48 protein-coding genes, 3 tRNA genes and 3 pseudogenes (2 of these 54 only partly in view) are annotated in these 56,940 nt (G+C 70.4%); 32 read left to right on the forward strand and 22 right to left on the reverse strand.

The features are described 5' to 3' along the window. The 4 genes from ABZX10_RS05575 to ABZX10_RS05590 form a co-directional block, all read left to right on the forward strand. Positions 1-129: the 3' portion of a TSUP family transporter gene (locus ABZX10_RS05575; protein WP_355535495.1), read on the forward strand. Its footprint begins 660 nt before the window's first position; the window shows 129 of its 789 coding nt (coding positions 661-789); its start codon lies beyond the left edge, outside the window; it ends in the stop codon at positions 127-129. Positions 130-171: 42 nt separating this feature from the next. Further along, positions 172-873: a hypothetical protein gene (locus tag ABZX10_RS05580; RefSeq protein ID WP_355535498.1), complete on the forward strand. Its 702-nt coding sequence runs from the start codon at positions 172-174 to the stop codon at positions 871-873. 97 nt (positions 874-970) lie between these two features. Beyond that, the gene (locus tag ABZX10_RS05585; protein WP_355535501.1) at positions 971-1,801 is read left to right on the forward strand and encodes a DUF6578 domain-containing protein; all 831 of its coding nucleotides are present in this window, start codon (positions 971-973) and stop codon (positions 1,799-1,801) included. Between the two features lie 172 nt (positions 1,802-1,973). Then, on the forward strand, positions 1,974-2,504 hold the full coding sequence (locus ABZX10_RS05590; protein ID WP_355535504.1) for a DUF6578 domain-containing protein: 531 nt from the start codon (positions 1,974-1,976) through the stop codon (positions 2,502-2,504). A gap of 4 nt (positions 2,505-2,508) precedes the next feature. Here the strand turns inward: ABZX10_RS05590 and ABZX10_RS05595 are convergent, their stop codons facing one another. Beyond that, positions 2,509-3,720 carry an MFS transporter gene (locus tag ABZX10_RS05595; RefSeq protein ID WP_355535699.1) on the reverse strand — a complete coding sequence of 404 codons (1,212 nt, stop codon included), beginning with the start codon at positions 3,718-3,720 and terminating at the stop codon, positions 2,509-2,511. Positions 3,721-3,862: 142 nt separating this feature from the next. Between ABZX10_RS05595 and ABZX10_RS05600 the strand changes: the two genes are divergently transcribed. Genes ABZX10_RS05600 through ABZX10_RS05610 form a run of 3 tightly spaced genes read left to right on the forward strand, consistent with a single transcriptional unit; the run spans position 3,863 to position 7,153 of the window. Then, a complete protein-coding gene (locus tag ABZX10_RS05600) occupies positions 3,863-4,843 on the forward strand; it encodes a helix-turn-helix domain-containing protein (RefSeq protein WP_355535507.1) in 981 nt (326 codons plus the stop codon). Positions 4,844-4,877: 34 nt separating this feature from the next. After that, entirely contained in the window at positions 4,878-6,005 is a 1,128-nt protein-coding gene (locus ABZX10_RS05605) for an acyltransferase (protein ID WP_355535510.1), read from the forward strand. Further along, positions 6,002-7,153 (forward strand): hypothetical protein, encoded by a 1,152-nt coding sequence (locus tag ABZX10_RS05610; protein WP_355535513.1) that lies wholly within the window; start codon positions 6,002-6,004, stop codon positions 7,151-7,153. The genes ABZX10_RS05605 and ABZX10_RS05610 overlap by 4 nt, the downstream gene beginning before the upstream one ends. Here the strand turns inward: ABZX10_RS05610 and ABZX10_RS05615 are convergent. The 8 genes from ABZX10_RS05615 to ABZX10_RS05650 all read right to left on the reverse strand — a co-directional run bounded on the left by ABZX10_RS05615 (position 7,126) and on the right by ABZX10_RS05650 (position 11,327). Continuing rightward, positions 7,126-7,560, reverse strand: coding sequence for a thioesterase family protein (locus tag ABZX10_RS05615; RefSeq protein ID WP_355535516.1), 435 nt, complete (start codon positions 7,558-7,560; stop codon positions 7,126-7,128). The genes ABZX10_RS05610 and ABZX10_RS05615 overlap by 28 nt on opposite strands. After that, positions 7,557-8,615, reverse strand: coding sequence for a histidinol-phosphate transaminase (gene hisC / locus ABZX10_RS05620; protein ID WP_355535702.1), 1,059 nt, complete (start codon positions 8,613-8,615; stop codon positions 7,557-7,559). Before hisC ends, ABZX10_RS05615 begins: the two co-directional genes overlap by 4 nt. Positions 8,616-8,722: 107 nt before the next feature. Continuing rightward, complete coding sequence (locus ABZX10_RS05625; RefSeq protein WP_355535519.1) at positions 8,723-8,932, reverse strand: CsbD family protein; 210 nt, start codon at positions 8,930-8,932, stop codon at positions 8,723-8,725. A 2-nt stretch (positions 8,933-8,934) separates the two neighbouring features. Beyond that, the gene (locus ABZX10_RS05630) at positions 8,935-9,525 is read right to left on the reverse strand and encodes an alkaline shock response membrane anchor protein AmaP (RefSeq protein WP_355535522.1); all 591 of its coding nucleotides are present in this window, start codon (positions 9,523-9,525) and stop codon (positions 8,935-8,937) included. After that, complete coding sequence (locus ABZX10_RS05635; RefSeq protein ID WP_355535525.1) at positions 9,522-10,349, reverse strand: hypothetical protein; 828 nt, start codon at positions 10,347-10,349, stop codon at positions 9,522-9,524. The genes ABZX10_RS05630 and ABZX10_RS05635 overlap by 4 nt, the downstream gene beginning before the upstream one ends. A 2-nt stretch (positions 10,350-10,351) precedes the next feature. Further along, positions 10,352-10,537 (reverse strand): DUF2273 domain-containing protein, encoded by a 186-nt coding sequence (locus ABZX10_RS05640; protein ID WP_355535528.1) that lies wholly within the window; start codon positions 10,535-10,537, stop codon positions 10,352-10,354. Continuing rightward, positions 10,534-10,857 carry a hypothetical protein gene (locus tag ABZX10_RS05645; protein WP_355535531.1) on the reverse strand — a complete coding sequence of 108 codons (324 nt, stop codon included), beginning with the start codon at positions 10,855-10,857 and terminating at the stop codon, positions 10,534-10,536. Before ABZX10_RS05645 ends, ABZX10_RS05640 begins: the two co-directional genes overlap by 4 nt. Beyond that, entirely contained in the window at positions 10,854-11,327 is a 474-nt protein-coding gene (locus ABZX10_RS05650) for an Asp23/Gls24 family envelope stress response protein (protein ID WP_355535534.1), read from the reverse strand. Before ABZX10_RS05650 ends, ABZX10_RS05645 begins: the two co-directional genes overlap by 4 nt. Positions 11,328-11,443: 116 nt before the next feature. On the opposite strand from ABZX10_RS05650, the gene ABZX10_RS05655 reads away from it, so the two are divergent. The 6 genes from ABZX10_RS05655 (at position 11,444) to ABZX10_RS05680 (ending at position 15,110) form a co-directional block, all read left to right on the forward strand. After that, on the forward strand, positions 11,444-12,004 hold the full coding sequence (locus tag ABZX10_RS05655; protein WP_355535537.1) for an RNA polymerase sigma factor: 561 nt from the start codon (positions 11,444-11,446) through the stop codon (positions 12,002-12,004). A gap of 71 nt (positions 12,005-12,075) precedes the next feature. Next, positions 12,076-12,597: a hypothetical protein gene (locus ABZX10_RS05660; protein WP_355535540.1), complete on the forward strand. Its 522-nt coding sequence runs from the start codon at positions 12,076-12,078 to the stop codon at positions 12,595-12,597. A 143-nt stretch (positions 12,598-12,740) separates the two neighbouring features. Continuing rightward, positions 12,741-12,832, forward strand: a tRNA-Ser gene (locus ABZX10_RS05665). Positions 12,833-12,870: 38 nt separating this feature from the next. Further along, a tRNA-Arg gene (locus ABZX10_RS05670) sits at positions 12,871-12,943 on the forward strand. 128 nt (positions 12,944-13,071) lie between these two features. Beyond that, positions 13,072-14,652, forward strand: coding sequence for an FAD-binding protein (locus tag ABZX10_RS05675; RefSeq protein ID WP_355535543.1), 1,581 nt, complete (start codon positions 13,072-13,074; stop codon positions 14,650-14,652). A gap of 65 nt (positions 14,653-14,717) precedes the next feature. Continuing rightward, positions 14,718-15,110, forward strand: a complete 393-nt coding sequence (locus ABZX10_RS05680; RefSeq protein WP_355535546.1) for a DUF779 domain-containing protein — start codon at positions 14,718-14,720, stop codon at positions 15,108-15,110. Here the strand turns inward: ABZX10_RS05680 and ABZX10_RS05685 are convergent. Further along, entirely contained in the window at positions 15,074-15,784 is a 711-nt protein-coding gene (locus ABZX10_RS05685; protein ID WP_355535549.1) for a phosphatase PAP2 family protein, read from the reverse strand. The genes ABZX10_RS05680 and ABZX10_RS05685 overlap by 37 nt on opposite strands. Positions 15,785-15,877: 93 nt before the next feature. Between ABZX10_RS05685 and ABZX10_RS05690 the strand changes: the two genes are divergently transcribed. Then, on the forward strand, positions 15,878-16,576 hold the full coding sequence (locus tag ABZX10_RS05690) for a hypothetical protein (protein WP_355535552.1): 699 nt from the start codon (positions 15,878-15,880) through the stop codon (positions 16,574-16,576). A 1-nt stretch (position 16,577) separates the two neighbouring features. Here ABZX10_RS05690 and ABZX10_RS05695 read toward each other — a convergent pair whose 3' ends face one another. Next, positions 16,578-16,907: a hypothetical protein gene (locus tag ABZX10_RS05695; RefSeq protein ID WP_355535555.1), complete on the reverse strand. Its 330-nt coding sequence runs from the start codon at positions 16,905-16,907 to the stop codon at positions 16,578-16,580. Positions 16,908-17,398: 491 nt separating this feature from the next. Here ABZX10_RS05695 and ABZX10_RS05700 point away from each other — a divergent pair, with 491 nt between their 5' ends. After that, positions 17,399-17,644, forward strand: coding sequence for an AbrB/MazE/SpoVT family DNA-binding domain-containing protein (locus ABZX10_RS05700; protein WP_355535558.1), 246 nt, complete (start codon positions 17,399-17,401; stop codon positions 17,642-17,644). After that, positions 17,641-18,048, forward strand: a complete 408-nt coding sequence (locus tag ABZX10_RS05705) for a type II toxin-antitoxin system VapC family toxin (RefSeq protein ID WP_355535561.1) — start codon at positions 17,641-17,643, stop codon at positions 18,046-18,048. Before ABZX10_RS05700 ends, ABZX10_RS05705 begins: the two co-directional genes overlap by 4 nt. Before the next feature lie 386 nt (positions 18,049-18,434). Here the strand turns inward: ABZX10_RS05705 and ABZX10_RS05710 are convergent, their stop codons facing one another. From ABZX10_RS05710 to ABZX10_RS05720, 3 genes are all read right to left on the reverse strand, one after another. Then, complete coding sequence (locus ABZX10_RS05710) at positions 18,435-19,958, reverse strand: aldehyde dehydrogenase family protein (RefSeq protein ID WP_355535564.1); 1,524 nt, start codon at positions 19,956-19,958, stop codon at positions 18,435-18,437. Between the two features lie 140 nt (positions 19,959-20,098). Next, a complete protein-coding gene (locus tag ABZX10_RS05715; protein WP_355535567.1) occupies positions 20,099-21,331 on the reverse strand; it encodes a GAF domain-containing protein in 1,233 nt (410 codons plus the stop codon). 78 nt (positions 21,332-21,409) lie between these two features. Further along, a complete protein-coding gene (locus ABZX10_RS05720; protein ID WP_355535570.1) occupies positions 21,410-23,437 on the reverse strand; it encodes a CocE/NonD family hydrolase in 2,028 nt (675 codons plus the stop codon). A gap of 208 nt (positions 23,438-23,645) precedes the next feature. On the opposite strand from ABZX10_RS05720, the gene ABZX10_RS05725 reads away from it, so the two are divergent. The 3 genes from ABZX10_RS05725 (at position 23,646) to ABZX10_RS05735 (ending at position 25,254) form a co-directional block, all read left to right on the forward strand. Beyond that, the gene (locus ABZX10_RS05725; protein WP_355535573.1) at positions 23,646-24,086 is read left to right on the forward strand and encodes a hypothetical protein; all 441 of its coding nucleotides are present in this window, start codon (positions 23,646-23,648) and stop codon (positions 24,084-24,086) included. 2 nt (positions 24,087-24,088) lie between these two features. After that, positions 24,089-24,481 (forward strand): RidA family protein, encoded by a 393-nt coding sequence (locus ABZX10_RS05730; RefSeq protein ID WP_355535576.1) that lies wholly within the window; start codon positions 24,089-24,091, stop codon positions 24,479-24,481. 158 nt (positions 24,482-24,639) lie between these two features. Then, positions 24,640-25,254, forward strand: coding sequence for a putative glycolipid-binding domain-containing protein (locus ABZX10_RS05735; RefSeq protein ID WP_355535579.1), 615 nt, complete (start codon positions 24,640-24,642; stop codon positions 25,252-25,254). A 17-nt stretch (positions 25,255-25,271) separates the two neighbouring features. Here ABZX10_RS05735 and ABZX10_RS05740 read toward each other — a convergent pair whose 3' ends face one another. Next, the gene (locus ABZX10_RS05740; RefSeq protein WP_355535582.1) at positions 25,272-26,240 is read right to left on the reverse strand and encodes a prephenate dehydrogenase; all 969 of its coding nucleotides are present in this window, start codon (positions 26,238-26,240) and stop codon (positions 25,272-25,274) included. A 78-nt stretch (positions 26,241-26,318) separates the two neighbouring features. On the opposite strand from ABZX10_RS05740, the gene ABZX10_RS05745 reads away from it, so the two are divergent. From ABZX10_RS05745 to ABZX10_RS05755, 3 genes are all read left to right on the forward strand, one after another. Then, a complete protein-coding gene (locus tag ABZX10_RS05745) occupies positions 26,319-26,837 on the forward strand; it encodes a tRNA adenosine deaminase-associated protein (protein ID WP_355535585.1) in 519 nt (172 codons plus the stop codon). Between the two features lie 29 nt (positions 26,838-26,866). Then, on the forward strand, positions 26,867-27,301 hold the full coding sequence (locus ABZX10_RS05750; RefSeq protein ID WP_355535705.1) for a nucleoside deaminase: 435 nt from the start codon (positions 26,867-26,869) through the stop codon (positions 27,299-27,301). Positions 27,302-27,347: 46 nt separating this feature from the next. Further along, a tRNA-Ser gene (locus ABZX10_RS05755) sits at positions 27,348-27,435 on the forward strand. Between the two features lie 151 nt (positions 27,436-27,586). On the opposite strand, the pseudogene ABZX10_RS05760 reads toward ABZX10_RS05755, so the two are convergent. Both ABZX10_RS05760 and ABZX10_RS05765 read right to left on the reverse strand, forming a co-directional pair. Then, positions 27,587-28,099, reverse strand: a pseudogene (locus tag ABZX10_RS05760) (DUF2306 domain-containing protein); the annotation flags it as partial. Positions 28,100-28,232: 133 nt separating this feature from the next. Continuing rightward, positions 28,233-28,634 (reverse strand): hypothetical protein, encoded by a 402-nt coding sequence (locus tag ABZX10_RS05765; RefSeq protein ID WP_355535588.1) that lies wholly within the window; start codon positions 28,632-28,634, stop codon positions 28,233-28,235. A gap of 288 nt (positions 28,635-28,922) precedes the next feature. Here ABZX10_RS05765 and ABZX10_RS05770 point away from each other — a divergent pair. Together ABZX10_RS05770 and tgt are read left to right on the forward strand one after the other, a co-directional pair. Further along, positions 28,923-31,061 (forward strand): annotated as a pseudogene (locus tag ABZX10_RS05770) (MMPL family transporter); the annotation flags it as partial. A 615-nt stretch (positions 31,062-31,676) separates the two neighbouring features. Further along, positions 31,677-32,921: a tRNA guanosine(34) transglycosylase Tgt gene (tgt, locus tag ABZX10_RS05775; protein WP_355535708.1), complete on the forward strand. Its 1,245-nt coding sequence runs from the start codon at positions 31,677-31,679 to the stop codon at positions 32,919-32,921. A gap of 58 nt (positions 32,922-32,979) precedes the next feature. Here tgt and gluQRS read toward each other — a convergent pair whose 3' ends face one another. Together gluQRS and ABZX10_RS05785 are read right to left on the reverse strand one after the other, a co-directional pair. Beyond that, positions 32,980-33,837 carry a tRNA glutamyl-Q(34) synthetase GluQRS gene (gene gluQRS / locus ABZX10_RS05780; protein ID WP_355535591.1) on the reverse strand — a complete coding sequence of 286 codons (858 nt, stop codon included), beginning with the start codon at positions 33,835-33,837 and terminating at the stop codon, positions 32,980-32,982. Then, positions 33,837-34,802: a YafY family protein gene (locus ABZX10_RS05785; RefSeq protein ID WP_355535594.1), complete on the reverse strand. Its 966-nt coding sequence runs from the start codon at positions 34,800-34,802 to the stop codon at positions 33,837-33,839. Before ABZX10_RS05785 ends, gluQRS begins: the two co-directional genes overlap by 1 nt. 63 nt (positions 34,803-34,865) lie before the next feature. Between ABZX10_RS05785 and ABZX10_RS05790 the strand changes: the two genes are divergently transcribed. From ABZX10_RS05790 to ABZX10_RS05800, 3 genes are read left to right on the forward strand one after another with little or no spacing between them, the layout of a single operon-like run. Continuing rightward, the gene (locus tag ABZX10_RS05790) at positions 34,866-35,396 is read left to right on the forward strand and encodes a DinB family protein (protein ID WP_355535597.1); all 531 of its coding nucleotides are present in this window, start codon (positions 34,866-34,868) and stop codon (positions 35,394-35,396) included. 55 nt (positions 35,397-35,451) lie between these two features. After that, positions 35,452-36,480: an ATP-dependent DNA ligase gene (locus ABZX10_RS05795; RefSeq protein ID WP_355535600.1), complete on the forward strand. Its 1,029-nt coding sequence runs from the start codon at positions 35,452-35,454 to the stop codon at positions 36,478-36,480. Continuing rightward, positions 36,481-37,566, forward strand: a complete 1,086-nt coding sequence (locus ABZX10_RS05800; protein ID WP_355535603.1) for a DNA primase small subunit domain-containing protein — start codon at positions 36,481-36,483, stop codon at positions 37,564-37,566. Positions 37,567-37,576: 10 nt separating this feature from the next. On the opposite strand, the gene ABZX10_RS05805 is transcribed toward ABZX10_RS05800, so the two are convergent. The 3 genes from ABZX10_RS05805 to ABZX10_RS05815 are packed head-to-tail and all read right to left on the reverse strand — an operon-like array spanning position 37,577 to position 48,660. Further along, complete coding sequence (locus ABZX10_RS05805) at positions 37,577-40,267, reverse strand: VCBS repeat-containing protein (protein ID WP_355535606.1); 2,691 nt, start codon at positions 40,265-40,267, stop codon at positions 37,577-37,579. Between the two features lie 46 nt (positions 40,268-40,313). Next, positions 40,314-44,903: a hypothetical protein gene (locus ABZX10_RS05810; RefSeq protein WP_355535609.1), complete on the reverse strand. Its 4,590-nt coding sequence runs from the start codon at positions 44,901-44,903 to the stop codon at positions 40,314-40,316. A 4-nt stretch (positions 44,904-44,907) separates the two neighbouring features. Next, on the reverse strand, positions 44,908-48,660 hold the full coding sequence (locus tag ABZX10_RS05815) for a hypothetical protein (protein WP_355535612.1): 3,753 nt from the start codon (positions 48,658-48,660) through the stop codon (positions 44,908-44,910). Positions 48,661-49,278: 618 nt separating this feature from the next. Between ABZX10_RS05815 and ABZX10_RS05820 the strand changes: the two are divergent. The 5 genes and pseudogenes from ABZX10_RS05820 to ABZX10_RS05840 all read left to right on the forward strand — a co-directional run. Then, a pseudogene (locus ABZX10_RS05820) lies at positions 49,279-49,563 on the forward strand (PGRS repeat-containing protein); the annotation flags it as partial. Positions 49,564-49,801: 238 nt separating this feature from the next. Next, positions 49,802-50,416 carry a hypothetical protein gene (locus tag ABZX10_RS05825; protein WP_355535717.1) on the forward strand — a complete coding sequence of 205 codons (615 nt, stop codon included), beginning with the start codon at positions 49,802-49,804 and terminating at the stop codon, positions 50,414-50,416. Between the two features lie 493 nt (positions 50,417-50,909). Then, on the forward strand, positions 50,910-52,520 hold the full coding sequence (locus tag ABZX10_RS05830) for a PGRS repeat-containing protein (RefSeq protein ID WP_355535615.1): 1,611 nt from the start codon (positions 50,910-50,912) through the stop codon (positions 52,518-52,520). A gap of 115 nt (positions 52,521-52,635) precedes the next feature. Next, entirely contained in the window at positions 52,636-54,825 is a 2,190-nt protein-coding gene (locus ABZX10_RS05835) for a helix-turn-helix transcriptional regulator (protein ID WP_355535618.1), read from the forward strand. Continuing rightward, positions 54,822-56,940 carry the 5' portion of a helix-turn-helix transcriptional regulator gene (locus ABZX10_RS05840; RefSeq protein ID WP_355535621.1) on the forward strand. The gene runs 128 nt beyond the window's last position, so 2,119 of the gene's 2,247 nt are visible here — the first part of the coding sequence; it begins with the start codon at positions 54,822-54,824; its stop codon lies off the right edge, out of view. The genes ABZX10_RS05835 and ABZX10_RS05840 overlap by 4 nt, the downstream gene beginning before the upstream one ends.

A 56,940-nucleotide genomic window follows, 5' to 3' on the forward strand; every position in this document is an offset into this window, starting at 1 on the left:
GGTTACCTCGGCGCACGGACCGCGGTGGCCAAGGGGAGCGGCTTCGTGAAGGTCGTCTTCCTGGTCGTGGTCTCCGCGTTCATCTGCAAGATCGGGTACGACGTCGTGACCCAGTTCACGCACGATTGAACGGTTTGCGTTGTACCCCATGGCTCGCCGTAAAATAGGTGGGTGAGTGAAGCCGCCGTGGCCCCCGAAGACCCGATCGACCTCGAAGCCTGGCGCAGCGCCAACGAACTGTCCGTGCCCTTCTCCGAGGCGCTCGACCAGTGGGCCGATGCCGCCCACGTCGCGCTCGTCGAACTCGCCGGGCGGTACGGCTCGTACATCAGCTACGCGGAGCTCGCGGCGCGGGCGCAGGCCGACGTCGGCATCGCCACCCGCGCGCCCGTCCGGCTCTGGATCGCCGCGCTGCAGCGCCGCATCACCGACCGCTGCCAGGCCGCCGGTGAGCCACCGCTCGTGGCCCTGATGGTGGCCCACGACCAGACCGTCGGTGAGGGCTACGCCTACGCGGTCGCCGTCGCGGACCTCCCGGTTCCGGAGAACCTGGACCAGCACGCCGCCGCGGCCCGGTTCGCCTGCTACCTCCACTTCGGGGCGACGATGCCCGCCGGCGCCGGCCCGCAGCTGACCCCGAAGCTCGAGGAGGCCCGCCGCGCCGCCGCGGCGAAGGCCGCCCGCGTCCGCCCCACCAAGGCGGTCTCCAAGGGACGCGTGGTCAAGGCGCGCACGGCCGAGGCGCCGCGCGCGACGAGGGCACCGTCGGCCCGCCCCACCAAGGCCGCGGCCAAGCCCGAGCCCCGTCCGGCCAAGTTGTGCCCCAACTGTTTCACCCAGCTCGCCGCCAACGGCGAGTGCGGCTTCTGCTGAATCCTGGATCCTGCGTGCGGCATACGGTACGCTGACTGCGGGTACACCGGGCCCCGCGGTCTTCGCGCCGCGGTTCGCCGAACGCCCGGTGAAAGCTGTGAACACTCCGTCGCCGTCCGGCGATTCCCTGCTGTACGTCCACATCGACAACTGGGAGTACCAGTGCTGCGGCACGGTTCCCCGCGTCGGGGCCGAGCTCAGCGGCACCCTCACCGTCTACGAGAGCGAGAGCCCCGGGTATCGCGCGTCCGCGGTCACCGGCTTCGACCCGCGGACCGGGCTGGTGCGATTCGGGTCGATCGTCGCGCAGCTCGGGTACGGACTCTCGGCGCCCGACGGTCCGCTGTTCGTCGGCCTGAGCTGGCACGAGCGCGACGCCAGGCCGACGGTGACCGGCATCGTCGAGCAGGTCGTCGAGAAGACAGGGCGTTTCCTGCCGATCGGAGAGGATCGGACCCTGCTCATCGACCCGGACTCGCGCGAGTTCCATGACGTCGACGAGGCGACGCGCTGGCCGGAGGAGCAGTTGGAGAGCGGTGGTGCGGCGACGATCGGCGTCGTCGTCGGTCTCCAGGTCGCCGATCTGCGGGTCCCCTCCGACGCGGAGATCGAGGACCGGCTCGCCGACGAGGAGCGCACCGACCGAACGCTGCACCTCACCGGCCCGACCGACTGCTTCGGCAGCGCGTTGCCGCGCGGCGGGGAGTACATCGTCGTCGACCTCGGTGACTCGAGGTTGGACAAGCGGGGGCCGTTGGCTGAACTGGGCGGAGTCGTTCGTGGCGAGGTTCTGCAAGCCAGCGCGATGAGCGACCTGGACGGGGAGCTTGCCGGCGTGCTGTTCCTTCGGCCCGACCCGAACAACCCGCCCGCCGAACTGTTCGTCCGATTGCTCATCGACGTCGACTGCGCACGAATGTCGCTCTGAGCGGCGCGACCCCTTGCGACACGCCGGGCGAGCGCCGCTGGAGACGACGCTCGTACGCGCCCGGGGATGCGATCGCAAGGTGTGCTCGATTGCCTGGCTACGATAGCCGCGGAGGTACGCCGGGACCCCGCGGAACCACTCCTCGAGGTTGTCGAAAGCCTGGTGCAGAACCGTGAATTCTCCGTTGTCGCTGGACGTGTCGCTGTTGTACGTGCACATCTCGAACTGGGAGTACCAGTGCTGCGGGCAGGTCCCACGGGTCGGTTCGACGGTGCGCGGCTCGCTCACGCTGCATCCCAGCCGGCGGCCGGGCTACCCGGCGCCGGAGGTCCTCGACTGGGATCCCGATTCGGGGCTGGTGCTCGTCGGTGACGTCTACGCACAGCTCGGCTTCTCCGTCACGGACCCGTATCGCACGGATCTCATTGTCAGCCTGGGCTGGCACGACGCCGGGCCGGCGCCCACGGTGACCGGCACCGTCGAGATGCTGCTCGAGGAGACGGGCGTCTACGCGCGCGAGCGCACCGGCGAGCTGGACATCGACCCCGGCACCGTCGAGTACCGGGAGGTGCGCGAGGCCACCGTCTGGCCCGAGGACCGTCCCGAGGCCGGCGGCCCCGCGGCCGCCGGCGTGATCGCCGGGGTGCGGCTCGCCGACGCGAGGGTGGAGGGCCATCGCCTCTTCGCCGACGCCGTGCGCTGAGCGGTCAGACGGTGACGGGTTCCGGCGTCGCTGCGGCGGCGCGCGCCCGCGGTACGGCCCAGCACATCGCGGCGGCTCCGACGCAGAGCGCGCCCGCAACGTAGAACGCCGGGTCGTAGCCGCCGGACGCGTCGCGGATGTAGCCGGCGCCGAAGGCCGCGACGGCGGCGCCCAGCTGGTGCGCAGCGAAGATCCAGCCGAACACCACCGGCGTCGACTCGCCGAAGTGCTCGCGGGCGAGCGCCATCGTCGGCGGCACGGTCGCGACCCAGTCCAGACCGTAGAACAGGATGAACACGAGCAGCCCCGGCGCGACGTGCGGGGAGAGCAGCGAGGGCAGTAGCGCCAGCGCGAGTCCGCGGCCGAGGTAGTAGACCACCAGCAGGATCCGCGAGTCGACGCGGTCGGTGAGCCAGCCGGACGCGATGGTGCCGACCACGTCGAAGACGCCGATGATCGCGAGCAGCGAGGCGGCCGCGGTGGCGGGCATGCCGTGATCACCCGCGGCGGGGATGAAATGCGTCTGCAAGAGGCCGTTCGTGGTAGCGCCGCAGATCGCGAAACTGGCTGCCAGCAGCCAGAACGCGGGGCGACGAGCGCCCACGACGAGTCCGGCGAACGCGGCCTTCACGGCGCCGCCCGCCGGGGCCGCGGGCGGCACTACGGTAGCGCCGCCGTACGGCGCCAGGCCCTTGTCGGCGGGCCACGACCGCAGCAGCAGCCCGGCCACCGGGATCACCGCCACCGCGACGGCGGTCACGACGAGCGTCGCGGTCCGCCAGCCGTGCGCCTCGGAGAGCGCAGCGACGATGGGTAGGAAGATCAGTTGACCCGTCGCGCTCGCGGCGGTGAGCACGCCGGTCACGAGCCCCCGTCGGGCGACGAACCAGCGCATCGCGATGGTCGCCACGAACGCGGTCGACAGCGAGCCCGTGCCGAGCCCGACGAGCACGCCCCACAACAGCACCAGCTGCCAGGCGTCGGTCATGAACACCGCGAGCCCGGTGCCCGCGGCCACGAGCGCCAACGCGCTCACCACGACCGGCCGCACGCCCAGCTTGTCCATGAGTGCGGCGGAGAACGGCGCGGTGAGACCGAACAGCGCCATGTTCACCGACATCGCGGCGCCGATGGTGGCATGGGACCAGCCGAACTCCATGTGCAGCGGGTCCATCATCACGCCGGGCACGGACCGGAAGCCCGCCGCACCCAGCATCGTCACGAAGGCGACGCCGGCCACGATCCAGGCGTAATGCGGGGCGCGCAGGCGGCGCAGTGGAGTAGTCACCGCACTAGATTCCCGGATCCGGCCGCGCCGTACCAGTGGCATCAGTGACAAGATATGAAAGAATACTGCCATGCACACCGTGGCCGTCCTGCTTCTCGAACCGATCATCGGCTTCGACGCCGCCATCCCGCCGATGTGCTTCTCCGAGGCGACCGACGAGGACGACCGGTCGCTGTACCGGGTGATCACCTGCGGCGTCGACCGGGAACCCGTGCGGGCCACCGGCGGCTACGCGATCACCCCCGAGGCGGGCCCCGAGGTGCTCGCGACCGCGGACACCGTCATCGTGCCCGGCACCAAGATCCCCGGTCCCCGCCACGAGGGCACGCTGCCCGACGACGTGCGCGCCGCCCTCGCCACCATCCGGCCGGGTACGCGCATCGTGTCGATCTGCACGGGTGCCTTCGTCCTCGCTGCTGCGGGACTGCTCGACGGCCGCAGCGTCACCACCCACTGGAAGTACGGCGCACAGCTGCGCAGGCTGTACCCCCGGGTCGGCCTGGTCGACCACGTCCTGTTCACGGACGACGGTGACGTGCTCACCTCCGCGGGCCTGGCCGCCGGCCTGGACCTGTGCCTGCACCTCATCCGCGCCGATCACGGTGCGGCCGTGGCCAACAAGGTCGCGCGGCACTGTGTGATCCCGCCCGGCCGGCCGGGAACGCAGGCGCAGTTCGTCGACGCCCCGATTCCGGCGAGGGGGAGCGGCAGCACCGTCGACGTGCGGGACTGGGCCGCCCGGCACCTGGCCGAGCACCTCGCCGTCGACCTGCTCGCCCGCCGCGCGGGCCTGTCCGTGCGCACGTTCAACCGGCGCTTCCGGGAGGAGACCGGGCAGACGCCCGGCGCCTGGATCCTGCGCCGCCGGCTCGACCGCGCACGCGAGCTGCTGGAGACCACCGATCTGTCGGTCGACACCGTGGCGGAGGAGTCCGGGCTCGGCACCGGGGCGAGCCTGCGCGCGCATCTGCGGCGCGACACCGGCATGACGCCCCTGGGATACCGGCGCGTGTTCCAGGAGCGGGTCCTGCAGGACGTCCCGGGGGCCTGACGCGCCGCTCGGGGGCGCCGGGCAAGATGGACGGATGCAAGGTCGGGTCGCGCCGCTGACCGGGCTGCGGGCCGTGGCCGCGGCCGCGGTGTGCCTCACGCACGCCGCGTTCTACACCGGCCACTACACCGACGATCTCGTCGGTCACCTGTGGGCGCGGTTGGAGATCGGCGTCCCGATCTTCTTCGCGCTCTCCGGGTTCCTGCTGTTCCGGCCGTGGGTGCGCCTGCTGCAGGACGGCGTGGGTCATCAGCCCGACCTGCGCCGGTACGCGTGGCATCGGTTCGGTCGCGTGGTGCCCGCGTACTGGGTCGTCGTGGTGGCCGTGTACGCCCTGGGGCTGGTGCGGCCGGAACCGAATCCGTCGGGCCGGGGTGCCGACGGTCTGGTGCGCAACCTCACCTTCACGCAGATCTACGGCTTCGGGCACCTGCGCGTCGGGCTGACCCAGGCGTGGAGCCTCGCCGTGGAGATGGCCTTCTACCTGGCCCTTCCGCTGCTCGGTTGGCTGCTCACCGCGGTCCTCTGCCGGTATCGGTGGCGACCCGCGCGGCTCCTGGTGGGCCTCGCCGCGCTCGCCGCGATCACCCCCGGGTGGATCCTCGTCGCCCCCGGGATCGAGCTCACCGCACGGATGTGGCCGCCCGCCTACCTGTGGTGGTTCGTCGCCGGTATGGCGCTCACGGTCGCGGTCCCCCTGGTTCGACGGTGGCCCGCCTGGGCCACGCCCGCCTCCCTCGCGCTCGCGCTCGCGGCGTTCGTGGTGTCGGCCCTGCCGGCGATCGGGGGGCCGCCGACGATGGTGCCGAAGAGCGTTCTCGAGGCGCTCGTGAAATCGGCGCTCTACCTCGTCGTGGCCGCGGCGCTCATCGCGCCGTTCGCGTTGGCGCCGGCCTCCCACTCGCGGTACCACCGGGCGCTGGGCACCCGGCCCATGGTGTGGCTGGGCGGCGTCTCCTACGAGTACTTCCTGGTGCATCTCATCGTGATGGACGTGCTGCTCCTGGACGTGTTCGGGTGGCCCCTGTTCACCGGGAACATCGCCGTCGTCTTCCTCGTGACCTCGGCTGTGACGGTCCCGCTGGCGTGGGCGCTGCGCGCGGCGCTGCCCTTCGGGGATGATGGGGGACGCGATCGATCGGCGGAGGAGGTGCAGCGGTGACGGGACCGGATCCGGAGGTGCATATCGACGCGCCCGTCCGCCGCTGGTGCGACGCGCGTGCCATCCCCATGCCTCGGCGGGAACTCTCCGACGAGGCCGCCCTGCTCATCGCCGCCGGGCACCTGTCGCCGGCCGGCCGCGAAGTGGTGCTCAACCGCTTCGACACCGAGCGCGCATTCCCGGACATCGGCGGCTACTCCAAGCTGCGCCGGCTCAGCCGGATCGCGGAGCACGACTCCGCGTCCGGCGCGCCCGCCCGGCCCGGCTGGTCCGACGGTGCGCCCCCGAGTCCGTTCCAGCAGGCCCGCACTGCGGCCGAGGCGGTGCGCGCCGCCGACGCCCGGCGCAAGCTCGCAGGCTTCCGGCACGCGTTCACGCTCAACCGGTTGTCCTTCGCCGCGGGCGTGCGAGCCGTGCGCCGCGCTCGTAAGGACGCCGTGCACCTCGATCTCGACGAGCGGGACGCCCTGTTCGACGCGCTGTGCCTGACCCCGTTGCCGGTCACGCCGTCGGCCGCGGCGGTGGCGGCGCGCACCGTCGCCCGGGTGGCCGGGCCGGTCCTGCGGCTCGCGCCGCAGGTGGCGGGCTGGGTCGACGGGCACGGTGCCCCCGACGAGCGACTCCTCGTCTTCGAGGACCGCTACGACGTGCTGTTGTTCGTCGCCGGGCTCGTGTACGACAAGGTCACCTACTCGCGCTCGGTGAGCGCGGGCGAGTTCGACGAGCAGCTCGGGCAGCTCGACCTGCCGACGGACCTGGTGCAGATCTCCGCGGACGTGGCGCAGCTCAGGGCGGTGTGGGGGCAGCTGCGGTACGCGCCGGGGCTCGCCGACGGCACCCGCTCCGGCGAGCTCGACAAGGTGTGGGACGAGCTGGTCGACCGGGTCACGGCGCTCACCCGCGTCGGCGACCTGGTGGACGTCGCCGACGCCAAACGTCCGCGGCGGATGTCGATCGAGTCGATCGATCAGCAGATCCACGAGCTGGTCACCCGCTCCGGTGAGCGCGAGATCTCGACGCAGAGCGCGCGCCGCGTCGCGGGGCAGATCATGGGCGCCAAGGGCGACCTCCCGCGCGCCCTGCCCGACGGTGCGCGCCCCGCCCTGCCAGGTTCGGAGCCTCAGCCGCGGGACCAGGACGCGAGGTAGGTCTTCTCGTCGTCGGTGAGCCTACGCAGGCTGCGCTTCTCGATGTCGACGACGGCCATCTGCGTGGTGGCGAGGATGGCCGGCTTCGATTCGGGCGCAGCGCCGCGCGCCCGCACCTCGTAGCCGATGGTGAAGTCGACGCTGCGGTTGCCCGCGATGTACATGCCCACCTGGACCGGCGAATCCTCGTGGTACAGCTGAGCCTTGTACTTGATGGCCACATCGGCGATGAACGCGCTCTTGATCAGCGGAGCGTACTTCTCGCCGGCGGAGAGCAGCCACTGGATGCGGGCCTCCTCCAGCAGCGTGACCATGCGCGCGTGGTTCACGTGCCCCAGGGCGTCCATGTCGGACCAGCGCACGGGAACGTGTGCGGTGAAGGCGAACTCGTACCGGCCCAGGCTCACCGCAGCCAGCCCGTCGCGAAGGCGAGGAAGGCGTCGTTCTCCTCGGGAATGGTCACCGTGACCCGGACCCCGGCACCGTCGAACCCGCGGACCAGCAGGCCGGCCTCGGCGGCGTCGGCGGTGAACCGCAGAGCGTCGGCGCCCAGGGGGAGCCAGACGAAGTTGGCCTGCGTGTGGGGGACCTCGAAGCCGGCGGTGAGCAGCGCTTCACGGACCCGGATCCGCTCGGCCACCACGGATTCCGTACGTGCCAGCAGCTCGTCGTTCGCCTGCAGCGAGGCGATCGCGGCGGCCTGCGCGGGCACGCTGACGGAGAAGGGTAGGTGCACCTTCGTCAGCGCGGCGATGAGCTCGGGGCCCGCGACGGCGTAGCCCACACGCAGGCCCGCGAGGCCGTAGGCCTTCGAGAAGGTGCGCAGCGCGATCACGTTGGGGTGCCTGGTGATCAGCGCGGCACCGTCGATGCGGGCACCGGTCTGATCGTTGGGACGGTGGTACTCGTAGTACGCCTCGTCGAGGGCCACGACGACGTGCGGCGGCACCTTCGCCAGGAAGTCCTCGAACTGCTCCTCCGAGACGGTCGTGCCCGTGGGGTTGTTCGGGTTGCAGACGAAGATCAGGCGCGTGCGATCGGTGATCGCCGCGGCCATCGCGTCGAGGTCGTGCACGTGATCGGCCGTCAGCGGGACCTGGACCGGCACGGCGCCGACGACGCGGGTCACGATCGGGTAGGCCTCGAAGCTGCGCCAGGCGAAGACCACCTCGTCGCCGGGCCGGCAGGTGATCTGCACGAGGTCCTGGCACAGCGCGACCGAGCCGCATCCCACGTGCAACTGGTCCTCGGTGGCGCCGGTCAGCTTCGCGAGCTCCGCGCGCAGCGCGACCGCGCCGTTGTCGGGGTAGCGGTTGGCGGTGCGGAGCACCTCGGTCAGTGCCTGCGCGACGGAGGGCAGCGGACCGTCGACGGTCTCGTTCGACGCGAGTTTGATCGCGCCGGGCGCGGACTTGCCCGGGACGTAGGCGGGGAGCGCGTCGAGGTCGGGCCGGATGCTCAGGGTGCTGGGCTGGTTCTCGGAGGGCACTCGGCCAGGGTAGTCCGACGGTCTGCGGTGGGAGGCCACCGAGGCCGGTCACGTGCACCGGCCCCGGCGGCAGAAGGACGTCAGTTGCCCGAGAGCTTGTCCTTGACGGCGTCGACGCCCTCCTTGACCTTCTCGGCCACGTCCGCGATCTTCTCCTTCGCGGCGGCGAGGCCCTGATCGGCCTGGCCCTCGGCCTTGAGGTCGTCGTTTCCCGTGGCCGCGCCCGCGGCCTCCTTCGCGCGCCCCTTGAGGTCCTCAGCCTTGTTCTTGGCGTCGTCTGCGATACCCATGGTCACGTCCTCTCTATGGTCGTTGGATCTTCTTCTCGGGGGAGTTCCCCAAGTCCTCTGTCGCCGCGCCGGTCGTTGACCAGGACCTGGAACGCGACGTCGGGCCCGGTGGCGGCGGCCACGTCGTGGCGTGCGGCGGTCGCCAGGGAGGTGAGCTCGTCGACGGTCGCGCCGGGCGCGACCGCGACGGCCACGCGGATGATCGGGCGGCCCTTCTCGATCACGGTCGAGGGCCGGGCGCGCCGGATGAGGGGGCTGCGCCCCAGGTCGGCGGCGACCGCGTCGGCGACGCGCCCCAGGTCGACGGTGCCGTCCCCCGGGGTGTGCGCGGTCCGCGAGGCGGAACTGCGCAGATGCCGGACGAGCAGCCACAGCGCGACGAGTACCAGGAGCGCGCCGGCGGCGCCGGTGACGGCGGGCCACCACGGCTGGTCGGGTAGGCGGACGATCGTCGGGACCGAGACGTGTGCCGCCGCATCGGCCGCGGTCCGCTGGCCGAGCCGGTCGCCGAGCGCCCACAGGCCGCCGCCGAGCAACACCAGCCCGACGAGCCCGGCGAGGATCCGGTCGATGACACGGGTCGAGCCCTTCATCGGGCCACCTCCTCGGCGCTGCGGCGGTCGGGGTCGATCCGCCGGTGGAACCACAGTTCGTCGGAGATGGGGATGTGGCTGCGCCGGCGCGGCTTCACTGCGGCGACCAGCAGCACAAGGCCCAGCACGATGGCGCCGACCGTCGCGGGCCAGGCCCACCACGACCACCGCACGTCGTCGGCGATGCGGGGAACCGCGTCGATCCAGCGGCTCCCGGCGACCCAGCCCAGCGAGACGAGGGCGTCACGGACCGCGATCGCGCCGAGCGCGACGACGGCGAACAGCAGCGGCACCGTCACGATGCTGGCACCGGCGGTGCGGCGAGGTGCACGACGCCGCAGTTCGCGGGTCGTGGGCGGGGCGTCCGTCGCGGCGGCGGCGGTGCCGTGCGTCGGTGTGGCGCGCGGACCCGTGTGGTCCTCGCTGATCCGGACGATGTGCACGTGCACCTCCTTCGGGGCCGCGCCGAGGCTGCGGGCCAGTTCGTCGTCGACGGCGGAGTGGACCGCGGGCACGAGTCGAGCGGAGTCGAGCGGCCACTGCGCGGCGATCTGCACGTCGACGTCGCTGCGCGCCCGGTCGGCGAAGCGCACGGACGGCAGCTGCCGCGCCGTGAGTCCGCGGACCCGTTCGGTACCGGGCACGGAGAGTGCGGCGTGCTCGATCAGTCGGCGCCGGACGCGGTCGTCGATGACGGTGCGGCCCCGGCCGGTGGTGTCGGCGGTCCGGGCGTCGCCGGCGTCGGCCCCGGTTGCGGCGGCGATGGTCTCGGCCGTGACCGCTGCGGCGAGCGGGCCGGTGGAGGTCACCGATTCGGTGCTCACGGTCAGCTCCGGTTGCGGCGGCGCAGGGCGGTGAGGTCGATGAGCCCGTCGAGGTGCGCGCCCACGGCCGCGCCGGCCGTGCCGAGCACGATCGCGAGCAGGAATCCGACCAGGCCGCCGACTACGATGGCGATCGCCACGAGCAGGCCGATCACGCCTCCCCACACGGTGAAGTGTCCTGGCGTCATGGGGTGAACTCCTTCGGTTCTGCGGGGTCCGGGCCGGACACCGCGATATCGGATATGACGACGTCCACGGGGACCCCCGCGGCGTCGGAGGCGGCGGCGCGGACGCGGTCCGCGAGGTCGACGAGATCGAGGTCGCGGCGGAACTCGAGCACGACGGACACCTGTCCGCCGTCGTCGTCGATGCGGACGCCGCGCACCGTCCGGCCGGGCAGGTGAGTGGCGGGGCCGCCGGGCCCGCCGGCGTGGACGCCCACGACGCCGTCGATCGCCGTTACCGCGGCGACCACCCCGTCGACCCGAGCGGCGCGGGCGGCGCTCACTGGACCCGCGACTCCGCCGGCGTCTCGCCGGTGGCGTCGTCATCGTCGGCGAAGTGGACGTCGTGGACGGTCACGTTGACCTCGGTCACCTCGAGGCCGGTCATGGACTCGACGGCGTCGATGACATTGTTGCGGATGCCGGCGGCCAGGTCGTGGATCGCGACGCCGTACTCGGCGACGATCGCCACGTCGACGGCGGCCTGCCGCTCGCCGACCTCGACGGTGACGCCCTGCGTGAGATCCGGTGCGCCCGGGAGGGTCTCGCGGATGCGGCCGACCACGCGGGCGGCCTGGCCGCCGAGGTCGTGGACGCCGTCGACCTCGCGGGCCGCGATGCCGGCGATCTTGGACACGACCACGTCGGCGATGGTGGTGCTGCCGCGCCCGACCTGCGTGGCGACCGCGGTACCGGGCTTCGTCGCCGTCGACTCGTCGGCGGTCGCGGCGGGCTTGGTGGTGGTCGAGGTCATGTTCTTCGCTCCCTTGTGTCGACTGATGCACCGGGATCCGTTCCGGCACACTGGGTGAGTCGCCGTCTCGCGGAGATCGGCACGCGATTGTGATCCATCTCACATCAGGAGGGTGGTTGTTCGAATCGGAGCTGCTGCCGTCGCTGTCCGACGAGACCCTGACGAGGCGCGCCCAGCGGGGCGACGCCGCGGCCTTCGACGTTCTCGTGCAGCGCCACGCGCCCGCCCTGCATCGGTTCGTCGCGCGGACGATGCCCGAACGCAGCGACTGCGACGACATCGTGCAGGAATCTCTCATCGCCGCATGGAAGGCGCTCCCGAACTTCGCCTTCCGGTCGAGCCTGCGGACGTGGCTGTTCTCGATCGCCGCCCGCAAGACCGCTGACGTGCTGCGTCGCCGCGCACCCGTCGTCGACTCCGAGGCCGTCGACGAGGCGGTCGCGCGGGAACCCGGCCCCGTCGAGAAGGCGACCGACCGGGACTTCCTCGACGCGCTCGCCCGGGAGTTGGGGCGCCTGCCCTACCCGGCCCGCGCTGCGTGGTGGCTCCGCGAGGTCGACGGGCTGTCCGTGGCCGAGATCGCGAGCGTGTTGCGGACCACGGAGGGTTCGGTACGCGGCCACCTGCAGCGGACGCGGCAGCGCCTCGCGGAGACGCTCGGAGAGTACTGGCCATGAGCGATCCGACGCGGCCGGTGGGGGCCGGACCGTTGTGCATTCCGACGGGACGTGGTCACACTGGGGGAGCGATGAGTTTCAGGCGAGTGGAGAGTGGTGGCGCCGCACCGGCGCAGGACACCGATTGGATAGCCGACGCGACGCGTCGGCTCGCAGGGCTGGCCGGAGCCGATGCCGAGGCGCCCGAGGTCGATCCGCGCTGGGGCGCGGACGCGATCGACCGGCTCCGCGAGGCCGTCACTCAACAGGTCTCGGCGTTGCCGCGACGGTCGCGCCCGATCGCGACGGTGCGGACCGGTGTCACCGTCACCGAGCTGGCCCTCTCCAAGGCCGTCACGGCGGCGCTCTCCGACAGCGCGGCGTCCGAGGCCGCCGCCGTCGCCGACGTCGCGCTGGATCTGGCGGGTGGCGAGCTGGCCGCGGTGCACGTCCACCTGGTCGCGGTGGGGGCGGACGAGCGGCCGCACACGCTGCTCGACGGTGGCGAGCGCCTCCGCGCCCTGACGGCCGACGTCGTGCGGCGGATGGTGGGAACGGGCGACGTCCGGATCGACCTCACCTGGGAGGACGTGCTGACGCCGGAGCCGATCTAGGCGTCGCCGCGCCGCGCCGCGCGTCTCCCTCGGATGAACGGAGGATGACCAGCGGTTTTGTGGGTTGCGGGGAGGTTGTGTAATGTAGCTGCTCGGCGGTTGCGCGTGACCCGCAAGGTTCGCTCGCGCAGCGCGTCCGATTTGGAGGCGTGCCAGAGCGGCCGAATGGGACTCACTGCTAATGAGTTGTCCGGCCAACACCGGACCGGAGGTTCAAATCCTCTCGCCTCCGCCACGTCGGTCTTCGGACCGGCGAGAATTGAATATGGGTATGCGCCCGTAGCTCAGTGGATAGAGCATCTGACTACGGATCAGAAGGTCAGGGGTTCGAATCCCTTCGGGCGCACAGTGCAAGAACGCCAGGTCAATGTCTTTGACCTGGCGTTCTTGGTTTCTCCTGCCGGATTCCGCTCAGGGGCCCACGAGGATTTCTGTAACGTGTTCTAGAAATCGACACGGAACGGGTGGCTGGGCATGAGTGACTGGGATCTGTCGGCCGAGGTGGTCGTGGTCGGCTACGGCGGCGCCGGTGTGGTGTCCGCGCTGGCGGCGCGGGAGGCGGGCGCGGAAGTCCTGGCGCTCGACCGCTACCTCGGCGGCGGCGCGACGGACCTGTCCGGCGGCATCGTCTACGCCGGAGGCGGCACCTGGGTCCAGCGCGCGGCCGGGGTGGAGGACACCGTCGAGAACATGTACGTCTACCTGCGGGGCGAGGTGGGCGACGTCGTCTCCGAGGCCACGCTCCGCAGGTTCTGCGAGGGCTCGCCCGCGATGATCGATTGGCTCACCGGCTACGGCGTGCCCTTCGAGGCCTCGTCGTGCCCGTACAAGACCTCCTACCCGACCGACGACTACTACCTCTACTACTCGGGCAGCGAGAACTCCTTCCCCGACCGTGCCGTACCGCGCCAGCGCGGGCACCGCGCCCATGGACCGGGCGTCTCGGGCAAGGCCTTCTACCGCCCCCTCGCGGCGTCCGCCGCCCGCGCGGGCGTGCGGGTCCGGACCGGCACGCGCGTCACCGATCTCGTCCTGGACGAGGGCCGCGTCGTCGGCGTCGAGGCCGTCACGCTCGACGGTGCGCCGCCCGCCGTCCTGCGCCGGTTCGCGGCGCTGACGAAGCTCTCCGCGAAACCCGGTGTCTACCACCAGGGCTTCCGGGCGGTGCTGCAGAAGCTCCTCGACCGCATCGAGCGCCGCCACGGCCGCACGATCCGCATCCGCGCGAGCAGCTCGGTCATCGTGGCGACCGGCGGATTCATCGCCAACCGCGCGATGGTCGCCGCGCACCGGCCCGACTTCCCCTGGGACGAGGGTCTACCGCTGGGCACGGCCGCCGACGACGGCAGCGGCATCACGATGGGGCGCAACGCCGGTGCCGCCGTCGACAAGATGGATCACATCTCCAACTGGCGGTTCATCGGTCCTCCGAGCGCCTTCTTCGCCGGCCTCGCCGTGGGGAGCGACGGCCTTCGCATGATCGACGAGTCCCGCTATGGGGCGGCGCTCGGCGACGCCCTGGCGATCCGTCCGGACCACCGCGGGTGGCTCCTCGTGGACGCGCCCCTGCTCGCCGAGGCGCGGAGGCAGATCCCCCAGCAGTCCACGTGGTTCCAGCGTCTGCAGACCGAGCGGCTCCTGCGGCTGGGCGCCACCCGTGGCGCCACGATCGAGGAGGTCGCCACCCGGGCAGGCGTCGACCCGGTGGAGCTGCGCGCCACCGTCGATGCCCACAACCGCGCGATCGAGGACGGCCGGCCCGATCCGCTCGGCAAGCCGGACGCCGTCCGCCGGCCGATCGCCACCGGCCCGTACACGCTCCTCGACATCTCCTTCCGCGCGCGCACCACCTACCCCATGCCGATGCTCACGCTCGGTGGGCTCGTGGTCGATGAGGAGACGGGCGCCGTGCTCCGGCCCGACGGTGCGCCGGTGCCCGGGCTGTTCGCCGCCGGCCGCGCCGCCGTCGGCGTCTGCTCGAACTCCTACGTCAGCGGGCTCTCGCTTGCGGACTGCGTCTTCTCCGGGCGCCGCGCCGGTTCGCACAGCCGTTGAGCCCGCGAACCTCCTTCTCCGAGGCTCCCACTGGGCTACCGTCGGATCAGGCGAAGGGAGCGGGCATGGACGAGCGGGTCGAATCGACTCCCGCGGCGCGGGAGATGCTGCGCGAGTTGTGGGACGGCAACGGCGAGCTGCTGATCCACCAGAGCGGCGGCTGCTGCGACGGCTCCGCCCCGATGTGCTTCGCCTCCGACGAGTTCCGCGTGGGCGACGCGAACGTGCGGCTCGGCACCGTCGACCTGGAGGACGGGCGGGCCGTGCCGGTGTGGGTGTCCGACGGAGAAGCGCGGGTGTGGGAGAACAGCGTGCTGATCCTGGACCTCGAGCCCGGCCGCGCCGCGGGCTTCTCCCTGGAGGGATCCTCGGGGAAGCGGTTCGTCTCGCGGGTGCGGATCGTCGGGTCGGGCGAAGGCGCTCAGTGCGGCATCGAACGCGCGGACGGGGCCCGCTGAGCGCGTCCGCGGCGGATCGGGCCGGACAGTCGTCGATCCCAGTGCGCCCAGGAATCCGGCGGTAACAACGCCAGTCCCACCGCCAGCCCGGCGAGGCCGACCGCGAATCCGGCTGCGGTGTCGGAGAACCAGTGCACGCCGAGGTAGAGGCGACTCGCCGCGACGGCGCCGATGACGGCCGCGGGGACGATCAGCGCGAGCACGCGCCGTCGCGCCGGCCAGCCGGCGGTGATCGCCACCGTCGTCGCCAGCAGGAGTGCGGTGGTGCCCGTGACGTGGCCCGACGGGAAGCCGTAGTCGGTCTCGTTCGCGAGGTGATCGACGAGCGGGGGACGCTGTCGCGCGAAGGCGTATTTCAGCGCCAGGGTGGCCGCCGAGGCGAAGGCGGTGGAGCCGAGCACGAAGATCGCGGCGGAGGCGGAGCGTCGCCAGGCCAGGAGCGCGGCCACCACGAGCCCGAGCGCGATCGTCCCACCCGGGGAGAAGACGTCGGTGATCAACCGCATCGCGGCCGTCAGCGCCGCATCGCGGTGCTCGACCATCTCCTCCAGCACCTCGCCGTCGGCCTCGGTGACCGGCTTCGAACCAACGAGGAGACCGAGGGCGACGACGGCCGCGACCAACGCGGCCGCGGCGGCGAGAAATGCCCGGCCTCGGCCGGAGAAGGTTTGCATCCCACAAGAGTGCCCGCGCGAAAGTCGTTCGTGCAACCCAAGACCGGGTAAAAGGCCCGTCATACCCCGGTGCCTCCGGGGTAGCGTGGGAGTGTGAGGAAGCGACTGAGGCGGGCGCGCGCGGCGCGGCTGCAGCGCGACACCCTGTACGCGGATGTCTCCGAATGGCAGCCGCCGCTGCCCGAGAAGTACCCCTATCGGTGGGTCGCGATCCGCTCCAACGACGGCACCTACCGCGACCGCCGGTTCACCGCCAACTGGGACGCAGTGCGGCGCATGCTCGACGACGGGCGGCTGGTCGGCGCCATCGTCTACGCCGTGGTCCGACCGAACTGGGAGGACAGCCTCGCCGTGCACCTGGAGATGCAGGGCGAGGACCGGCCCGACGTGGTGACCATGGCCGACGCCGAGTCTTGGGGCGGGCAGATCGTCGGCGACCACTCGGACGCCTTCAACCGCTTCACCTGGGGCGCCTCCGACTGGCGCGGCGGCGGCGCGGACCCGCGGCCCACCCGCTGCATCGGCTACCTCAACCCCAACGACATCACCATCTGGCCCACGCTGCCCGACATGCCCTTCGTGGTGCCCTCCTACGGCGCGCTGCCAGACTTCTCGCGCGCACCGGAACTGGGGCGGCGCTTCGCGATCCACCAGTACACCGACGGCAGCGGTTACGGGAACGGGCTTCCCGAGGGCTACGGCCGTGTGCGGTGCGACATGAACGCCGCCAACGGCCTCGACCCGTGGCAGCTGGGAGACCTCCTCGGCACCACCACCATCCCGGTGGACTGAGTCACTCGCCGTACGCGGTGTAGACGGTGTCCGGGAGCGTCGGGAGCCAGCCGTCGACCCAGGCGCCGGCGTAGACGCGCTCGTCGCCGGTCCTCAGTTCGACGACGTGCCCGGGCAGCTCCGCCGCCACGAGCGGGAGGAGTCTGCGCCCCTCTGCGGCGTGCTTCGCTGCGACGGCGTCCGTGCGCCAGCCGGTGTCCCAGTGGAACTCGCGGTCGAACTCGGACTGCCAGGCATCGAGCTCGCGACCCAACTCCTCCGGCAGGCCTAGGTGCTCCGGCCCGATGCCGCCGTACGTCGCCCACAGCGGCGGGCCGGAGTGGTCGTTCATCAGCCGGATCCAGCGCTCGGGTGCGACGTCGAACTGGCGCACCTCCGTGCCGGCCGGGAGCGGTGTCTCGCCCGATGGCGACCACCCCGTCGCCCAGCCGCCGGCGTAGCCGTGCTCGGCGATGGGCCAGAGTCGGTAGCCGATGACGACGCCGGGCAGTTCGGCGACCAGGCCGTCGATGATCGTGCGGCTTCGCGCGCATAGTCCGCTTCGGCTTCCGCTGTGCGCCAGCCGTCTCGACCACCCAGGTGCTCGGATTCCAACAGAGCCTGCCAGGAGGCGATGCGGGTGGTGAGTGCCTCGGAGAGGTCGAGGTCCGCGCCGCTCAGTGGGCGCAGCTGATCCACACCGATGAGCGGGGGCCGATCGATGTCGGGCCAGACGTGCAGGACGCGGTCCGGCAGGAGTGTGAAGTCCGGCATCCGCCCAGGTTACGCGGCCTCGGATGCGAATGCATCGACAGATGGCAGAGATGGTGGTAGAAAAATGGCATGAGAACAACCATCGATGGGGCGGGCCGGATCGTGGTACCGAAAGCGATCCGGGATGCGATGGGACTGGATGCCGGGAGGGCAGTCGACGTGACATTCGCAGACGGACGCATCGAGATCGAGATAGCGCCGGCCAAGGTGCACATCGAGAAGGGAGGGATGCTGCCGGTCATTCGAGCGGAAGAGGACCTGCCACCGCTGACCGACGACATCATCCGCGAGACGCTCGAGGCCACGAGACGATGACCTTCTACGCCCTCGATTCGAGTGTGCTGCTCCCGATGTTGATGGAATGGCATCCGGCGCACGATGAACTTCGAGGATCGGTGCGTCTGGTGGAGAGCGTTCTGCCTGCTCACGTGCTCCTGGAGACCTTCTCCGTGCTCACGCGACTTCCTTCGCCCCACAGGGTCTCCCCAGCGGAGGCCTCGGAGGCGATCGAGGACTTCGGGCTGCAGGTGATCGGCTTCCCGACCACCGATATGCGAACGTTCGTGGCACGACTCGGCGTGAAGGGAGTCCGCGGCGGGGCGATCTACGATGCCTTCGTCGGAGCGACAGCCGCCCACGCCGAGGTGCCGCTGTTGACGCGTGATCGTCGGGCTATTCCCACATATGAGGCGGTCGGGGCCACGTACCGGACGGTGTGAGGCGGCACCGTCGGGCGGGAACAGTGGACAGCGGATCGCTCGGTCCGATCTTTGGTGCGTGTCGGCGACGGTTCGTCGGCGTGTCGACGCAGAAATGCACCGAGGATCGGCGGGCGTTCCGGCACCCGAGGAGGCTCGTCCGGTGGGGCCCGGCAGCGGTGAGTGGGGGCATGCGGGCCCCGCATCACTCAGTCCCGAGAAAAGCCTTTGAACTGCGTATTCATGGGTATGCGCGGGACGCATCGCTTGCGTGAGCAACACGCCTCAATGCCGCCGGCCGCCCCGCCCGCGCACCGTCGGGCGGAAACACCCGGACACGCGAGCGGCGCCGCCCCGGAAGGAGCGGCGCCGCTGACACCCTCACCTGGTGTCGGACCGACGAGGGATCAGAAGAAGCCCTGCGCGCCCGGCGCGTACGAGACCAGCAGGTTCTTGGTCTGCTGGTAGTGATCGAGCATCATCTTGTGGTTCTCCCGGCCGATGCCCGAGTCCTTGTAGCCGCCGAACGCCGCGTGCGCGGGGTACTGGTGGTAGGTGTTCGTCCACACGCGGCCGGCCTGGATGTCGCGGCCCGCGCGGTAGGCGACGTCGCCGTTGCGCGACCACACGCCGGCGCCGAGGCCGTAGCGGGTGTCGTTGGCGATCTCCATGGCGTTGTCGTAGCCGTCGAAGGACGTGACCGCGAGCACCGGGCCGAAGATCTCCTCCTGAAAGATCCGCATGCTGTTGTCGCCCGAGAAGATCGTGGGCTGCATGTAGTAGCCGCCGGAGAGGTCGCCGCCCAAGTCCGCGGCCTCACCGCCCGTGATCAGCGTGGCGCCCTCGTTCTTGCCGATGTCGATGTAGGAGAGGATCTTCTCGAGCTGCTCCTTCGACGCCTGTGCGCCGATCATCGTGTCGGTGTCCAGCGGATCGCCCTGGATGATCGACTTGGTGCGGATGGAGCCGAGCTCGAGGAACTCGTCGAAGATGGGCTGCTCGAGCAGTGCGCGCGACGGGCAGGTGCACACCTCGCCCTGGTTGAGCGCGAACATCGTGAAGCCCTCGAGGGCCTTGTCCTGGTAGTCGTCGTTCGCGGCCATGACGTCCTTGAAGAAGACGTTCGGGCTCTTGCCGCCCAGCTCCAGGGTGACGGGGATGAGGTTGTCAGCGGCGTAGCCGGCGATCAGCTTGCCGGTGGTGGTCTCGCCGGTGAAGGCGACCTTCCGGATGCGCTTGCTCGAGGCCAGCGGCTTGCCCGCCTCGAGGCCGAAGCCGTTGACGATGTTCACCACACCGGGGGGCAGCAGGTCGCCGATGAGCGAGAACAGGTACAGCACCGAGACGGGGGTCTGCTCGGCCGGCTTGAGCACGATAGCGTTGCCCGCGGCCAGAGCGGGGGCCAGCTTCCACACGGCCATGAGGATCGGGAAGTTCCACGGAATGATCTGTCCCACAACGCCGAGGGGCTCGTGGAAGTGGTACGCGACGGTGTTCTCGTCGATCTCCGACAGCGCGCCCTCCTGCGCGCGCAGGCACGACGCGAAGTAGCGGAAGTGATCGATGGCCAGCGGGATGTCGGCGTTGAGGGTCTCGCGGACGGGCTTGCCGTTCTCCCACGACTCGGCGACGGCGATGGCCTCGAGGTTGGCCTCCATCCGGTCGGCCATCTTCATGAGGATGTTGGCGCGGGCGGTCGCCGAGGTCCGGCCCCACGCGGGCGCGGCGGCGTGCGCGGCGTCGAGAGCGAGCTCGATGTCCTCCGCGGTCGAGCGCGCGACCTCGCAGAAGGTCTGACCGGTCACGGGCGACGGGTTCTCGAAGTACTGGCCCTTGACCGGCGCGACCCACTCGCCGCCGATCAGGTTGTCGTACCGGGACTGGTAGCTCATGACGGAGCCGGGAGCTCCGGGACGGGCGTAAACGGTCATGGCGTGCCTCCAGGTGAGTTGGTGACTTCAATCACATTCCACCGTACGCAGTGATCGTTGCAACACCGTTGCAGCCGGTTGCAACCCGGATCGCTCCTGGTCAGGCCCATCCGCACCGCCGCTCGGGTAGCGCAACCCGGTCAGGCCAGGTCGATCGCGATCGCCGCGAGGCGCCCGTCGGCCTCGGCCCGCGCCCGCGCGTCGCCGTGCGCCTGGAGCACGCGCCAACCGTGCTCGTCGTCCCGCGCGTCCGGGAGGTCCAGCCACCGTCGGAGGAGGCCCAGATCCCGGCTCGCGAGCACCGCCGACCGCAGGCTCCCGGCGAGCTCGGCGCGCAGGCGCGCGACGCCCGGAGCCTGCGAATTCGGCAGGAGCGGACCGCGGTAGACGGCGAGCGCGTCGGCGACCCGGCCCGTGCGGATGGATGTCGCCGCCTCCTCCGCGTCCGACGCGAGCGGCCTCAGCAGCCGGTAGGGGCGGGAGCCGAGGAAGTCCGCGCCGATCGTCTTGCGCAGCCGCGAGACCTCCGCGCGCACGGTGACCACGTCGAGGTCGCGCTCGTCCAGCAGCAGTGCGAGGTGGTCCGCCGTGAGCCCCTCCGGGTGCCGCGCGAGCAGCGCGAGGATGTCGGCGTGGCGGCCGGTGAGCTGGACCTCCCGACCCTCGCGCTCGAGCACGGGCCGGGCGCCCAGCAGCCGCAACCGGGCCGACGGTGCCGGTGCGGGCTCGGTCAGCCGGAGCACGGCGAGCTGCCCCTCGACGGCGAGCGCCGCCGCCCGGACGAGCGCCAGGGCCTGCGGCGTCGCGACCTCCGGGCCGCCCGTCACGTCGAGGACGCCGACCGCCGCACGGGTGACGGGGTCGTGGATCGGGACAGCGGTGCAGTTCCACCGGTGCGCGAGCCGCGCGAAGTGCTCGGACCCCGCGATCTGCACCTCAGCGTCCAGCGCCAGCGCGGTGCCCGGCGCGTTGGTCCCCGCCGCGGACTCGCTCCAATCCGCGCCCGGCGTGAAGTTCATGGCCGCCGCGCTGCGGACCGCGGCACCGTCGCCCTCCACCCACAGCAGGGTGCCGTCCCGGTCCGCCACGGCCACCATCGCGCCCGCGGAACCGTCGACGAGCAGGTGCCGGATCACCGGCATCACGCCGGCCAGGGGGTTGCGGGCCCGCAGCGCGTCCAGTGCCTCGCTGCCCGACGGTGCCCCGCCGTCCGGGTTCACGCCCCCGGCCCGGCTGCGCTGCCAGCTCTCCGCGATGAGGCGCCGCAGGTGGGAGGCGCGCAGCGCAGCGTCGTCGACCGCACCGTCGACGAACATGCTGTGCAGCCGTGCGGCCGCACCCGCGGACGCGACGGCTCGGGATCCGGCAACCATCGTGCTACCGAAGATAGCGCCGAAGCGGGCCGTCCGGCAGCGTTCCGACAGGTCCGGCGACGCCGGGGCCCGGACCGGTCACCAGCCGGGATCGCCGACCATCTGCAGGCTCACGTAGGACGGCTGCTCCGGGCTCAGCAGCACCGTCTGCTTGCCGAAGCGGGTCTTCACCAGATCGGGAACGGTGGCCAGGTAGCGGGGCACGCTTCCGGCGTAGACGTCCACCCGCAGGCGATGGCCCTCCTCGAGCAGCGCGTCGGTGGGCACTACGTCGATGTCCAATTCGATGGTCTCGCCCGGCACCACCCGCTGCTTCGCCGACCAGGTGAGCGGATGGAAAGCGCTGAGCAGCTCACCGTCGAGGTCGAAGGCGCTGCGCGCGGGATCGACGGCCCGGTTGGACGCCAGCAGGGCGCCGCCGGAGAGCACCGTCGACGTGCCGTCCGGGGCGACGTCGTTGACGGTCACCGTCCAGATCGCCTCGTCGCCCTCGCACTGCGTCACGAGGTGCACGTTGATCGCGCCGCTGAGCTGCACCGGCACCGTCGCGGGCGGGGACGTGAAGGAGATCGCGCCACGCTCCTGGACGCCCGCGTTCTCGCAGGCCGGGACCGCCTTCGTCAGGCCTGCGAGCACCATCGTCAGGTCGGGGGAGGCCAGGCCGCGCAGGTCGATCCGCGTGGACGCCGCCTCGCGGCGGCGCGCCGGGAAGGTGGCGAGCGCACCGTCGTACCTCGCGTGGCCGGCCGTGCCCGACGGTGCCGGAGTGGCGTAGAGCCGCTGGGTGCGGGCGCCGATGCGCGGGAAGGACTCGCCCGCGGTCCAGCCGCCGCCCTGCTGCTTGAGCGTCACCGGGCCGTAGCGGTCCACGCCGTTGTCGATGCCCTTGAGCCAGCGGTCGTACCAGGCACGCTCGAGTACGTCGATCCGCGGCGGCGCCTGCGTGCCGCCGAAGCCCGCGCCCATGTCGAAGTGGAAGCCGTCGGTGATGACCATCTGCTTCTGTCCGGCAGGCAGATTCAGGCGCGCGAAGGTGCGGGGCGTGCTGCGGCCGAAGAGGTCGTGCCAGCCGCCGAACAGGAAGGTGGGCGCGGTGATCGCGTCGATGTTCGCGTTCCGCTCGGTGAAGTAGGGGTTGTCGTTGACCCGAGGATCACGGCCTGTGAGCACGCCCGTGACGACCGACGAGATCTCCGTCGCCGGCGAGACGATACGGCTGTGCAGCCAGCGGAAGACATTGCCGTTCACCGTGTCCCGCAGCAGCGTCCGCGGATTGTACAGCCACTTCAGCGCGTTCACGGCGCCGAGCCACAGCGGGATGAACACCGAGGGCAGGCCGCCCGTGATGTAGATGTCGCGGACGATGTCCTCACTGCCCTCGATCGCGAACACCGCGCCCAGGCCCTCCGGCGCGTGCCCGGCGGCCTGCAGCGAGTTGATCGCGGAGTACGACCAGCCGCCCATGCCGAGCTTGCCGTCGCACCACGGCTGTTCGCGGGCCCAGGCCAGCGCCTCGACGGAGTCCTGTTGCTCCCGCGGCCCGAGGATCTGCCAGACGCCGTGCGAGGTGCCGGTGCCGCGGACATCGACGATCACCTGGACGTAGCCGCTGCGCACCAGCCGCCGGTTGATGCCGAAGCCCTGCAGCAGGCCGCCGGAGAAGTCGACGGTGCCGCCCGTCAGAGTCTTCGAGGCGTTCGTCAGCGCCGGGCCGACGAACGCCGCGTGCGTCGTCTCGTCGATCGCATCGACGATCATCCGGTTGTACGGGTTGAGGTTGAAGATCGCGGGGTAGGGGCGTGAGGTGGGCACGCCGTCGATCTCCGCCGGGCGGATCACGGTGGCGCGGAGCACCACCCCGTCGGACATCCGGATGTCGACATTGCGGTCGATGTGGACGCGGGGATAGGTGAGTCGGCCGTCGACGGCCTCGCGCCAGGCGAGGGCGTCGGCGCCGCCGGTGGGGTCACCGAGGGGGAGGGCGTGGTCGACGCGCGCGTGGTGCTCGCTGCTGACGGGCGCGGGCAGCGCGGGGCTGCGGTCCCACAACGGGAACCGGACGCCCGACAGCCGGGCGTTCGCTCTACCGGATCGGCTGGTCGCCATTGCAACCCCTTCCTTCAATCGTCAACTTAGAGCACTGGTGACATACCTCACAAATTTGGGGTGCAGTTGTTGCAGATCCGATGCAGAACAGTTGCATTCCGTGTGGTGTCCGGATCACGCTGGATGCAGCACTCCGCACGTGCCTCCCGTGCCCGATAGGCTCGATCCCGCACATCGCTGACGAAGACCCGAATCCCGGAGGTTCCCCATGTCGCTGACCACCACGCTCCTCGATCCCGCGCGCCAGCCGGCCGTCGTCGCCGACTTCGCGTCGGTCGTCGAAGCCGAGGTCGGCGACAAGAGCGGCCTGTCCGGCACCGTCATCAAGACCGCCTACGCGGCGGTCAAGAAGGTCTCGCCCTCGGTCATCGAGTCGGCGCTGACCAAGCTGCTCCCGGACTTCGCCGCCGCACTCGACCCCTTCTGGACCGAGTTCTCGGCCCAGGGCCCCGGCGACTTCGGCCAATTCCTCGCCGCGCGCGGCGACGCCGTCGGTGACGCGCTGCTCGCGGTGACCGACAAGAAGGCCGAGTCCACCAGCCAGCCCGCGCTGCGCAAGGCCTACTCGAGCCTGCGCGGCAAGGCCAAGGAGAACGTCGTCGCGGCGCTGCCCCGCGTCGGCGCGGCCGTCCAGAAGAACGCCGCCTGATCATGGGGAAGGTGCAGCTCCACGGCTCGGACCAGCTGACCACCGCGGTCGAGCACGCCTACAGCGCCACGGTGCCGGCGGGCACCACGGTGCACATCGCCGGCGTCGCGCCGCTCGATGCGGGCGGCACGACCGTCGCCCCCGGCGACGTCCAGGGCCAGGTCCGCGCCGCCGTCGCCAACCTCCGGGTGATCTTGGGGGAGCGCGGCGCCGAGCTTGCCGACGTCGCGCGACTGACGGTGTTCGTCGCCGAACACCTGCAGGTCGACCTGCAGGTCGCGGTGGACACCCTCGCGGAGGTCTTCGTCGACCTGCCGCCGCTGTCGGTGATCGGTGTGAGCCGGCTCCGGTACGACGACCAGGTGGTCGAACTGGAGGCAGTGGCCGCAGTGTGACGGTCGACCCGTCGTCCAGCCGGGCGATGGGTGGCCCGGGCAGGCGGCGCTGTGAGCGCGCGGCCGTGACCTGTGACAACGCGCACAGGTTCGCGGTCGCGCAAGCGCTCGCCACAGTGGTTCGTTCGCGCCGAACGGCAGGGTCTACCGTGGAAGGCGTGAGTACGCCTTCTTCCGCAGATGCCGTGGCCACCGTGATCACCGGGGCGAGTTGGCCCCGGATCCTGACCTGGCGGTCCGCGGACGGGAACCTGTTGGAGTCCGTCCGGGTGCAGCTCAGTGGCGACCGGATCAAGGCCTATGGCCGGATCATCTCGGCGCCGACGGGCGACAGTCCTGCGTTCAACGCCTCCTACGACCTGGTCACCGACGACGAGGGCGTCACCAAGCGGCTGTCGGTGCACGCCCTGACGGCAGCCGGTGAGTCCCAGGTGACCATCGCCCGGGACGGCGAGAACCACTGGCTGGTGCAGGGCGCGCAGGGCTCCGAGCGCGGCTTCTTCTCCGGCGCCCTGAGCGTGGACGTGCTCAAGTCCGCGTTCTTCAACGCCCTGACGATCCGCCGGTTCGACCTGCAGAGCCATCCCGAGGACATCGACGTGCCGGTCGTGTACGTGGATCTGCCCAGCCTCGCGGTCAAGGAGACGGTCATCAACTACGACGGTGCCGCCGACGGCATCACGGTGATCTCGCCGATCAGCAGCTCCAAGGTCTCCGTCGACGCCGATGGTTTCGTCGTCGACTACCCGGGCCTGTCGACCCGCGTCGAGTAGGTCGCCGCGAGCGGCGTTCAGTCCAGAGAGGTGATCACGCCACCCGCGTGACCGGCCTCGCGCAGCGCCCGCTGCCACCCCGCCCCGTCGAGTACGGGAGCGATCGGGGTGCGGCGGGCGTTCTCGTACCGCTTGCGCGCCGCGTAGCCCCGCTCGGTGATCGTCCCGACCGTGCCGCGTTCGGCCAGTTCGGCGCGGGCCGCGGTCAGCTCGGCGATCGTGTCGTCGAGGGCGTCGAGCAGGGCCTCGGCGTTGGCCTCGCACATGGCGTTCACCAGCGACGGTGCGGTGCCCGCCACCCGCGTGACATCCCGGAAGCTGCTCGCCGCCAGCGAGTGGGCCAGCTGCTTGGCCGCGGGATCCAGTTCTGCGGTGATGGCCACGGCCTCGGCCACCACGTGCACCGAGTGCGAGATCCGTGCCACAGCGGCGTCGTGCTCCGCGGAGCCCGCGGGCACGATGACGGCGCCGCAGTCCAGGCCCACCGTCGCGGCCAGCCGCCAGGCGTGCGTGGGAGTGTCATCGTCGGCGGTGACGACCCAGGTGGCACCGTCGAAGAGGGTGGCGTCGGTGGCCTCCCAGCCGGAGAAGGCGGTCCCGGCCATCGGATGGCCGCCGGCGTACCGCCCCGTCAGGCCCGCTGCGGCGACCCGCCGCGCGACGTCCCCCTTGACGCTCACCGCGTCGGTGAGCCACGCGTTCGGGGCGTGCTCCGCGACGGCGGCCAGCACGCCGTCGAGCGCCGGGACGGGGACGGCGACCACGATCACGTGCCCGCCCTGATCGGCCCGACGCAGGGTCGCGACCAGGTCGGACGAGGCGTCGAAGCCGGCGGCGTCGGCGTCGTCGACCGCGGCGGCGGAGCGGTTCCAGCCGTACGCCGGGCGACCGGCGCGGCCCAGGGCCCGCAGGATCGAGCCGCCGATCAGGCCGAGGCCGAGGACGCACACGGGGACGGCGGAATGAGGAGCACGCTGCGCAGACACCCCGACAGCGTTCCACAGCCGCGTTCGGAAGCCGGATGGACGTGTCGCGGACGGGCGTTTGCGGATACGGTTTCACCCATGGCCGCACAGACCTCACCGGAGCGCTACGACGACACCGACGGCTACGCCGTGGCAGTGACCCGCGAGGAGACCACCTGGACCGTGCACCTCCTCGACCCCGGAGCCCTGGGCAGCATCGCCAAGGCCGAGCAGGAGATCAAGGCGCTGCGCGTCACCGGCGCGGTCTTCGGCCTGCTCAACGTCGACGACGAGTACTTCGTCGTCGTCCGGCCCGGTCCCTCGGGCACACGACTGCTGCTCTCCGACGCCACCGCCGCCGTCTTCGACGAGCTCGCCGAGCAGGCGCTCGAGCGGCTCAACATCGACGTGCCCGACATCGACCCCGAGGAGATCGAGGAGACCGACCCCTGGCCCGAGGGCGACCTGGCGATCCTCGGCGATCTGGGGCTGGGGGAGCAGGAGCTCGGCGTCCTGCTCGCGGATCCCGACCTGTACCCGGACGAGCAGCTCCAGGTGATCGCCGAGCGCCTCGGCTTCGACTCCCAGCTCGGCGCGGTCCTGGACTCGCTCGGCTAGTGGCGTTGCTGGACGCCGAACGCGCGGCCATGGGCTTCGCGCTCGAGGCCGCGGGTCTCTCGGGGCCCGACGACGTGCCGGTCGGCGCTGCGGTCCTCGCGCCCGACGGTGCCGTGCTCGCGCTCGCCGGGAATCGTCGGGAACAGCTGGGCGACCCGACGGCCCACGCGGAGATCCTCGCCCTCCGGGCCGCGGCGGCCCGGTTCGGGGACGGCTGGCGCCTCGGCGGCTGCACCCTCGCGGTGACCCTCGAACCGTGTGCGATGTGCGCGGGCGCGCTGGTCTCCGCCCGGATCGAGCACCTGATCTTCGGGGCCTTCGAACCCAAGACCGGCGCGGTGGGCTCGGTCTGGGACGTGGTGCGCGACCCGCGCGTCACTCACCGGGTGACGGTGCGCGGCGGGGTCCGCGAGGCGGAGTGCGCGGCGCTGCTGCACGACTTCTTTCAGCCGCACCGGTCCTGACCTGCCGATTTATCTCCCGGGGCGACTTCCGGTAAAGTACTCCGGCGGTGGCGTGTCCGAGCGGCCGAAGGTGCAACACTCGAAATGTTGTGTGCGGTAACCCCGTACCGGGGGTTCAAATCCCCCCGCCACCGCCGAGAGAGGCCCTCTCCGACCCCGGTCGGAGAGGGCCTCTCCGTTCTGGGGCGGCGTGCCGGCCGCGCGGCCCCGCGGGGTGCGCCGCAGCCACCACTCGCAGAAGCCGATCGCGATCAGCCAGCTCGGCCAGGCGACGATCGCCGGCCCCCACGAGTCCATGAAGGACTCCGGCACGCCCGCGGCGTCGAGGACGAGGAACGAGACCGGCCCCAGGATCCGGTTGATGATCACCGAGTACATCAGCGCCGCGCTGCGCAGCATCCAGCGTCGATGCGCGGACACGTCGCCGCCCACGATCGCGCGGACGCCGAGCGCCGTGAACAGCAGCATGAGCGAGCCCAGCGTGACGTTGGAGGCGGCATTCACCGGCCCGAAGGGTGTGACGGTGCCGATCGCGATGGCCGCGAGCCCGACGGGCAGCGCGCACGCGACGTAGATCCGGCCGGCGATCCAGTGGTAGCGCGCGAACCAGCGCCGGCCGAGCTGGACCAGCCCGGCGAGCATCGCGACGGACCCGAGCAGGATGTGCCCGACGAGGAGCCCGTAGTACCAGTTCGGCTGGTCGTCGAGCGGGACGCGGCTACCGCCCGTGAGGTAGGGCGGGAGGGAGTAGGCGAGGAAGACGAGCACCACCAGGGCGCCGACCAGCAGTTTCTTCATGCTCGGAACGCTAGGAGTCGTCCGCGCGTGGGCGGATCACTCGCACGGGTGGCGCTGCGTAGTCCGCTCGGGTGAGAGACCTCGCCGCACTCGCCGTTCCGCGGTCGGATCATGGCCGCCGCGCTCGCGGACGTCAGTGGGAGGTGAAGAAGCCGATCGCCCTGCCCCCGTTGTCGCAGCGCGCGAGCATGCCGGGGGTCGTCGGGAAGGTGCAGTTCCAGCCCTCGACGGTGACGGGCTGCCCTGTCGCGATCTTCGGCCCGAACGCGGTGGCCACGCGCATCGCCTCGGCGCAGTCGACCTTGGCGGTCCCGAGGGCGTGCACGTACAGGGCCCCGTCGGGGCCGCGGGTCTGCCCGCACATCTCGGCGCGGGTCTCGGCGGCGGCCGCGGTCGTGGTGGCCGACGGTGCGCCGGACGGCGCGGGGGCGGTGGATGAGTCGGAGGAGCTGCCGCAGCCGGCCAGGAAGAGGCCGCACGCTGTGGCGGCTGCGACGGCTGTGACAGGCGTTGCGATGCGCTGAAAGGCGGTCATACCGTGCACAGTACCTGCGTCTCGGTGATGAGCCTCACAAAACTGCCGGTCAGCGACTTTATTGCGGACGGAAACCATCGGTACACTCGACAGCGACTCGTAACACGCAGCCCTCGCGCCTCGACGACTCGGAGTACCTCCATGGCACTGTTTCTGTACCGGGTGGGTAGGTTCGCCTACCTCAACCGATTCAAGGTCATCGCCGTGTGGCTGTTGCTGCTCGTCGCCATGGGGCTCGGCGCCGGGGCACTGAGCAAGCCCACCGTCGATAAGTTCTCGCTGCCGGGCATGGCGTCGGAGAAGGCCACCGACATCATCCGGGACAAGATGAGCGGCTCCAGCGACGATCCGTTCACCTCCGCCTCCGCCACCATCGTCTTCCATGCGAAGACCGGCACGCTGTCGGACCCCGGGAACTCCGCCGGTATCGACAAGACGATCGCCGATCTCAAGGCCCTGACGGACGGCGACAACAAGCAGCTGGTCACCGATCCGGAGCTGCTGCACAACCCCACGGTCAAGCTGGACCCGTCGACGCTCAGTGAGGCTGAGAAGCAGAAGGCCGCGGCGATGGCGGAGCAGCAGAAGGACATCGCCTCCACGAAGACCGAACCGCAGAAGCAGGCCGACGCGGCGGTGCTCTCGACGGTCAGTCCTGACGGCAAGACCGCGAAGGTCACCGTGAACTTCCACGGCAAGGTCACGGACCTGCCCAAGGAGACGCCGCAGCACATCAAGGACGCGATGCAGGCGGGTCAGGACGCGTCCGGCGGGTCGCTGCAGGTCGAGGCCGACGGTTCCGCGACCAAGGGCATGGAGCCCATGGACGGCACGAGCGAGATGATCGGCATGCTGGTCGCCGCCGTGGTCCTCATCATCACCTTCGCCTCGCTCGTGGCGTGGGGCCTGCCGCTGCTGAACGCGATCATCGCGGTGCCCGTCGCACTGTGCGGCGTCATGATCGCCACGCACTTCGTCGAGCTCGGCTCCTTCCCGACGGTGCTGACGTCCATGATCGGCCTGGCCGTCACCATCGACTACGCGCTGTTCATCGTCTCGCGCTACCGGCACGAGCTCCGACGCCTCGGCGCCACCACACGGGAACAGCGGGCGGAGGCCGCGGGTATCGCGGTGGGCACGGCCGGATCCGCGGTGATCTTCGCGGGGCTGACGGTGATCATCGCGCTCGCCGCGCTCGCGTTCATCGGGATGGACTTCCTGGGCCAGATGGGCGTCGCCGCGGCGTGGGGCGTCGCTGTCGCCGTCGTCGTCGCGATCACGCTGCTGCCCGCCCTCCTGGGCCTGTTCGGCTCCAAGGTCTTCGCGGGCCGGGTCAAGGGCCTGCACCCGCAGGACACCGACCAGGGCGAGGGCAGGGTCGCGAACGGCCTGCGCTGGGCGCACGTCGTCAAGAAGGTCCCGGTCGTCACACTCATCGCGGGCGTCGCGGTGCTCGGCATTCTGGCGATCCCCATGAAGGACATGAAGACGGCCCTGCCGAGCTCGGGCATGAGCGAGAAGTCCACGTCGGAGCGCAAGGCCTACGACCTGATCACCGAGGGCTGGGGCAAGGGCGCCAACGGCACCCTGCTGGTCGCGCTCGACGGATCGAAGGCCGACCCGAAGCAGCGACTGCAGGCCTACGGGAAGATCGTCACCGCGCTCAACACCGATCCCGCGATGTCGAAGTACGTGGCGAACGCGCAGATCGCGCAACTCGGCCCCGACGCGCAGGCGGCCACGGTGATCGTGACGCCCAAATCGGGCCCGAACGACGACGACACGAAGGAGCTGGTCAAGCTCCTGCGCAACCTGCCCAACGGCCCGGACGGAACCGCGCAGAGGCTCGGCGTCGACGTCGGCGTGGCCGGCACGACAGCCATCCAGATGGACGTCTCGGACAAGCTCAGCGGCGCCATCGTCCCCTACCTCATCATCGTGGTGAGCCTCGCGTTCCTGCTGCTGCTCATCGCCTTCCGCTCGATCCTGGTGCCGCTCACGGCGGCGCTCGGCTTCCTGCTGTCGGTGGTCGCCACGTTCGGCGTGACCTCGGCGATCTTCACCGACGGTGCGCTCGGGTGGATCGACAACACGCAGCCGCTGGTGGCCTTCCTACCGATCTTCATGATCGGCATCGTCTTCGGGTTGGCGATGGACTACCAGGTTTTCCTGGTCTCCCGGATGCGGGAGGAGTTCACCCACACCGGCGATGCCACGCAATCCGTGGTGACGGGCGTGCAGTACGGCGCCCGCGTGGTGACCGCGGCGGCGATCATCATGATCTCGGTGTTCGCCTCGTTCATGCTCAACGACCAGGTGTTCATCAAGGAGATCGGCTTCGGCCTGGCCGCCGCCGTGCTGCTCGACGCGTTCGTCGTCCGGATGGTCGTCATCCCGTCGATCATGATGCTGCTCGGCAGGTGGGCGTGGTGGCTGCCCAAGTGGCTCGACAAGCTCCTGCCGAACGTCGACATCGAGGGCGAGGCGCTCGTCGCGATGCTCGGCCGTGGAGATGCGGGGGCCGACACCGTCGCCTTCCCCGCCCCGGCTACCGCCGAGATCCCGGTCCCCACTGAACAACTCGTCGCCGCAGGCCCCACCGACGTCCACGCCCGCGGCAAGGCCCGCGTGCAGCAGCTCAACGGGGTCGACAGCGTCGACACCAACGGCTTCAACGGGCACGCGAACGGCGTCGCTCGTCCCTCGGACGCGCCCACGGGCCCCGTTCCCCTGGTGCCGCTCGCGAAGGACGAGCCGGCCACCGTCGAACAGGCCACGCAGGCCGAGGCGCCCGAGCCCACTGCGCAGGACACGGGGGAGTACCCGGTGGCGCGGCCCGGTGTTCCGCGGCCCGAGCAGACGACCACGGGACCGATCGTCGGACGCCCGCGCGGCGACCGGACCTTCGACGAGATCGCCCAGCTGCGCGAGCAGAACAAGGTGATCGCGGCGGAGCTCAGTGCGCTGCGGTCGGACTACCGGTCCATGGCGAGCCGGACTCGCCTGCAGAGCGAACACATCAGTGACCCCACGCGTTTCGACATCGACGGGCGCCTCGAGGGGCCCGACGGTCCGCTGGGCCGTGCGGGTCGGTTGCTCACCCCGCACGGTGAGATCCTCACGCCCGCCTTCATTCCCGTGGGTACCAAGGCCACGGTGAAGACGGTGCTGCCGGAGGCGGTCTCGGAGTTGGGGGCGCAGGCGGTGCTCGCGAACGCCTACCACCTGTACCTGCAGCCCGGTCCGGACATCGTCGAGCAGGCCGGCGGGCTCGGGAAGTTCATGAACTGGGACGGCCCGACCTTCACCGATTCCGGTGGCTTCCAGGTGATGTCGCTGGGTTCCGGGTTCAAGAAGGTCATCGACATGAACGGCGGGGAGGAGCTCCAGGGCGACGACGCCATCGCGGAGGGCAAGGACCGCCTCTCGCGCGTCGATGACGACGGTGTCACCTTCCGCAGCCACATCGACGGCACCGAGCACCGGTTCACCCCGGAGGTGTCGATGCAGATCCAGCATCAGCTGGGCGCCGACATCATCTTCGCCTTCGACGAGCTCACCACCCTGCACAATTCCCGTGCATACCAGGTGGAGTCACTGGAGCGGACCCGCCTGTGGGCCCGCCGCTGCCTGTCCGAGCACAACTGGCTCACGGCGCAGCGGCACGACGCGATCTCCCTGTGGGGCGTCGTACAGGGTGCGCAGTACGAGGACCTCCGGCGCAAGGCGGCGAAGGACCTGCGCGCCCTGAGCGACGAGGACCGACTGTCCGGCGGTCTCGGCTTCGGCGGTTACGGCATCGGCGGCGCCTTGGAGAAGGCGAACCTGTCGACGATCGTGCGCTGGGTGAACCAGGAGCTGGAGGAGGACAAGCCGAAGCACCTGCTGGGCATCTCCGAGCCGGACGACATCTTCGCCGCGGTCGAGCAGGGCATCGACACCTTCGACTGCGTGTCCCCGTCGCGGGTGGCGCGCAACGGCGCGATCTACTCGCTGGACGGCCGCTACAACGTCACCAATTCGCGGTTCAAGACGGACTTCCGTCCGCTGGACCCGGAGACCGAGAACTTCACGTCGCAGTACACCCGCGCGTACATCCATCACCTGTTCAAGGCGAAGGAGGGCCTCGCGGCCACGCTCGCGACGATCCACAACGAGCAGTTCATCGTCTCGCTGGTCGCGAAGATCCGGCAGTCGATGCTCGACGGGACGTACTGGGAGTTCAAGGAGGAGTTCCTGGGTCGCTACTACCGCGGCACCCAGCACCACCTCGCCAAGTCCGACTAGGCCGGAACGCTTCGGTCACGAACCCCAGGGATCCGGGGGCGTGACCGAAGTCTTCGGCTCAGAGGGGGAGGGTCCACGGCGCCCGGGGCAGCTGCGCGGGGTCGAAGCCGTCCAGCATCTCCTGCGGGGTGCCCCCGCGCAGCCCCAGGCTCGCGGCGATCTCCGGCAGGACCACGGCGGGCCCGCCGCGCCGAGAGAGGGTGACGGCACCGTCGCGCTTGGCGAGCCGGACGCCGGTGGGGCCCAGCACGAGTGGCACGTGCGCGTAGGTCGGCGGCGCGCCGCCGAGCAGGGTGGTGAGGTACGCCTGGCGCGGCGCGGAGGAGAGCAGATCGTCGCCGCGGACCACCTGATCGACGCCCTGGGCGGCGTCGTCGACGACCACCGCCAGATTGTAGGCGTAGGTGCCGTCGCCTCGGCGGAGCACGAAATCGTCGACCGCGCCGGTGTATTCGCCGCGCAGCACGTCCGTCACGGTGAACTCGTCGACCGTGGAGCGCAGTCGCAACGCCGCCGGACGATCCCGCCGCCGGACCACCCGCTCGGCCTCGGTGAGATCGCGGCACGTCCCCGGATAGGCCCCCTCGGGGGCGTGCGGCGCCGACGGCGCCGACAGGATCTCCCTGCGCGTGCAGTAGCACTCGTACACATCGAGCTCCGCGATCGCGGCGGCGTACAGGTCGCTGCGTTCCGACTGCCGGACCACGGCGCCGTCCCAGTCCAGCCCGATGGCCGCGAGGTCCGCCAGCTGCCCTGCCTCGGCTGCCCGGGAGCTGCGCCCGGTGTCCAGATCCTCGACGCGGAGCAGGAATTCGTGCCCGGTCGACCGGGCGAAGAGCCACGCGAGCAGCGCCGTCCGCAGGTTCCCGATGTGCAGGTCGCCCGAGGGGCTGGGGGCGTACCGTCCCGCTGTCATCACTCGAGTCTACGAACGCTGCGCACGCGGCCGAGGGTGTCGGCCCAGCCCGCGACGTGGTCCACGAGCTCCGGCGGCCGCACGACGGTGACCTCGGCGCCCAGGACCGCGATCGCCATCGCGGCCCAGTCCAGGGAGTCGGCGTCCATCCGGACGACGGTGGTGGCACCGTCGGGCTCGATCCGGGCGTACCGGCCGATGGCGGCCCGGACCCGATCCTCCGGGGCGTCGACGTGGAACTCGATCGCGTATCCCGGCGTCCGCTGGCCGACCGCCCGGCGGACGTACGCCGCGGCGTCGGCGGCGGGCAGTTCGCGGGGCCGGAACCGGACGCCGGTGCGTGACGGTGCGTCCATCCGGTCCAGCCGGAAGCTGCGCCAGTCGTGACGATGCAGGTCGTATGCCACGAGGTACCAGCGCCGCCCCAGTGGCACCAGCCGCAGGGGCTCGGCCAGGCGCTGCGTCGCGGCACCGTCGGCGGCGGTGTAGTCGAACTCGATGCGCTCCTCAGCCCGGCAGGCCTCGGCGAGGCCGGTGAGGATCCGCGGGTCGACGGAGGGGCCGCCCGGCAGGCCCGCGGGCTGGGTGACGGCGCCCAGGGCCTCGACCCGCTTACGCAGTCGCGGCGGCATCACCGCCGCGACCTTCCCGAGCGCGCGCACCGAGGTCTCGGCGATGCCGGCGATCCCGCCTTGCGCCGCGGTCTGCAGGCCCACGGCGATCGCCACGGCCTCCTCGTCGTCGAGGACCAGCGGCGGCAGGGCGGCACCGGCGGCCAGCTGGTAGCCGCCGTCCACGCCGCGGGTGGCGTTGACGGGATAGCCGAGATCGCGCAGCCGCTCGATGTCGCGCCGCAGGGTGCGGACGGAGACCTCCAGCCGGTCGGCCAGTTCGCCGCCCGGCCAGTACCGGTGCGTCTGCAGGAGGGACAGCAGTCGCAGGGTGCGGGAGCTCGTGTTCGCCATGTCTTCCAGTGTGTTTTCCATTACGGACAGAAACTGACACTAATACCTCATAGCCTTCTAGACATGACCGAGACACAGAACATCTCCGCAGAGCGCACCGACATCCTCGACCTCCTCGCGGGTCGCAGGCACTTCCTCCGGTTCACCGCGCAGAACCTCACAGACGAGCAGGCGACCACCCGTAGCACCGTCAGCGAGCTGACGATCGGTGGGCTGATCAAGCACGTCACCGCGGTCGAGAAGGGGTGGCAACAGTTCGCGAAGGGCGAGGGCCACGTGATGGCAGACATCGACTGGGAGAACCCCGCCGACGGGCAGATCGAGGCGTTCCAGAACGGCTTCCGGCTGGTCGACGGTGAGACCCTCGAGTGGGCTCTCGCCGAATACGAGCGGACGGGCGCCATCACCGACGAGATGGTGCGCACCGCGGATCTGGACGCGTCCTACGAGCTGCCCGAGGCGCCGTGGCAGCCGCCGGGCGTCTTCTGGTCGGTGCGCCGCGTCTTCCTGCACATCGCGGCGGAGACGGCGCAGCACACCGGCCACGCCGACATCATCCGCGAGGCGATCGACGGCCAGAAGAGCATGGGATAGCGGGATTTCCCCACGGCGGGGTCACGTGTCGGTGGCCCCGCCTACGATCGGACGCGTGGACCTCCCCGTGAACCCGCCGCTGGACCCGATGCTCGCCAAGGCCGCGAAGGCCGTGCCGGGCGAGGGCTACTCGCACGAGCCGAAATGGGACGGCTTCCGCGCCCTGATCTTCCGCGACGGTGACGAGGTGTTCATCGGCTCGCGCAGCGGCAAGGATCTCGGGCGGTACTTCCCGGAGGTGGTGGCCGCCGCGCGTGCGGAGCTGCCGGAGCGGTGCGTGCTCGACGGCGAGATCGCCGTCGCGGCGCATCGCGAGGGCCGCAAGCGGCTCGACTGGGAGTCGCTCTCGCAACGGATCCATCCCGCGGAGTCGCGGATCACCAAGCTCTCCGAGGAGACGCCGGCGATCTTCATCGGCTTCGATGCGCTCGCGATGGCGGACGTCGACCTCATGGGTAAGCCCTTCACCGCGCGGCGCGAGGTCCTCGAGTCCGCCTACGCCGGCACCGGCACCTGCAAGATCAGCCGCGTCACCACCGACGCCGCCGTGGCCGCCGACTGGTTCGAACGGTTCGAGGGCGCCGGCCTCGACGGGGTGATCTCCAAGCGGATCGACGGGCACTACCTGCCCGGCAAGCGCGAGATGATCAAGGTCAAGCACGCCCGCACCGCCGAGGCGGTGGTCATCGGCTACCGGATGCACAAGTCGCAGCCGAACGCCGTCGGGTCCGTCCTACTCGGGCTGTACCGGGACGACGAGATGCTCTCGATCGGCGGGATCGGCGCGTTCACCGCGGCCAAGCGCGAGGAGTACCTGCAATTGCTCGAGCCGATGCGCACCGCGGAGTCGGCGCAGGGCGAGCCGAACCGCTGGTCCTCCGCGGAGAAGACGGGGGAGTGGGTGCCGGTGCGTCCCGAGCTCGTCGTCGAGTTCGACTACGACCAGATGGAGGGCATGCGCCTGCGGCATACCGCGAAGTTCAAGCGCTGGCGCCCCGACCGCGAACCGTCGAGCTGTGGGTACGAGCAGCTCGACGTCCCGGTCAACTACGACCTCGACGACGTCCTGCAGGAAGGGAAGTAGATGGCCAAGACGCCGGCGGCGGAGGTCGTCGTCCCGGGGCCCGACGGTGACCGCACCGTCCGGGTCTCGAGCCCGGACCGGATCATCTACCCCGCCACCGACCTCACCCCCGAGGTCTCCAAACTCCAGGTGGCGCAGTACTTCGCGGCGGTCGGCGAGCCGCTGCTCGCCGCCATCGGGGACCGCCCCACCGCGCTGGAGCGGTGGCCGGGCGGCGTCCATCCCGGAGGCAGGCTGGCCGTCGGGCCCAAGGACAACGACGCCGACGGTTTCTATCAGAAGCGGATGATGCGCGGCGCGCCCGACTACGCGAGGACGGTGCGCATCGCGTTCCCGTCCGGCCGCCCCGCAGACGAGCTGTGCCCCTCCGAGATCGCCATCCCGGTGTGGTGCGCGCAGATGGGCACCATCACCTTCCATCCGTGGCCGGTACGCAGCGCCGACGTCGACCATCCCGACGAGTTGCGGATCGACCTGGACCCGCAGCCCGGCACGGACTTCCGGGACGCGGTGCGCGTCGCCGGCATCGCGCGCGAACTCGCCGGCGACCTCGGCCTGCGCGCCTACTGCAAGACGTCGGGCAATCGCGGCGTGCACGTCTTCATCCGCATCGCGCCGCGCTGGGACTTCGTGGACGTACGGCACGCCGCGATCGCCTTCGGCCGCGAGCTGGAGAAGCGCGACAGCGGAGTGACGACGGCATGGTGGAAGGAGGAGCGGGGGGCAAGGATCTTCGTGGACTACAACCAGAACAGCCGCGACCGCACCATCGCCTCCGCCTGGTCGCTGCGGGCCGTGCTGGGCGCCACCGTCTCCACCCCGCTCACCTGGGAGGCACTCGCCGAGCTGCGGGATCCCCACGAGCTCAACCTGTTCACCGTGCCCGAGCGCCTCGCCGACGGGAACCCGTGGGCCGACATGGACGAGGTCGCGCACGACCTCACGCCGCTGTTGGAGCTGTGGGAGCAGCACCCCGTTGAACTGAACTACCCGCCCGACTACCCCAAGATGCCCGGCGAGCCGCCCCGTGTGCAGCCCAGCAAGAAGGTCGCCGAGCACTGGGACGCCGAGGGCAACCGACTTTGAATTCGCTGAGTCAGAATCTCACGAGATCACCGGGTTCCGTTTGCCGGCTGGTAGCTCGTGAGACGGCTTCTTCGACGATAGTCAGCTCGTACAGCAGGTGATCCTTCACCGGGATGCTGGCGATCTGAATCGCGTAGATGCGAGCCGCTAGATCTTTCGTACCTAAAGATACATGTTCGGTCGGCACAAGTTCGCCAAGCGCATCGACGAGCTGACGAGTGTAGTCCGGAGTACCAGCCAGGTCGCGAGGCATTCCTCGGAGAATCGACTTAATGTGTTGCATCTCGAATTCCGCAACTCGGCTGAACTCGATTTGCGAGAGAACGCTTGCAGCTCTGGTGGTACTCGGATCCGAAATCGGTACCGTCTGAGTGTGAATGATACTGGGCGTCACGCGCGCGTCCAGTTGGCGGAGCAGCTGTATCTGCTCGTCGCACAGAGTCTTCAGCGAGTCGATGCCAGTAATGACCGCGCGTACCAGGCGGTGAAATCCGTCGGTTCCAGTGAACCGTCCGGGTTCGATAGGTGTACCCCAGGGGCTGACGCGTACGGGCTCGGTCTTGATATTCCACGTGAGATCTCCGAACATCGTCTGCCACGAAGATGGGAAGAATTCAGCATACACCTCGGCTGCCCGGGCGACGATAGAAGTGTCGGTAAGAACGGTTCGAAGGTCGTCTACAGTCGGTTCGAGATCAATCATCGGCGCCAAACGGGTGGACAGGTATTGCTCGAGCGGAACTGTGAATTCAGCCTGCTTTGAATGATCGAATGCGGACCACTTGTCGCGGTAAACATATTTGAACAGTTCGCAACGGCCGTCTTCGAAGAACCACGGTCCGGCGATCGTTTCGTACAGGTCTATTGCTGATCGATAAAACAGGGAAGCGCGGTTGATCTGGGTCTCGTCATTGCGGTATATTTTCTGCGGCAATCTGTGGGGAACTTGAGCAGTCATGAGGCTGGCGACCTTCTGTCGGCTCCACCACAAACCGAACGATGCCGGCCGAGCGGTGGCGTTCATGAGGACTGAGGGGTCGGGTGTGAATGTGGCTCCCGGTGAGAAAACTGCGACAGTGGACAACGCCGAGTAGCGCTGTCCGATTGCTGCCAGGGATGCCTCGCCTCCGGTGCAGGACCCGTCGAAGACGCTCAGTTCAGAGCCTGAAGCAGCGATGCGCTCGAATATCCTCCTGAGCTCGCCGTAGTCGACCCACGCTTCTGTGCCCAAGCCCTTCGGGTCATCTGTGGCGGGTAGCCCGACTAGGATCGAATGTGTGTCGCACGCTTCAGTGCCGGTGTCGGAGTAGGCGCGGGCTGAGGCCCCATGGGTTGCTAGATACACGAATACGCGGTCGGATGGGCGACACGTCAATGCGACGCGGCGGAGCGCCGTGAGGCCGAAGTCCTCTGACTGCGTCACGATCGTCTTGTATCCCCGGGTCCGCAAGACAGCGGCGGTGTTGTCCACTGCCGAATGCCAATGCTGATGCCACATGATAATCGCGGTCGCAGTCTGCGGGGTCGCGATAAAGTCAGCATCGCTCGTCGATGTGGTCCACGCGCCCAGTGCGTTCCCATTCGGATGCGTGGCACGAGACTCGAAGTTCATGCCGGCCCGGGCTAGGACTCCGACGCCCCATGGGCTCGAGACGAAGATCTCATCGTGGCCATCCCCGTCAAGGTCGGCGATCGCGAATCGGTTGTCCCGCGTGTTAAGAAGCCACTGGCCCAGCCGAGTGCCATTCGATACGACGACGGATGTGCGCAAGGTGCCGCTGTCAATCCCCGCGATCGCGATGCCCGATTTTCCGGTGATGAGAAGGTCGGAACGGCCGTATCCGTAGAAGTCGGCTGCCAGGCTGAGTTGATTGTCATGGCAGTCGAGAGCCCAGCCGCCGAGGTTGGCGCCGTCGTCCACGACTGCGATCGCCTTGAGGGTGGAGCCGTCGACACCCAGTATCGCCAGTCCTCGCTGATTGTTCACCAGAATTCGCGCAACGCCGCGTCCGTCGAAGTACGCCACACACTCGATCCTGTCCTGTGTGGTGTCGAGGCGCCAGCCACCGAGATCGATACCGTTAGGAATCGCGGTGACGGTAGTGAGAGCTCCGCCGATCCAGCCGAGTACGGCGAGCCCCCAAGGGCTCGTGACGAGGACCTGTGCGCGTCCGGCCCCAGTGAAGTCGGCGATTGCTACAAAATTGTTATCCGCGGTGTTGAGCAACCACTGTCCGAATCGGGTTCCGTTGGGGGCCAGCATTAGTGTTGTCAGGCGACCGTTGAAACTCAGCAGCCCAAGCCCCCAGTCGCTGGTAACGAGGAGTTCCTCGCGGCCATCACCGTTGATATCCCCGGATCCCTGTATCGTGTCGGTTGCCGTGTTTACCACCCAGCCGCCGACGCGTGAACCGTTCTGGGCCATCGCGATGCTCGTCATCTGGCGTCCGCGCGCCTTCAGTACCCCCAATCCCCACGGGCTGGACAGGAGAACCTCTCCGATTCCGTCCCCGTCAAGATCGGCACGCGCTCGGACTACACATTCGGTGCTGCCCAGTAGCCAATCGCCAATGCGGGAGCCGTTGCGGGCGAAGTACGGCGCATCGAGGTTGCGTCCGTCGAATCCGATCACGCCCCAGCCCGATTGTGTCGTGATGATGATGTCATCGCGGTCGGCTGATACGGTTCTGAGAGTGGTCATTTCGCTGCTTCCGATGGTTGGGGGTGGCGGGGATGCGCGCAATCTGTCACAGCTCGACCTCGTCGGCGAACACGAGGCGCTGTTCCCACCGGGGGTCCCCACCGGGCTGGTCCGGATCACCGGGGAAGCGCTCCCATTCCTCCACCGTCACCCGGCATCCTGATCCACCGGAGGGCGTTCGGATGCCGGTCCCCGCGGGTGGGGTCAGTTTCGCTGACCACTGCCTGACCGGGCCTCCGGAGGTAGCCAGATCGGCCAGTTCGGCATGGGCGATCGACCGCCAACCGAGGTCGCCGGGGAGATCCGGAACGCGTTCCTGCAGAGTGGCGACGAGGACCCGCTCGGAGCCGCCGAGGCGAGTCGCGGAGGGACCGGCGACGGCCACTCGGACGGCCCCGTCATCCACCTGCGTGACGTGGAGGGTGCGCTCGGGTGGGATCGGGGAGAAGTCGCAGACCGTCGGCGCGGAGAGCTCGCAGCCGGCGATACTGTCCGGCTGGTACCGAGCCACGGCCAACCGGAGGAACGGCCACGCCGCGTCCCGTGGATGAAGCGCGACGTCGACGAACCAGAGCCGGCGATCGGCGTTGTACCGGGGTGCGTAGCCGAGTGCGGTGACGCGGTAGGTCGAGTCGGGGCCGGCCGGAGCGTCCAGATGCGGCCCGATCCGGCACGGCTCGGACGGATCGCGTCGATCATCCAGGCCGGCCGTGGTCAGGAAGTCCGTCATGGTCAACCCGTGCAGGTCACCGTCGAACGCGGACTCGGTCTCCCAGATCGGATCGGCCGCCCAGCGGGAGTGCGGTCCGGTACCGCCGTTTCCGGGGCTGGGGGACAGCAGAACAGCGAGGAGCTCACCGTCGCCTGAGCCGAACCACGGCCGGTGCAGGTAGATCCGCACTCCCGCGCGACGATCCCGCCGGAGCGCGAGTGGCTGACCAACTTGGTACGGTCTGTCCGTCGACCAGCGGAACAGCGGGACCACCGAATGAACTTGTGGTGCTGGTGGCCGCGAGGACGAGGGAACCGATACCCGGATAGACGCGCTCATCACATGGGTCTCGGGCTGGGGGTCGGCCGGATCCTCGGGCAGGAAGTACTCCCGGAATCGGCTCGAGGCGATGAATCGGTAGTCGATGTCGCGATGCTTGGTATCGCCGAAGTCGTGGCGCGTTCCGTGCAGGCGGACGGTGGCGTCCTCGGGCCAGGCGACGTCCCCGTCGGGCAGGTCGTCGCGCGACCACAGCAGTGCCAGTCGTTCCGTCTCCTCGACGGCGGTCCTGAACGCATCGACGGTGCTGGACGTGCGCACGGGCCCGGCGCTTGCGAGATCGTCCGACACATCGGTCCAGCTGCCGCGAAGGCAGAGGTCTCCGGTGCTGCCTCCGTGAACCACGATGCTTCCGTAGATGTTCGCGTAGGTCGAGGCATCGGTGCGGCCGGCTTCCAGGCTCAGGATTGTCGGTGCTACGACGGGCCGATTCACGGCGTGGACCAGGCGCACCTCCTCCGCGGGCGTGAGCGACCAGAGGTAGCCGTCGTGGGCAGCGGTGAGCATGCCGGACAGGTCGCGGAGGGACTCGGGCTGCGCGCGCCAGCTGCCGAGTAGATCGGGTGCTCCCTCGCGCAGGGAAGATGAGACGCGGACCCGCAGTGTCGCGCCCGCGGGAATGACGAATCGGGCCTCGCCGTTCGCTGCGGATGCAGTCGGCCGGTCGGGGAAGGCTGTACCTGTGAGCGTGATCTGCGCCGAGGACGCCTCCGGCCAGACCGCGGCGTCGGACGGATAGTCCAGGCTGAAACCTTCGATGCCGAACGGCGGTTCGAGCGCAGGGGACAGTTGCGCGTCCGGGAATTGGAACGCGGTTCCGCGAACGAGCGGATCGGGCAGGTAGGGAACTCGCATCGGCGTCCCCGGATGCCGCACGTACTGCTTGGCCGGCATCGGTTCACCCTGGGGCAGCGGAAGTTCGACCCGGTCCTGCTCGTCCGCACCCGGCTCGAGTTCGACGACGAGGGTGCCCTTCGGCAACTCGTCGAAGACGCCCGGGTCGGAGATTCGTGCGATCCGAGGGTCCGTGATCGATCCGCTCTCCCTCAGTGCCGCGCCGAGCGCGAGGCGGATCCCTGCGGACCTGTCACCGGCGGTGCGCTCGCCTCGGACCATCGCATCGAACGCACCGTGGTGCTCGGCTTGCACCTGCGATACCTTGGGCGGCACCACGAGCCGCTGGTTGACCTCGCCCGTCGTCGTCACGGTGATCGCCAAGGTCTCGGGGTCCTGCTCCACCGAGGACCTGATCACCATCACCCGCTGGGACTCGGCCGAGGAGTACCGGCTCCTGGGCACGAGGGTCGGGGGCTGCACCGGATCCCACCTCAGGTACGGGCGCGGCACGGTGACGGTGCGCCTTCCGTCCCGGAAGGCGTAGTCGTTGTCCTGCCCGCCGTAGAGACGGGCGAATTGCGTTGCCAGCACGTGCGAGAGGACCCGTGGGTCCGTCTCGGCGAGCGCGCCGAAGTCGTCCGCGTACGCCTGTCGGAGAACGTCCCGCGCAGCGGAGGTGAGCTTGCTCCCGGGCGTGGTGCTCGGCGTCATGACATCACGGATGACGCCGAGTCGTGCGGCGAACCGGGCCGCGATGGCGGCGTGGACCGGTTCGGGGAGCGCCGGGACGGGAGGTCCGAGGGGCGGGGAGGTGATGGCGTCCTGCGCGTGCTGCAGCAGCCCGGAACCGACCGCTCCCAGGCGCTCTCCGAGACTCGACAGCGAGCTCCACGCCGCGATCTGCTCGGCCGCGAACGAACCCGGACCGACCGATTCGAGGAGTCCTCGCCAGTGGGCTTCGGCTGCATCCTGGTCGGTGTCGACCGGGGGCTCGGGGCGTACGTTGCCCGCGAGGTCCACCATCCACGCCCGGAACGCGTAGGAATGACCGTATCGCAACGCGGGAAGCGTGCCCGGAACCGAACGGTGCCGGAAGGTCAGGGGGTTGGTCGGGCGGTCCGCTGCCGTCGGGTCCGGCAGCACCTGCTCGCGCATCGCCGGGTGGCCGTGCTCATCTAGCTGAGGCGTACCGTCCGGCCGGAGCAGGGGGACGTTGTCGATACGCCGGCCCGGCCGTGGCACGGACAGATTCCAGCCCTCCCATCCGAAGACGGCCTCGTGCGCGTGCACGGTGTCCTCCGGCTTCTTGTCGGGGGTCATTCCCTGTTCGACGGGGCCGCCCTGGAGGAAACCATGACCGGCACCGAGATCGCGCTCGGTCCCGTCGGTGAGCAGAGTCACCGTGGTGGTGCGGGCATGCAATGATCGCCAGATTCCGTCCGCGGTGTCCATCGCCTCCACGCGGATACCGCGAGCGACGTCCTCACTGAACAGTTCCGCACCCAGACCCACCGTGTCGCGCAACTCCTTCTGACGAGGAAGGCTGTTGCGCACCGTATCGGCCCTCCCGGTACGCACGACGGTGAACCCGCTGGAACGCAACGCCGGTGATGCCGCGTCGACCTGCTCGCCGTTGTACTCGGCGAACGTCAGTCGTGGAAGCAGCCGGACGTACTGATCGGTCTTCAGAGCGGTACCGTCGGCATCGGCGTCCAACACCGAGAAGTGCGACGAATCCCCCACTGCCAATGCGCCATCGGTCCAGTCGACGTCGGAGGGCACCGTCACGAGGGCACCGTCGAGGGTGGAGCGGCAGACGGTGCGCGGCGCCGCGCCGGTCACGTCGCCGACGGTGATCTCGGCGGAGATCCAGTCGGCGGTGCGCAGCGATCCCGGTTCGAGCACTGCGAGATCGATCACCAACCCGAGCCGGCGGAGCAGATCGGGATGATCGCCGAGCGCTCCGATCCGTTCGTGGAACTCCGGGTCCCGTGCAGGCAGTGGAGGCAGCGGAGCAGCCGGTACGGGCGTCGCCGTATACGGCGTTTTCGTGTCCGGGCGGTCGTAATGGCGGCGCGCCTCGTGGAGGCGCTCGAGCATCACCCCGACAGCACCGCGTTCGTCCAGGTGCGCCTCCCGGATCGGGCGCCGGCGCAGGTCACCGTCTGGCATGTCACCCAGCCCGATGCGTCTGTCGTACTCCGCGGTCAATCCCTCGTCGTCCACGGTCAGCCGGATGGGGCTCCCGGTCGCGTCCTTCTCGGTGGGGAGGAACCCCTGACGATGACCGCGCCGGGGCCTGCGGAGCTCGGCCAACAGGGCCGGTCCGAGCGGGTGCTGCAACGGGGCTGGCGGGCGCTCGATCGACGACGCGGCGGTCAGCAGCCCCACCATGGCACCGAGGTCGTGGACTGCTGCGGCATCGAAGGTGCCCCACGGACTGTCGTACAGGTCGGGCACGTCATTGAACCGGACCGGTGTGTCGGATGGGAACAACGCCGCCCAGAGACCGGGTTCGAGGATGTCGCCTCGCGCCTCGAAGAGCGGGCGCGCAGGCACGGCAGTGCCGTTGCACAGCAGGTTCACCCGGAGGCTGTCGGCGACTACCGCGGTCCACTCAGCGAACGTGGGGAAGTCCCCGAGGTGGTCGGCACCGTCGAGCTTCGGGCTGATGAACACCGAGACGTGGAACCGGTCGTCATCTCGGGTGGAATGAGGCAGGGCGATCGCGATGAAGTTCTCGGCCATCAGTTCACAACCCTTCCACCGCGAATGCGTTCCAATACTCGTCCCAGGCCGGTGCGGAGCGATCGGCTTCGAGGACCTGTTCGGCGAGCGTCGGGTCCCCGTTGGAACCGGCGAACTGTCGACGACACTCGATGCTCACGCTCTGCGAGAAGAAGGCGACCGATACCTGCACGGTGATCCGTGCGTAGCCGACGAGTTTGCCGGTGTGGAAGTCGTAGGACAGTTCCAGGTAGAGCTCGATGGACGCCGAGATCAGGCCCAAAACACTGACCTCGCCGCGCATCCGGAAGTACGCGGCGAGCTGCCCGCCGTCACCCTCGAGCCGCAGGTAGACGCCGATCGATGCCGAGATCGATCCCGACGCGACTCCGAAATCGACCGCCAATGCGGCGGTGGCCTCGAGGCCGGCCTCGAGCAACGTCAGTCGGTCCGGCGCGAGCCGTACGACGAACCATCCGCCGCCCCCGAGGCACAGCACCGTCAGTGCAAACGGTCGCTCGCGGGTGCAGAAGTTGAAGCCGACGCTGAGCGACTTGCCCAGGAACGGGATCTGCACGTCGGCGCCGAGCGAGACATTGCTGAGATTGAACACGCCGATCGCGAGATTGGGGATGGCCTGCGTGAACCCGGCTCGGGCGCCGCTCGTGTCGACGTCCACGAACGGTGGATCGCTGAAGCCGTCCAGCGGGATCAGTCGCCGCAGTCGGTCGACGAATCCCAGAATGCCGAGGAAGGCGATTTCGCCCATCTTCACGTCGATCTCGGGCTTGCCGGACGTGCTCGCGACGAAGGAGATGTTCTTCACCTTCACCCGCATCAGCGGGAAGAACTTTTCGTCTTCGGCTCCGATCAGGTGCAGGGTGACGTTCCGCAACTCCGCCGACGATCGCATGGTGACGGTGCCGTTCCCGGTCACCTCGCCCGTCACCGAGAGCGTGAAGCCACCTTTCTCGAGCTCGAGAATGGTTGCGCCGGTGGGCAGTTTCCAGGTGGTCTTCAACGTCGGGCGGAACTCGTACCGGAAGCTCGGGTGTGCGCCGATCGCGTTGATCACTGTGGCGATGTCGGTTGCTGCCGCGAGGGCACCGTCGAGGGCCCTGAGCGCGCTGCGGCCCTGGGGTGGGACCTCGGGCTCGGAGAGCAGGGTGGCAAGGGCGTTGCGGGCATCGGTGACCGCAGTGGTGAGCTCGGGGATCTTCGGATCGGCCCCGGCGCCGACGGCCTGGGAGAGGAGCCCGGTGAGCGATTCCAGCTGCGCGCGTAGAGCGTTGGCCTCGGCAAGAACCTTGCCGGGCGCATCGGCCGCGAGCTGCTCCGCGAGAGCGGTTCCCCGGTCGATCTGTTGCACGAGCGCCGCGACCGCCGTGAGCTGCTCGGTGACCATGGCGGGGAGCGGGGAGCGGGGTGCGATCAGCGCAGCCAGGTCGACCAACCCGAACAGCCGCGGCAGTGCCCCGGCGAAGAACGCTGCCGGATCCTGCAAGCTCCCGTCGAGCGCGTCCTTCGGGGTGCCGATGGCGCCCTTCGCGCAGGAGAGGAACCGGGCGGGCAGGTTCGGCGTGACGAATCCACCGGCCCGGTCACTGCCGGCGGCGGGGGTGCCGAACGAGATGACCTCCGGCTTGCCCGCGGTCTTCGCATCGACCACCGCCCAGACATCGTCGGATACCGCGGCCGATGGCCACGGGGCGTCGCGCTGGTCGCCGGCGTCCGGACCGGGGACTCGATACCGAACCGTGAGCGGCGGGGTGGCAGCCAACCGCGCCGCGGCTTCGACGGTGATGTCCGCGGACTCCAGCCGGGGGACGCTGTCGCCCTGTGCGGCGGTTCCGGTGAACCGCAAGGCCTGCGTGGGGTTGACCGAGCCGGTGTCGCGTGTGAACCCGACGCGTTGTCCGTGGGCGGCGATGTTGCGCCAGGACGGGTCGGCGCCGTTGTACGCCTGCCCGATTCGACCATCAGCGGGCGCAACCGATTCCGCCACCCAGAGCAACGGTGCGTGCAGCACCTGTTCGCGTCCCACCCGATCGGTGGTGCGCAGATCGAACATCACCGGGGTGGTCTCGGCGAGCCGTGGCCAGAAGACCTCCTCGTCGGAGGGTTTGAGGATCGGCGGCGAGGTGGCCGGTCCTAGGTCGACTCTGCTGAACGGCCAGGCCGGAGTGTCGGGGTAGTCGCGGCTGCGCTCGCTGACCACGATGTACATCCGCTGGTACAGCGACGCGGTCGGCCCGGCGTCGACTCCCTGTCCTGGGCCCGACACCTGGCGTTCGGTGACCTTCACCAGTGCGGCGGCGTGTCCGAGCGGGTACAGGTAGCCGGGGTAGACCACCCGGACGTACTGGTCGCGACCCTGCGGGGCGATGTGGTCCCAGGCGAGGATCGAGCTCAGGCCGCCCTTGGCGCGCAGGTGCGATGCCGAGTACTCCTTCGTGTACCACGCGCCGTGCAGGTCGAGCCACGCACCGAGCGCCGAGAGCCACAGTCGATCCGCAGCCACGGGTCGCACCGAGCGCGGCTCGTCGATCCCCGGCCAGTGTTCGGATGTCTGCCGAACGAGGCAGTTCCGATCCCTCGGTGTGAGGGAACCCGTGGCCTGGAACGGATCGTCCTTGCTCGGAGTCATCGGCGGGTCGGTCTCGATCCAGTTCGGGTAGAGGTCGCGGTCGCGCGTCCAGACGGCCCGGACGATGCGGTCGCTGCGTGGGGACTCGGACACTGCGCCGTCGACGCGCGTCGCCAATCGGCTGTGCCACAGCTCGACGGCGCCACCACCGGCCCCGTCGTCCACCGTGCCGTCGGCGTGGGTCCAGACGCCGTCCTGGGACGGCGCGATCACCAGACGATACGGTGCCTCGATGGCGGTCTCGTCCCACCGCGGGGGAAGGGACACCGCGCCCGGGTGCTTCCACCATTCGTCGCGGATCGGCGGAATCGGGATCGGCAGACGTGGTCCGCCGGGAAGGTGCACGACGCGTTTCAATCCGAGCAGATCCCGCAGCCCGGCGGTGAGCGAATGGCCCGACTCCACGCGGACGGTGCCGCCGACGTTGCGGATCAGATCCATGTTGCGTGCGAACACTTCCGCCGCCTCTGCCCGGGTGGCGGGGGCGGGAAGGGCGCGACGGTCCGCGGCGGTCGCCGCGGCGATGACCAGTCCGGCCCCGGTGTACCGGCCGATCAGGTCCGGTCCTACCCAGAGGAGCGACGGGCGGGTGTCGAATGAGGCGGAGACCGCGCCCGCCACACCGGATGGTCGAGCGGCCTGGGGAAGAATCGGCTCGAGAGTGCGGATCGCGGCGAGAATCCCGGTGCGCGTGAACTCGATCCGGTCGTCGGGTCCGATCCGGAAGGTGAGGCGGCTCGCCCTCGCCGGCTGATAGGCGACCGGGGTCACCGGACGAGACAACGCTGCCAATGGCGGCGTGATCGGGTGCTTGCGGTCGAGGAAGCCGTCCACCACCTCGTACGTCGCCGGCCCATTGCGATCGGTGACGAAGTGCGCCGCCTCCTGTCCGTGCTGGTAGGAGAACCCAACGATCATGCGGGCCGCTGTTTCGTCAACGGCGCGAATGACGGGCGTTCCGGCTTCGACCGACAACTCGACCTCGAAGAACTCGACCGCCAGCGCAAGCAGATCCGCGCCGCGCACCACGTCGATGGAGATCGATCGATCGGACCTGCGTCCGGACGGCCAGTTCAGTCCGCGTGAGCGGCGAAGTCCGCCGGGATAGATGTGCGGATATCCGTCGGGCATGATTCGGCCTCCTGACGCGTAGGAGCTTCTCCGACCGAGCCTTCTCGCCCGGAGGCCTTGGTGCACGAGTAGTCGACTACTCGAATTTTCGCGGTGGGATTTCGCGTAGTCGACTACTCGCGACGTCCTCGACCGGACGGGCTTGGCTGGAGCCGAACGTCCAGTCGAGGAGGAACCATGTCCCGCAGAATCCGGAGGGCCGCAGTCGCCGGCGTGGCCGTGGCAAGTAGTTCGGTGCTGATCTTCGCGCCACCCGCCGGGGCCGGCCCCACTGTGGCCCCCGCCCTCACCCCGAACTCGGTGGTCCGGCATATGCCGCCTCCCGTCAACCAGGCGATGCTGGCGGTGATCGCACAGGTCGACGATGCGCTCAGGCAGGCGAACCTGATAACCGGCACGACGATCGCGGTGCCGCGGGGATCCGCAGGGCTCGCGTCGGTCACGGGGACCGTCAGGTCCACCGCCCCGACGCTCGCGGACTCGGTCTTAGGCGGTGTGTCGGCACGCTCGGCGAGCCTCGTCGTTCCCGACCACGCCTCGGTGCTACCGAGCCCGATGGCCCTGCCTGCGGTCACGCAGTTCGCCTCCCTCCTTCAGCACGTGCCCGGATACGACCTGATGGTGGGCGCTGTGTCACAGGCGGGACGCGTCATCGGCCGAGTCATCGTCGTCCTCGTTGATGCGGTGGCTCCGATCAACCCGTTCGCGTCAATCGTTCGGGTCTTCATCTCTGACGGAGCTCCGGGAACAGCGGTGCACCCGGATGGCGGCAACGCGGGCCTTCTTCTCGGAGACGGTGGCGCGGGTTGGAACAGCACGGTCGCGGGGGCGAACGGTGGCAACGGCGGGACGGGCGGGCTGTTCTTCGGCGCCGGCGGCGCGGGTGGCGCGGGGGCTCCGGGAGTCCGGGGCACGGATGCCGTCAACCCCACCGCCTCCGGAGCCCGAGCTCCGTCGGGGCTCAACGGGCAGCCGGCCTCCGGGACCACATCGGGCACCGTCACCGGGGAGGACGCAGCTGCAGCGGGCCAACCGGGAGGGCCCGGCGTAGCCGGTGGGAATGGGGGCGAGGGCGGAGCCGCACACAACTACGGCACCGGTTCTGCGGCGGGTGGCGCGGGGCGGCCCGGCGGCGCGGGCGGTGCCGGCGCAGCGGGCGGATCCGGCGGTCCCGGCGGGTGGGCGACCATCGTCGGAGGCGGTATCGCCCGCGGTGGAACAGGCGGGGCCGGAGGCGCGGGAGGCACCGGAGCGGCCGGAGGAGCAGGCGGATCCGGCGGAACCGTCGATCCGGGAGCCGTGGGCGGCACCGCCACCGGTGGAACGGGCGGTCGCGGCGGTCGCGGCGGTGACGGACTCCCGGGCGGCGCGGGATCGGCGGGCTCGTCCGGCGGTACGGGTGGAGCTGGCGGATGGCTCGGCGGAATCGGTGGCGCCGGAGGTGCGGGCGGCAGCGGTGGCGCCGGCGGATCGGGCTCGTCCGGCGGCGACGGCGGAGCTGGAGGCGCGGCGGGCGGGCACAACTCCCCCGACCACGGGTGGACGCACCTGGGAACGCCGGGTGCCGGTGGTGCGGGAGGCATCGGCGGCGCGGGCGGGGCGGGCGCCAGTGGCGGTGCCGGCGGCGCGGGCGGCACCGGAGGAGCCGTCTTCGGCGGACCCGGCGCGGATGGATCACCCGGCGCAGCAGGTGCGCCGGGCAGTGCCGGCGCCGATGGTGCCCCCGGTTCGACCGGCGCATCGCACCAGTGAGTGAACAGTCCTCGGGATACCAGCGAACATAAGGAATCATCATGTCCAGTACGACCAGACGAACGGTGCTCTTTTCAGCCGCGGTGACCGGGCTCGCGGTCATCGGTACGGTGCCCGCGCCGTATGCGGCTCGTTCCGTACCACCCTTGCCGTCCCACGTTCAGGCACGAGCTAGCTCCGCCGTGCTAGCGGTACGGGTTCGGGCTGCCGTTACTCGGGTCGACGGCGAACTCCAGGTGATCCCGCTTCCGCACGGGTGGACCGTGGATGTCCGACGGTCGCCGCTCGGGGCGCCACGTCTGTCTTCTGCGCCGCACTTCCGCTCCCCAGCGACGACCGTTTCATTGGCGGGCAGCACCGGTCCCGATCGGCCGTCGGGTGTTGGGTCGGGCGCTGATCCGTCAACCGAGCCACCCTCGTCCGCGACCTTACTGGTGTCGACGCAGATCGCGACGAGTCCGGCGGCACTCTCGAATTCGGGACCCGATCTCGCTTCGATGCTGCCGGGTTCGCTGGTCGGGATCATCGTCACCGGCGGATCAGTTCCCGGACGAGCGGTGGAGAATGTGGCGAGCGCGATCGCCCCGTTCAATCCCCTCGCGGGTGCTGTCCACGCGCTCATCGGCGACGGCGCAGACGGCACCGCCGCACATCCCGATGGCTACGACGGCGGCCTGCTGTACGGGAAGGGCGGCAACGGTTGGAACAGCACCGTCGCCGGCGTTGCCGGAGGTAAGGGTGGCAATGGCGGCCTTTTCGGCGGAAACGGCGGGAACGGCGGTAGCGGGGCGAACGGCACCGGAACATTCGCGGGTACGGACGGCGGAAGCGGTGGCGCGGCAGGCCTGATCGCCGTCTTCGCTTACGGCGGTCGCGGTGGCGACGGCGGGAGCGGGGCCGCGGGCGCCCCGGGCGGCCAGGGCAGCAGCGGATCGCCAGGCAGTGGTGGAACAGACGGTGGTGTCGGCGGCGTCGGTCGGACCGGTCCGCGGGGAGCACCGGGGCAGCCCGGCGATCCCGGCTCCACGGGTGGTGGCGGTGCCCCGGGTGATCCCGGGCTCGCCGGCGGCGACGGCCTGTGGGGTCGAGCCGACGGTGACGATGCGCTGTTCTATCAGTGGCAGAACGGCGGCGCGGGAGGAATCGGCGGAACCGGGCTGACCGGTGGACGTGGCGGAGTCGGTGGGGCAGGCGGTACTGGAGGCACAGGCGGTTCGGGTACCGCCGGGGCGACAGGTGGGACCGGCGGCCAGGGCGGGGCGGGACAGTCGGGCACCGCCGCCGGCTCCGGTGGAGCGGGCGGACGTGCAGGTCTGTTCGCGCTGTTCGGCGGGGGTGGTCAGGGCGGCAACGGTGGTTCCGGCGGCACCGGAGGACAGGGCGGTCGCGGTGGCACCGGTGGCACCGGCGGCACCGGCGGCGATGCCGGTGATGGCGGCCAGGGCGGCACGGGCGGTCCGGGCGGTGATGGCGGGGTCGGCGGAGTGGGCGGCCAGGGCGGCACGGGCGGTCTCGGTGGAAACGGCGGTGCCGGCGGATTCGGTGCATCGACCCCGAGTGGCGGCGATGGTGGCGCCGGTGCGCCCGGGGGTACCGGCGGAAGCGGTGGGCCCGGCGGTATCGGTGGAACCGGTGGCTACTCCGGTCCTGGCGGTCCTGGTGGTAACGGCGGCAATCCGGGTGCTCCGGGCGGCGGCGGCGCTGGTGGCGCGGGCGGGATCGGCGGCGCGGGCGGTGCCGGGGGCGCAGGTGGTCGGCCCGGCACCGGTGGGTCGGGCGGGTTGTTCGGCTCCGCGGGCACGGGCGGGACCCCCGGCATCGTCGGGCAGCCCGGGCAGGTGGGTCAGCAGGGTGACCAAGGCGGCAGCGGTGCCGCCGGGCAGCCCGGTCAGCCCGGCCGAGCGGGCGATCAGGGAACGGGGAACATGCCCGGGATCGATGGACGTGATGGCTCGCCGGGGAACCCCGGAACCCCGGGAACGGGCGGAGAGCCCGGCGGTAGCGGCGGCGCGTTCTCCGGCGGGTACGGAGGACTCGGCGGTACCGGGGGCGGTGGCGGCGCCGGAGGTAGCGGAGGCGTGGGAGGTGCCGGTGGAGTCTCGCCATAGGAGGTTCACAGGTGCGAGATACCGAAGTTGCTGTGACCGGTAGTTGTTCTGCCGTAACGAAATTACATCGTTCGGACTACGCGCAGCAGTGCCGTCGCGGCGCTACAATCTCGCAATGGTCGATGGCCGCGGTGGTGCCGGTGCGGGGCCGCGGGGGATGCCGATCACCACGTTCACGGTGGTCGGCATCCCCGGCGTCGAGATCCCGCTGTCGTCCTTCGGTGGCGAGATCGACGTCCCCGCGGCCGCCGCGCCGTCGGAGCTGATCGGTGCGGCGATCGCGCAGGTCAGCGCCGCGCGGCCGGCGCGGATCGTGGTCCTCGATGCCGAGCATCTGGACCCGCTATCGACGATCGTCGTTCGGCGGCTACGACAGGACGGGCACCGCATCGTCGAACGTTCGACTCCGCGGACAGGGCCCCGGCGGGCGCCCGCGGTTGACGCTGATCTCGTTGTGGCGGCGGAGATCCTCGCGGTGGCTGGCACCCTGCCGGCTGTCCTCCGGCCACAGCTCATAGACGAGGAGCACCTGCGTCGGCTCCGCGCCGCGCAGATACTCGGACCGGGGGACCCACTACGACTGGCGGACCCCCACGTCGCGCAGCGGCTCCTTGAAGGCATGGGGATCGCCGCGCGGCGATTGCGCGCCGGCCAGGTGGTGCGGGCCGCCCAGGCCGCGGCCGGACTTTGCGGACCGGCCGATACACGGCACGTGATCTGGATGGCCGATCTGATGACCCGCGCCGACGCGGGATGCATCGACGTGGACGTCCTCACTGCCGGTGCCGCCGCGGCGGCGACGATGGGCGAACCACATCTCGGGCGGCGCCTCGCGGAGTTCGCCGCGGATCATGGGGGTGGTCTGCCTGCGCGGCTCCAACTCGCCGCCGCGGCTGCCTGGACCGGCGACGGTGCCGCGGTCGAGTCCGCACTCGCCGGGCTGGACGTGCCGGGGGCGCCGCCGGAACTGCGCTCCTTCTGTGCGTTCGTCGGAGCGGGCTCGCTCGCCTGGAACGACGGCCGCATCGACGCCGCTCGCACGCTGCTGCAGCAGCGCCGCGACGAGTTGGGTGAGCACCCCGATGCGGCTCTGCTGGACGCCACGATCGCGCTACTGCGGTACTTCGAAGGCGATCTGGATGGCGCTCTCGCCCTGGCTGATCCACTGCTCGACAACCCGTCACCGGTGGCGGTGGTGTGGGCCGCGAGTGCCGCGGCCGCGGCCCGTGCGGCCCACGGCGAAAGCCGGGCAGCCGAGGCCGCAATCAGTGTGGGACTGGCCGCCGCCCGACGTTGCGACTCCGGCGTGCAGAGGTTCATGCTCGCCGTGGCAGCGGCCGATGCCGCGATTGCCGACGGTGACCCAGGACGGGCGCTGCGCCGCGGGGATGATTTCGACCGGCTCGCCGCTGGCGCACCACATGCGTCGGCCGTCGTCGCCGTGGCGCGCGGGCGAGCACTGCTGGCCGCAGGTCGGCCGGAGGCTGCCCGCGCAGCCTTCGAGGAAGCCCTGATCGCCATGGAAGGCATGCCGCGCGGCTGGCAGAGCGTCGCTGGGGCCGGGCTGGCGCAGGCACTGGGAGAGCTGGGGCGGCATGTTGAATCGGCTTCGGCCCTGGGCCGTGCCGAGGCGCAGCAACTGGACGGGATGCAGGTGTACCGCACCGATCTGGGACTTGCTCGGGCCTGGTCGTTCGCGGCCCGCGGCGACGTCGAGCGGGCTGTCGACGCCGCGCGCGCGGCGCTCGAAGACGCTCTCGCACAGGGGCATCGCGAGGCGGAGCTGCGATCGCGCCTAACACTGGCTCGCCTCGGCGATCGCGGCACCGCACCGTCGTCGACCGTGCACCCGCCGGGGGGTCCGGTCGGTGCCGGGCTGGTGGCCGGCTTCGCCCGGGCGCTTCGCTCGCGAGCGCCCGGGGCGCTGCTCGAGGCGGGCCGGCGGCTGCACGCCGCGGGCATGGCGTCCGCGGCGGCCGATGCGCAGGCCTGGGCTGCGGTCGAATACACGCGGGCCGGTGACGGGCCTGCCGCCACCGCCGCCCTCGCCTCGGTGTGCTCGGATTCAGACCTCCGGACACCAGCGCGCTGGGCCGCCCAGATGCGTTGCGCCGGGCTCAGTGCGAAGGAACGGCACGTGGCACGCGAGCTCGCGCGCGGAGGTGAAACCCGCGAGCTCGCGACCAGGCTCGGTGTATCGATTCGCACGGTAGAGGGACACGTGTACCACCTGCTGGCCAAATTGGGGGTGAGCAACCGCACCGAGCTGGTGGACGCACTGCCGTGGCGGGAGACGGAGACATGAGCGTGGACGCGGTACTCGACCAGGTCGTGGCGGGTGAGGGAGCCTGTGCGGTGCGGATCGACGGTGCCGTCGGCGCGCGCGCCGTGCTCTCCGACCTCGCGAAGCGCGCGCGGATAGCCGGTCGTTCGGTCTTCCGGGTCGAAGGGAGCGCGGCCCTCCAGGATCTACCGTTCGGGGCGTTAGGAGGGATGGTCCTGCTGTCCGGCGGCGATCCCCCGGCCCTGATGGCACAGGCCTGCCGGCAGATCGCCGCACTTGGCGAGCCCGTGGTCGTGATCGACCATGTGCACCTCCTCGATCCGCTCAGTGCGATCTCGCTGCACCAGTCGGTGCTCCGCGGTGCGGTGCGCGTCGTCGCCCTCGCGTCGCGCTCGCAGGAGGTGAGCGAAGGCGCCGTGCGGGCGTTCATCGACGCTCTCCCGGTGGTCACCTGGAAAGGGGGAGGTGGCGGCGAACGCCCGCCGACCGTTCGCTCACTGCGTCCGTTGCATCGACGCCTTCTTCAAGCACTCGCGCTCGCAGGCGATCTTTCACTCGACGATGCAGAACGCCTGTTCGGGTCCGAGGCGACGGCGGCGGTCGAATCCGCGGGTCTGGTTCGAGTGCAGGCGGTCCGTTTCAGCGCGCGCGTCACTCTGGCGGAGCGTGCTGTCGCAGATGAGGCGCTGGCCGAGCTCGGCGCGGCGGACCGGGATCGACTGTGCGGGGATCTCGTGCGTGCGCTACGCACTCGGACCGACTCCGACCCGCGTCGCCTGATCCAGAGCGCTCTGGTGATGCGGCGGGGTTCGGTCGCCGACTACGACCCGGGGCTGCTGGTCCAGGCCGCGCAGGCGGCGCACACTGTCGGAAATCTCGGGCTGGCCAGGGAATTGGCGCGCCTGGCCGTTGACGCGGGAGCCGGTGCCGAGGGTGTCCTGGTGCTCGCCGAGGCGCTGACGTGGAGCGGCGCGGCGGACGACGCCGAAGCCCGGTTGGCGGACCTCGCAGCGCAGGACCTCGAGGACGCGATCGCGGTGCGGGTCGCCGCCGCCCGCGCGGCGAACCTGCACTGCAATCTTTGCGCCGGCGATCGGGCGCTTGCTGTGGTCACCGCAGCTCGTGAGCGGTTCGCTCAGTCCCCGCATCGGGATCTCTTGGACGCCTTGATGATCCAGTTCGCGTTCTTCGCCGGCGACCTGGCGACGGTGCTTCGTGACGGACTGCCGATGGTGGAGATGGTCGACATCGATTCCCCGGCGATGGTCTGGCTCACCAGCGCCACTGCCAATGCATTGTCGGCTGCAGGGCGGTTCGAGGAGGCTGAGCGACATGCGCGCCTGGGCTTCGCGGCTTCGGAGCGCAGCGCCTCGGGGACGCAACGGTTCACTCTCGGCCTCGCCCTGACCGATTCGGCGCTGGCGCGGGGACGGGTCGACGAGGCCCTGCGGATCTGCGACGACCTGTACGCGCGCGCCGCGGGCGAGCCGCAGGCCACGGGCATTGTGGACGCGCTCGCCGGTCGGGTCGCGATCGCAGCCGGTGACATCGACGGTGCCGTCGCTGCGATGCGCCGTGCGGCGCAGGCCGCGCGCAGCGGTGCCACCCCCGTGTGGCAGGCCGTCGTGGCGGCCTGGCTCGCGGACACCGCGTCGACCGCCGGGCAGCGCGAGGAGGCAGTCGCGGCCTGCGAGTTCGCCATTGCGACGATGCCCCCGTACGTCCACTTCTTCGACGTGGAGCTACACGTCGCGCGCGCGGGCATCGCTGGCGACGACCGCGAGGCGGTGCGCCACCTCGAGCGTGCCGTCGCGGGGGCGCACGCGCGGGGTGACCTGGTTGGGGAGTTGCGGATGCGGATCCGACTGGTATGGCTGGGTGCCCGGGATCAGGTGGCGGTCACGGCGGCGTTGGCGACGCGGCTCGACACTCCGCTCGTCGCGTCGGTACACGACTACGCGGTCGCGATGGCGGAGCGGGACGCACGTGCATTGCGGGCGGAGAGCGAGTTGTTCGCGGACCGGGGGTGGGGCATGGGAGTGCGGGACGCGCGCGTGGCCGCGGAGGCGGAGGCGGCCCCGTCGTACGAGGGCCTGAGCGCGCGGGAGCGCGAGGTGATCAAGCTCGTCGTGGCGG

Origin of the sequence: Tsukamurella sp. NPDC003166 (assembly GCF_040611135.1) — a bacterium.
Taxonomy (GTDB): domain Bacteria; phylum Actinomycetota; class Actinomycetes; order Mycobacteriales; family Mycobacteriaceae; genus Tsukamurella.

Coding starts and splice junctions, on each gene's coding strand:
- ABZX10_RS05715 (WP_355535567.1), bottom strand. CDS start 21,331: ATGGTTGCCGGATCCCGAGCCGTCGCGTCCGCGGGTGCGGCCGCACGG.
- ABZX10_RS05675 (WP_355535543.1), top strand. CDS start 13,072: ATGAGTGACTGGGATCTGTCGGCCGAGGTGGTCGTGGTCGGCTACGGC.
- ABZX10_RS05730 (WP_355535576.1), top strand. CDS start 24,089: ATGGGGAAGGTGCAGCTCCACGGCTCGGACCAGCTGACCACCGCGGTC.
- ABZX10_RS05810 (WP_355535609.1), bottom strand. CDS start 44,903: ATGGCCGAGAACTTCATCGCGATCGCCCTGCCTCATTCCACCCGAGAT.
- ABZX10_RS05695 (WP_355535555.1), bottom strand. CDS start 16,907: ATGAACGACCACTCCGGCCCGCCGCTGTGGGCGACGTACGGCGGCATC.
- ABZX10_RS05710 (WP_355535564.1), bottom strand. CDS start 19,958: ATGACCGTTTACGCCCGTCCCGGAGCTCCCGGCTCCGTCATGAGCTAC.
- ABZX10_RS05625 (WP_355535519.1), bottom strand. CDS start 8,932: ATGGGTATCGCAGACGACGCCAAGAACAAGGCTGAGGACCTCAAGGGG.
- ABZX10_RS05680 (WP_355535546.1), top strand. CDS start 14,718: ATGGACGAGCGGGTCGAATCGACTCCCGCGGCGCGGGAGATGCTGCGC.
- ABZX10_RS05790 (WP_355535597.1), top strand. CDS start 34,866: ATGACCGAGACACAGAACATCTCCGCAGAGCGCACCGACATCCTCGAC.
- ABZX10_RS05725 (WP_355535573.1), top strand. CDS start 23,646: ATGTCGCTGACCACCACGCTCCTCGATCCCGCGCGCCAGCCGGCCGTC.
- ABZX10_RS05835 (WP_355535618.1), top strand. CDS start 52,636: ATGGTCGATGGCCGCGGTGGTGCCGGTGCGGGGCCGCGGGGGATGCCG.
- ABZX10_RS05815 (WP_355535612.1), bottom strand. CDS start 48,660: ATGCCCGACGGATATCCGCACATCTATCCCGGCGGACTTCGCCGCTCA.
- ABZX10_RS05600 (WP_355535507.1), top strand. CDS start 3,863: ATGCACACCGTGGCCGTCCTGCTTCTCGAACCGATCATCGGCTTCGAC.
- ABZX10_RS05720 (WP_355535570.1), bottom strand. CDS start 23,437: ATGGCGACCAGCCGATCCGGTAGAGCGAACGCCCGGCTGTCGGGCGTC.
- ABZX10_RS05640 (WP_355535528.1), bottom strand. CDS start 10,537: ATGACGCCAGGACACTTCACCGTGTGGGGAGGCGTGATCGGCCTGCTC.
- ABZX10_RS05630 (WP_355535522.1), bottom strand. CDS start 9,525: ATGAAGGGCTCGACCCGTGTCATCGACCGGATCCTCGCCGGGCTCGTC.
- ABZX10_RS05660 (WP_355535540.1), top strand. CDS start 12,076: ATGAGTTTCAGGCGAGTGGAGAGTGGTGGCGCCGCACCGGCGCAGGAC.
- ABZX10_RS05685 (WP_355535549.1), bottom strand. CDS start 15,784: ATGCAAACCTTCTCCGGCCGAGGCCGGGCATTTCTCGCCGCCGCGGCC.
- ABZX10_RS05765 (WP_355535588.1), bottom strand. CDS start 28,634: ATGACCGCCTTTCAGCGCATCGCAACGCCTGTCACAGCCGTCGCAGCC.
- ABZX10_RS05705 (WP_355535561.1), top strand. CDS start 17,641: ATGACCTTCTACGCCCTCGATTCGAGTGTGCTGCTCCCGATGTTGATG.
- gluQRS (WP_355535591.1), bottom strand. CDS start 33,837: ATGACAGCGGGACGGTACGCCCCCAGCCCCTCGGGCGACCTGCACATC.
- ABZX10_RS05650 (WP_355535534.1), bottom strand. CDS start 11,327: ATGACCTCGACCACCACCAAGCCCGCCGCGACCGCCGACGAGTCGACG.
- ABZX10_RS05605 (WP_355535510.1), top strand. CDS start 4,878: ATGCAAGGTCGGGTCGCGCCGCTGACCGGGCTGCGGGCCGTGGCCGCG.
- ABZX10_RS05830 (WP_355535615.1), top strand. CDS start 50,910: ATGCTGCCGGGTTCGCTGGTCGGGATCATCGTCACCGGCGGATCAGTT.
- ABZX10_RS05700 (WP_355535558.1), top strand. CDS start 17,399: ATGAGAACAACCATCGATGGGGCGGGCCGGATCGTGGTACCGAAAGCG.
- ABZX10_RS05750 (WP_355535705.1), top strand. CDS start 26,867: ATGGGCTTCGCGCTCGAGGCCGCGGGTCTCTCGGGGCCCGACGACGTG.
- ABZX10_RS05805 (WP_355535606.1), bottom strand. CDS start 40,267: ATGACCACTCTCAGAACCGTATCAGCCGACCGCGATGACATCATCATC.
- ABZX10_RS05800 (WP_355535603.1), top strand. CDS start 36,481: ATGGCCAAGACGCCGGCGGCGGAGGTCGTCGTCCCGGGGCCCGACGGT.
- ABZX10_RS05785 (WP_355535594.1), bottom strand. CDS start 34,802: ATGGCGAACACGAGCTCCCGCACCCTGCGACTGCTGTCCCTCCTGCAG.
- ABZX10_RS05595 (WP_355535699.1), bottom strand. CDS start 3,720: ATGCTGGGTGCGGCGGGCTTCCGGTCCGTGCCCGGCGTGATGATGGAC.
- ABZX10_RS05745 (WP_355535585.1), top strand. CDS start 26,319: ATGGCCGCACAGACCTCACCGGAGCGCTACGACGACACCGACGGCTAC.